General features: G+C 70.0%; 52 protein-coding genes. 14 read left to right on the top strand and 38 right to left on the bottom strand.

The genetic code is table 11. The annotated features are described in order from the left end of the window. Positions 1 to 79: 79 nt before the first annotated feature. The 7 genes from BKK81_RS24140 to BKK81_RS24110 form a co-directional block, all read right to left on the bottom strand. Positions 80 to 1,294, bottom strand: a complete 1,215-nt coding sequence (locus BKK81_RS24140) for a DUF2252 family protein (RefSeq protein WP_071018337.1) — start codon at positions 1,292 to 1,294, stop codon at positions 80 to 82. A gap of 105 nt (positions 1,295 to 1,399) precedes the next feature. After that, a complete protein-coding gene (locus BKK81_RS24135; protein ID WP_071018335.1) occupies positions 1,400 to 1,759 on the bottom strand; it encodes a cytochrome C oxidase subunit IV family protein in 360 nt (119 codons plus the stop codon). A gap of 8 nt (positions 1,760 to 1,767) precedes the next feature. After that, the gene (locus BKK81_RS24130) at positions 1,768 to 2,460 is read right to left on the bottom strand and encodes a heme-copper oxidase subunit III family protein (protein WP_071018333.1); all 693 of its coding nucleotides are present in this window, start codon (positions 2,458 to 2,460) and stop codon (positions 1,768 to 1,770) included. A 54-nt stretch (positions 2,461 to 2,514) separates the two neighbouring features. Then, entirely contained in the window at positions 2,515 to 3,147 is a 633-nt protein-coding gene (locus BKK81_RS24125) for a cytochrome c oxidase subunit 3 (protein WP_071018331.1), read from the bottom strand. Then, entirely contained in the window at positions 3,144 to 4,895 is a 1,752-nt protein-coding gene (gene ctaD, locus BKK81_RS24120) for a cytochrome c oxidase subunit I (protein ID WP_071018329.1), read from the bottom strand. Before ctaD ends, BKK81_RS24125 begins: the two co-directional genes overlap by 4 nt. A 25-nt stretch (positions 4,896 to 4,920) precedes the next feature. Then, entirely contained in the window at positions 4,921 to 6,102 is a 1,182-nt protein-coding gene (locus BKK81_RS24115; RefSeq protein WP_071018328.1) for a cytochrome c oxidase subunit II, read from the bottom strand. Positions 6,103 to 6,325: 223 nt separating this feature from the next. Further along, complete coding sequence (locus tag BKK81_RS24110) at positions 6,326 to 6,832, bottom strand: hypothetical protein (RefSeq protein ID WP_071018326.1); 507 nt, start codon at positions 6,830 to 6,832, stop codon at positions 6,326 to 6,328. 355 nt (positions 6,833 to 7,187) lie between these two features. Here BKK81_RS24110 and BKK81_RS24105 point away from each other — a divergent pair, with 355 nt between their 5' ends. Beyond that, the gene (locus BKK81_RS24105) at positions 7,188 to 7,370 is read left to right on the top strand and encodes a hypothetical protein (protein ID WP_071018324.1); all 183 of its coding nucleotides are present in this window, start codon (positions 7,188 to 7,190) and stop codon (positions 7,368 to 7,370) included. Between the two features lie 55 nt (positions 7,371 to 7,425). Then, positions 7,426 to 7,587, top strand: coding sequence for a hypothetical protein (locus tag BKK81_RS36130; RefSeq protein WP_167366699.1), 162 nt, complete (start codon positions 7,426 to 7,428; stop codon positions 7,585 to 7,587). 108 nt (positions 7,588 to 7,695) lie between these two features. Here BKK81_RS36130 and BKK81_RS24100 read toward each other — a convergent pair whose 3' ends face one another. Together BKK81_RS24100 and BKK81_RS24095 are read right to left on the bottom strand one after the other, a co-directional pair. Beyond that, entirely contained in the window at positions 7,696 to 7,926 is a 231-nt protein-coding gene (locus tag BKK81_RS24100; RefSeq protein ID WP_071018322.1) for a rubredoxin, read from the bottom strand. Positions 7,927 to 8,018: 92 nt separating this feature from the next. Continuing rightward, the gene (locus BKK81_RS24095) at positions 8,019 to 11,999 is read right to left on the bottom strand and encodes a DUF748 domain-containing protein (protein ID WP_071018319.1); all 3,981 of its coding nucleotides are present in this window, start codon (positions 11,997 to 11,999) and stop codon (positions 8,019 to 8,021) included. A gap of 303 nt (positions 12,000 to 12,302) precedes the next feature. Here BKK81_RS24095 and BKK81_RS24090 point away from each other — a divergent pair, with 303 nt between their 5' ends. After that, positions 12,303 to 13,613, top strand: a complete 1,311-nt coding sequence (locus BKK81_RS24090) for an MFS transporter (RefSeq protein ID WP_071018318.1) — start codon at positions 12,303 to 12,305, stop codon at positions 13,611 to 13,613. 25 nt (positions 13,614 to 13,638) lie between these two features. On the opposite strand, the gene BKK81_RS24085 is transcribed toward BKK81_RS24090, so the two are convergent. Beyond that, positions 13,639 to 14,730 (bottom strand): extracellular catalytic domain type 1 short-chain-length polyhydroxyalkanoate depolymerase, encoded by a 1,092-nt coding sequence (locus tag BKK81_RS24085; RefSeq protein WP_071018316.1) that lies wholly within the window; start codon positions 14,728 to 14,730, stop codon positions 13,639 to 13,641. A gap of 395 nt (positions 14,731 to 15,125) precedes the next feature. On the opposite strand from BKK81_RS24085, the gene BKK81_RS24080 reads away from it, so the two are divergent. Continuing rightward, positions 15,126 to 15,773, top strand: a complete 648-nt coding sequence (locus BKK81_RS24080; protein WP_335582890.1) for a helix-turn-helix domain-containing protein — start codon at positions 15,126 to 15,128, stop codon at positions 15,771 to 15,773. A 21-nt stretch (positions 15,774 to 15,794) separates the two neighbouring features. Here BKK81_RS24080 and BKK81_RS24075 read toward each other — a convergent pair whose 3' ends face one another. Both BKK81_RS24075 and BKK81_RS36125 read right to left on the bottom strand, forming a co-directional pair. Beyond that, the gene (locus BKK81_RS24075; RefSeq protein WP_071018314.1) at positions 15,795 to 16,181 is read right to left on the bottom strand and encodes a hypothetical protein; all 387 of its coding nucleotides are present in this window, start codon (positions 16,179 to 16,181) and stop codon (positions 15,795 to 15,797) included. 64 nt (positions 16,182 to 16,245) lie between these two features. Then, positions 16,246 to 16,533, bottom strand: coding sequence for a transposase (locus BKK81_RS36125; RefSeq protein WP_071018312.1), 288 nt, complete (start codon positions 16,531 to 16,533; stop codon positions 16,246 to 16,248). A 647-nt stretch (positions 16,534 to 17,180) separates the two neighbouring features. Here BKK81_RS36125 and BKK81_RS24065 point away from each other — a divergent pair. The 3 genes from BKK81_RS24065 to BKK81_RS24055 all read left to right on the top strand — a co-directional run bounded on the left by BKK81_RS24065 (position 17,181) and on the right by BKK81_RS24055 (position 20,398). Further along, complete coding sequence (locus BKK81_RS24065; protein WP_071018310.1) at positions 17,181 to 18,137, top strand: LysR family transcriptional regulator; 957 nt, start codon at positions 17,181 to 17,183, stop codon at positions 18,135 to 18,137. A gap of 168 nt (positions 18,138 to 18,305) precedes the next feature. After that, positions 18,306 to 19,007: a response regulator transcription factor gene (locus BKK81_RS24060; protein WP_071018308.1), complete on the top strand. Its 702-nt coding sequence runs from the start codon at positions 18,306 to 18,308 to the stop codon at positions 19,005 to 19,007. A gap of 47 nt (positions 19,008 to 19,054) precedes the next feature. After that, positions 19,055 to 20,398, top strand: coding sequence for a cobyrinate a,c-diamide synthase (locus BKK81_RS24055; protein ID WP_071018306.1), 1,344 nt, complete (start codon positions 19,055 to 19,057; stop codon positions 20,396 to 20,398). A 193-nt stretch (positions 20,399 to 20,591) separates the two neighbouring features. Here the strand turns inward: BKK81_RS24055 and BKK81_RS24050 are convergent, their stop codons facing one another. The 6 genes from BKK81_RS24050 to BKK81_RS24025 form a co-directional block, all read right to left on the bottom strand. Further along, positions 20,592 to 21,053, bottom strand: coding sequence for a MarR family winged helix-turn-helix transcriptional regulator (locus BKK81_RS24050; RefSeq protein ID WP_071018304.1), 462 nt, complete (start codon positions 21,051 to 21,053; stop codon positions 20,592 to 20,594). Between the two features lie 50 nt (positions 21,054 to 21,103). After that, on the bottom strand, positions 21,104 to 22,702 hold the full coding sequence (locus BKK81_RS24045) for an MFS transporter (RefSeq protein WP_071018302.1): 1,599 nt from the start codon (positions 22,700 to 22,702) through the stop codon (positions 21,104 to 21,106). A 269-nt stretch (positions 22,703 to 22,971) separates the two neighbouring features. Beyond that, positions 22,972 to 23,796, bottom strand: coding sequence for a hypothetical protein (locus BKK81_RS24040; RefSeq protein WP_071018300.1), 825 nt, complete (start codon positions 23,794 to 23,796; stop codon positions 22,972 to 22,974). Positions 23,797 to 23,812: 16 nt separating this feature from the next. Then, positions 23,813 to 24,424, bottom strand: coding sequence for a penicillin-binding protein activator LpoB (gene lpoB / locus BKK81_RS24035; RefSeq protein ID WP_071018299.1), 612 nt, complete (start codon positions 24,422 to 24,424; stop codon positions 23,813 to 23,815). Positions 24,425 to 24,478: 54 nt separating this feature from the next. Then, on the bottom strand, positions 24,479 to 24,895 hold the full coding sequence (locus BKK81_RS24030) for a YcfL family protein (protein ID WP_071018297.1): 417 nt from the start codon (positions 24,893 to 24,895) through the stop codon (positions 24,479 to 24,481). A 106-nt stretch (positions 24,896 to 25,001) separates the two neighbouring features. Beyond that, on the bottom strand, positions 25,002 to 26,483 hold the full coding sequence (locus BKK81_RS24025; protein ID WP_071018296.1) for a COG3014 family protein: 1,482 nt from the start codon (positions 26,481 to 26,483) through the stop codon (positions 25,002 to 25,004). A gap of 715 nt (positions 26,484 to 27,198) precedes the next feature. Here BKK81_RS24025 and BKK81_RS24020 point away from each other — a divergent pair. After that, a complete protein-coding gene (locus tag BKK81_RS24020) occupies positions 27,199 to 27,540 on the top strand; it encodes an amino acid ABC transporter permease (protein ID WP_071018294.1) in 342 nt (113 codons plus the stop codon). Positions 27,541 to 27,755: 215 nt separating this feature from the next. Here the strand turns inward: BKK81_RS24020 and BKK81_RS24015 are convergent, their stop codons facing one another. The 9 genes from BKK81_RS24015 to BKK81_RS23975 form a co-directional block, all read right to left on the bottom strand. After that, a complete protein-coding gene (locus tag BKK81_RS24015) occupies positions 27,756 to 28,694 on the bottom strand; it encodes an AraC family transcriptional regulator (RefSeq protein WP_071018292.1) in 939 nt (312 codons plus the stop codon). A gap of 82 nt (positions 28,695 to 28,776) precedes the next feature. Further along, a complete protein-coding gene (locus BKK81_RS24010) occupies positions 28,777 to 29,970 on the bottom strand; it encodes an aminotransferase-like domain-containing protein (RefSeq protein ID WP_071018291.1) in 1,194 nt (397 codons plus the stop codon). Between the two features lie 336 nt (positions 29,971 to 30,306). After that, a complete protein-coding gene (locus BKK81_RS24005; protein WP_071018290.1) occupies positions 30,307 to 31,116 on the bottom strand; it encodes a putative hydro-lyase in 810 nt (269 codons plus the stop codon). Positions 31,117 to 31,132: 16 nt separating this feature from the next. Further along, positions 31,133 to 32,491, bottom strand: a complete 1,359-nt coding sequence (locus BKK81_RS24000) for an MFS transporter (RefSeq protein ID WP_083384395.1) — start codon at positions 32,489 to 32,491, stop codon at positions 31,133 to 31,135. A gap of 662 nt (positions 32,492 to 33,153) precedes the next feature. After that, a complete protein-coding gene (locus tag BKK81_RS23995) occupies positions 33,154 to 33,405 on the bottom strand; it encodes an acetyl-CoA carboxylase biotin carboxyl carrier protein subunit (protein ID WP_083384394.1) in 252 nt (83 codons plus the stop codon). Positions 33,406 to 33,452: 47 nt separating this feature from the next. Continuing rightward, complete coding sequence (locus tag BKK81_RS23990; RefSeq protein ID WP_231908207.1) at positions 33,453 to 34,433, bottom strand: biotin-dependent carboxyltransferase family protein; 981 nt, start codon at positions 34,431 to 34,433, stop codon at positions 33,453 to 33,455. After that, positions 34,430 to 35,209: a 5-oxoprolinase subunit PxpB gene (gene pxpB / locus BKK81_RS23985; protein ID WP_071018289.1), complete on the bottom strand. Its 780-nt coding sequence runs from the start codon at positions 35,207 to 35,209 to the stop codon at positions 34,430 to 34,432. The genes BKK81_RS23990 and pxpB overlap by 4 nt, the downstream gene beginning before the upstream one ends. Further along, on the bottom strand, positions 35,206 to 36,618 hold the full coding sequence (locus BKK81_RS23980) for an acetyl-CoA carboxylase biotin carboxylase subunit (RefSeq protein WP_071018288.1): 1,413 nt from the start codon (positions 36,616 to 36,618) through the stop codon (positions 35,206 to 35,208). Before BKK81_RS23980 ends, pxpB begins: the two co-directional genes overlap by 4 nt. A 149-nt stretch (positions 36,619 to 36,767) precedes the next feature. After that, positions 36,768 to 37,202 (bottom strand): VOC family protein, encoded by a 435-nt coding sequence (locus tag BKK81_RS23975; RefSeq protein WP_071018287.1) that lies wholly within the window; start codon positions 37,200 to 37,202, stop codon positions 36,768 to 36,770. 180 nt (positions 37,203 to 37,382) lie between these two features. On the opposite strand from BKK81_RS23975, the gene BKK81_RS23970 reads away from it, so the two are divergent. After that, on the top strand, positions 37,383 to 38,312 hold the full coding sequence (locus BKK81_RS23970) for a LysR family transcriptional regulator (RefSeq protein WP_071018286.1): 930 nt from the start codon (positions 37,383 to 37,385) through the stop codon (positions 38,310 to 38,312). Positions 38,313 to 38,362: 50 nt separating this feature from the next. Here the strand turns inward: BKK81_RS23970 and BKK81_RS23965 are convergent, their stop codons facing one another. The 3 genes from BKK81_RS23965 to BKK81_RS23955 all read right to left on the bottom strand — a co-directional run bounded on the left by BKK81_RS23965 (position 38,363) and on the right by BKK81_RS23955 (position 40,747). After that, positions 38,363 to 39,097, bottom strand: a complete 735-nt coding sequence (locus BKK81_RS23965; protein ID WP_071018285.1) for a DUF2076 domain-containing protein — start codon at positions 39,095 to 39,097, stop codon at positions 38,363 to 38,365. A gap of 156 nt (positions 39,098 to 39,253) precedes the next feature. Then, the gene (locus tag BKK81_RS23960) at positions 39,254 to 40,459 is read right to left on the bottom strand and encodes an MFS transporter (RefSeq protein WP_071018283.1); all 1,206 of its coding nucleotides are present in this window, start codon (positions 40,457 to 40,459) and stop codon (positions 39,254 to 39,256) included. 45 nt (positions 40,460 to 40,504) lie between these two features. Next, on the bottom strand, positions 40,505 to 40,747 hold the full coding sequence (locus BKK81_RS23955; RefSeq protein WP_071018281.1) for a hypothetical protein: 243 nt from the start codon (positions 40,745 to 40,747) through the stop codon (positions 40,505 to 40,507). 112 nt (positions 40,748 to 40,859) lie between these two features. Here BKK81_RS23955 and BKK81_RS23950 point away from each other — a divergent pair, with 112 nt between their 5' ends. Together BKK81_RS23950 and BKK81_RS23945 are read left to right on the top strand one after the other, a co-directional pair. Continuing rightward, positions 40,860 to 41,156 carry a type II toxin-antitoxin system RelE/ParE family toxin gene (locus BKK81_RS23950; protein WP_071018279.1) on the top strand — a complete coding sequence of 99 codons (297 nt, stop codon included), beginning with the start codon at positions 40,860 to 40,862 and terminating at the stop codon, positions 41,154 to 41,156. 18 nt (positions 41,157 to 41,174) lie between these two features. Next, entirely contained in the window at positions 41,175 to 41,498 is a 324-nt protein-coding gene (locus tag BKK81_RS23945; protein WP_071018277.1) for a HigA family addiction module antitoxin, read from the top strand. A gap of 100 nt (positions 41,499 to 41,598) precedes the next feature. On the opposite strand, the gene BKK81_RS23940 is transcribed toward BKK81_RS23945, so the two are convergent. The 3 genes from BKK81_RS23940 to BKK81_RS23930 all read right to left on the bottom strand — a co-directional run bounded on the left by BKK81_RS23940 (position 41,599) and on the right by BKK81_RS23930 (position 45,527). Then, a complete protein-coding gene (locus tag BKK81_RS23940; RefSeq protein ID WP_071018275.1) occupies positions 41,599 to 41,811 on the bottom strand; it encodes a YdcH family protein in 213 nt (70 codons plus the stop codon). Between the two features lie 279 nt (positions 41,812 to 42,090). Continuing rightward, positions 42,091 to 44,445: a cytochrome P450/oxidoreductase gene (locus BKK81_RS23935; protein WP_071018273.1), complete on the bottom strand. Its 2,355-nt coding sequence runs from the start codon at positions 44,443 to 44,445 to the stop codon at positions 42,091 to 42,093. Positions 44,446 to 44,534: 89 nt separating this feature from the next. Then, positions 44,535 to 45,527, bottom strand: coding sequence for a Bug family tripartite tricarboxylate transporter substrate binding protein (locus BKK81_RS23930; protein ID WP_083384393.1), 993 nt, complete (start codon positions 45,525 to 45,527; stop codon positions 44,535 to 44,537). A gap of 190 nt (positions 45,528 to 45,717) precedes the next feature. On the opposite strand from BKK81_RS23930, the gene BKK81_RS23925 reads away from it, so the two are divergent. Continuing rightward, on the top strand, positions 45,718 to 46,578 hold the full coding sequence (locus tag BKK81_RS23925; RefSeq protein WP_071018271.1) for an IclR family transcriptional regulator: 861 nt from the start codon (positions 45,718 to 45,720) through the stop codon (positions 46,576 to 46,578). 57 nt (positions 46,579 to 46,635) lie between these two features. On the opposite strand, the gene BKK81_RS23920 is transcribed toward BKK81_RS23925, so the two are convergent. Together BKK81_RS23920 and BKK81_RS23915 are read right to left on the bottom strand one after the other, a co-directional pair. Next, positions 46,636 to 47,892, bottom strand: coding sequence for an SDR family oxidoreductase (locus BKK81_RS23920; RefSeq protein ID WP_071018269.1), 1,257 nt, complete (start codon positions 47,890 to 47,892; stop codon positions 46,636 to 46,638). 9 nt (positions 47,893 to 47,901) lie between these two features. Beyond that, positions 47,902 to 48,663: a MipA/OmpV family protein gene (locus BKK81_RS23915; RefSeq protein WP_071018267.1), complete on the bottom strand. Its 762-nt coding sequence runs from the start codon at positions 48,661 to 48,663 to the stop codon at positions 47,902 to 47,904. Between the two features lie 225 nt (positions 48,664 to 48,888). Here BKK81_RS23915 and BKK81_RS23910 point away from each other — a divergent pair, with 225 nt between their 5' ends. Beyond that, positions 48,889 to 49,617 (top strand): response regulator, encoded by a 729-nt coding sequence (locus BKK81_RS23910; RefSeq protein ID WP_071018265.1) that lies wholly within the window; start codon positions 48,889 to 48,891, stop codon positions 49,615 to 49,617. Then, positions 49,618 to 50,961 carry an ATP-binding protein gene (locus tag BKK81_RS23905; RefSeq protein WP_071018263.1) on the top strand — a complete coding sequence of 448 codons (1,344 nt, stop codon included), beginning with the start codon at positions 49,618 to 49,620 and terminating at the stop codon, positions 50,959 to 50,961. It begins immediately after the preceding gene. A 31-nt stretch (positions 50,962 to 50,992) separates the two neighbouring features. On the opposite strand, the gene BKK81_RS23900 is transcribed toward BKK81_RS23905, so the two are convergent. The 3 genes from BKK81_RS23900 to BKK81_RS23890 all read right to left on the bottom strand — a co-directional run bounded on the left by BKK81_RS23900 (position 50,993) and on the right by BKK81_RS23890 (position 54,721). After that, positions 50,993 to 52,318 (bottom strand): MFS transporter, encoded by a 1,326-nt coding sequence (locus tag BKK81_RS23900; RefSeq protein WP_071018261.1) that lies wholly within the window; start codon positions 52,316 to 52,318, stop codon positions 50,993 to 50,995. Positions 52,319 to 52,540: 222 nt separating this feature from the next. After that, on the bottom strand, positions 52,541 to 52,747 hold the full coding sequence (locus BKK81_RS23895; protein ID WP_071018259.1) for a DUF2783 domain-containing protein: 207 nt from the start codon (positions 52,745 to 52,747) through the stop codon (positions 52,541 to 52,543). A gap of 198 nt (positions 52,748 to 52,945) precedes the next feature. Continuing rightward, entirely contained in the window at positions 52,946 to 54,721 is a 1,776-nt protein-coding gene (locus tag BKK81_RS23890) for an FAD-dependent oxidoreductase (RefSeq protein WP_071018258.1), read from the bottom strand. Positions 54,722 to 54,739 lie beyond the last annotated feature (18 nt).

Genomic DNA, 54,739 nt, shown 5'->3' with positions numbered 1-54,739 from the left:
TCGCCGGATACCCGGTGCATGGCCGGATGCCGGATGCGGCCCATGGCCGCCACGGCGCCCGCCGGAGCGGGCGCGGGCCTCAGCGGCGCTTGCGCGCCGTGCCCTGGCGGGCACGCCGGTAGTCGTCGGCAAAATCGCGCCACTGCGACAGCGAGACCGAACAGCCGTGGCGCGCCAGCCGCAGCACGGCAGCACGCCAGCGCGTGCCCGCCGCGAACTCCTGCAGTTGCTCGATCGGATCGGCCGACTGGTGCCGGCAGCTGCGCAGGTGCGCCCAGGCAGCGGCATGGGCCATGGTGTCCAGCACCAGGCGCAGCTCTTCGGCGCTGGTGGGACGGCCCAGGTCGACGCGGTCGGCGGTGGGCTGCAGGCTCTTGACCACGTAGGACAAGCCGTTCATCTTCACCGCCGCCAGCAGTGCCGGCGAGGCGGCCTGCATGACCTGCTGCACCTGCACCACGCGCGCGGCCTCGCCTTCCCAGCGTGGCTGCCGGCGCAGGCGCATGCCGCTCCAGGCGGTCGGCGCCGCCAGCTTGACGTCGATCAGGCGCTGCGCCACCGGCGGCATGCCCACCTCGTGCGCCAGCACCACGTAGCGCTCCAGGCCCAGGCTGCCGGTGCCGGCGATGCGGCGCGCGGCATCATCGGCCACCAGGCGGTGCCCGTGCGGCAATTGCGAGTACATGTGCAGGATGGCGGCCGCATGCTTGCGCTGCGCCTTGTCGGCCGCCAGCGCATGGCGCCCGTCGATGCGCAGGCGGCGGCGCTCCTTGCGGAACTCGGTGCGCTGCGCCAGCAGTTCGCCGCGCCGGCGCCGCTTGACGCGGCGCAGCAGCTCGGCCACCAGTCCCTGCGCGGTGGCACGTTCCAGCCAGCGCGGCTTGCCCTGGGCCAGCACCGCCGCATAGCTCGACAGCATCCGTTCGCTGGCGTTGCGCGCATCCTCCTCCGACAGCCCGAGCTGCGAGGCGGCGATCATCAGGCTGGACAGCATGCGTACCACGTCAACCGTCAGCGGCGCCAGCAGGGCATCGTCGAAGTCGTTCAGGTCGAAGTACACCAGGCCGTTGTCGCCCTTGAAGCTGCCGAAGTTCTCCAGGTGCAGGTCACCGCAGACATAAGTGTGCGGGGCATCGAGCAGCGCCTCCTCGTGCTGCACGGAGGCGGCGTAGAGATGATTGCTGCCGCGGAAGAAGGAGAACGGCTCACGGGCCATCGCGTCGAGCTTGCGCGTCAGGCGCTCGGGATCGCGGCCGTGGTTGAAGGTCAGGATGGCCTCGGTGGCGGGATGCATGGCGGGCTGGGCTCCTCGGAGCGATGGCGCGCGGCCCGCCAGCGGGCTCGGCGCCGTACCCGGCAGTAGCGCTGCCGGCCGCGAGCGCCGGCCGTCGCCACCCGCTCAGTGGAGGAACAGCCCGCGCAAGACGAAAGTGTAATCCGCCTCGGTCGCCATCAGGCCGACCAGCAGCAACAGTGCCAGCGGCGGCAGCAGGATGGCGCAGGCCAGCGCCAGCCGCTCCCAGGCCATGTGCATGAACACCGCGACGATCAGGCCGGCCTTGAGCACCATGAACAGCACGATCAGCGTCCAGCGCAGCATGCCGGTGAAATGGAAATAGTCGACGAGATAGGACATCGTCGACAGCACGAACAACAGCCCCCACACCTTCAGGTAGAGGGCGATGGAATGCTGCTGCCCCCCGTGTTGCGACGGCTCGGAAGGCGCCGGCGGCGCAGTGGCGGTGGTCGTCTGTGTCATGGCCGGCCTCACCAGAGATAGAACAGCGCGAAGATGAACACCCACACCAGGTCGACGAAGTGCCAGTAGAGGCCGGCGATCTCGACGATCTGGTAGTTGCCGCTGCGCTCATAGCGGCCGCCCAGCACGCGGCTGGCGACGGTCAGCAGGTAGATCACGCCGCAGGTCACGTGCAGCCCGTGGAAGCCCGTGATCATGAAGAAGCTGGCACCGAACTGCGCGGCTCCCATGCCGTTGCCCCAGGGACGCACGCCCTCGGTGAAGATCAGGTGGCTCCACTCGAAGGCCTGCATGCCGAGGAAGGCCAGACCGAACAGCGCGGTGGCCACCATCAGCGCCGCGCAGCGGCGGCGCTCGCGCCGGTAGGCGAAGTTCACCGCCATCGCCATGGTGCCGCTGCTGCTGATCAGGGTGAACGTCATGATGGCGATCAGCAGCAGCGGAACCTCGGCGCCGCCGATATGCAGCGCGAACACGTGGCTGGGATTGGGCCAGGCCACGGTCGACGCCATGCGCACGGTCATGTAGCCGGTCAGGAAGCAGCCGAAGATGAAGGTATCCGAGACGAGGAAGATCCACATCATGGCCTTGCCCCAGGACACCTGGAAGGCGTGCTGGTCCGAGCGCCAGTCGGCGACCAGGCCGCGCCAGCCGCTCGGTACGTAGGGCGCCCGCTCGGGCGCGGCTGCTTGCGTGACCATCTCTCGCCTCCCGCTGCCGTTTTGCTGCCGTTCCGCTTCGGCTCCGCCGCGGCCTCACGCGCCGCCGCAGAGGAAGCGCACCACCTCGGGCGTGAGCCAGCGCAGCACGACCAGCAGCACCAGCCAGAGCGCCAGCAGGAAGTGCCAATAGCGCGCGCACAGCGCCATGCGCAGCGCGGCGCCGGCATCGCCTCGCCCGCTCCCCCTGCGCAGCGTCACCAGCAGCCACGCGGCCACGCCGCCCAGCACGTGCAGGCCGTGCATGGCGGTCAGCAGGTAGAAGAAGCTGCCGGCGGGATTGCCCGCCACGCTCACCTGCCTGCCTTGCAGGGCATGCCATCCCCATAGCTGCGAAGCGATGAAGAGCACCGCCGCCAGGCCGCCCAGGCACCAGGCGAGGCGCGCCGGGCGCGCGCGCCCGGCGCGCGCCGCCCGCGCCGCGTCTGCCATGGCCAGGCTGCCCGCCGCCAGCAGCGCGGTCGACAGCCAGACCTGCCACGGCAGGCGGATCGCACGCCAGTCCGGCGCGCTCATGCGCATGGTGTAGGCCGCGAGGAAGAGCAGGAACAGCACACTTGCCACCCCGATGAACACGCCGGTGCCGAGCGCCGCTGGCGCGCCATGGCGTCCGGCCGGGCCGTCGCCCGGATCGTCCCGGCCAAGGCGCAGGAAACCGGTCTGGTTCATGCCAGCGCTCCGCGCCCGGCCTCGGCCTGCGGCTCCAGCCCGCCCGCCTCGGGTGGCGCGTTCTGGGCGATGAAATCCTCGCGCGCGCCGGGCACGCTGTAGGCATAAGCCCAGCGATAGACCACCGGCGTCTGCTCGCCCCAGTTGCCGTGCACCGGCGGCGTCTGCGGCGTCTGCCACTCGAGCGAGGCGGCGCGCCACGGGTTGGGGCCGGCCGCCTTGCCATGGCGCAGGCTCCAGGCCAGGTTGAAGAGGAACAGCAGCTGCGCCAGCGCCACGGCGAAGGCCGCCACCGAGATCGCGGTGTTCAGCGAATGGGCAGACTGGGGGATGAAAGCATAGTTGTCGTAAGCGTAGTAGCGGCGCGGCATGCCCAGGATGCCGAGGTAGTGCATCGGGAAGAAGATGGCATAGGTGCCCAGGAAGGTGATCCAGAAGTGCGCGCGCCCGAGCACGTCGTTCAGCAGGCGTCCGGTGACCTTGGGATACCAGTGGTAGAGGCCGCCGAACACCACCAGGATCGGCGATACGCCCATCACCATGTGGAAGTGGGCCACCACGAAGTAGGTGTTCGACAGCGGGATGTCCACGCTCACGTTGCCGAGGAAGAGGCCGGTCAGGCCGCCGATGACGAAGGTGCTGAGGAAGCCGATGGCGAACAGCATCGGCACGCTCAGGTGGATGTCGCCCCGCCACAGCGTCATCACCCAGTTGTAGACCTTGATCGCGGTGGGCACCGCGATGATCAGCGTGGTGGTGGCGAAGAAGAAGCCGAAATAGGGATTCATGCCGCTGACGAACATATGGTGCGCCCACACCGTCACCGACAGCACGCCGATCACCAGGATGGCCCACACCATGGTGCGGTAGCCGAAGATGCTCTTGCGCGCGTGCACGCTGATCAGGTCGGAGACGATGCCGAAGGCCGGCAGCGCCACGATGTAGACCTCGGGGTGGCCGAAGAACCAGAACAGGTGCTGGAACAGCAGCGGGCTGCCGTCCTTGTAGGGCAGCTGCTGGCCGAGCGAGACGATTGCCGGCATGAAGAAGCTGGTGCCGAGCACGCGGTCGAGCAGCATCATCACGCCCGAGACGAACAGCGCCGGGAAGGCGATCAGCGCGAGGATGGTGGCCGTGAAGATGCCCCACACCGACAGCGGCATGCGCATCATCGTCATGCCTTCGGTGCGCGCCTGCAGCACTGTGGTCACATAGTTGAGGCCGCCCATGGTGGCCGCGGCGATGAAGATCACCAGCGACACCAGCATCAGGATGATGCCCCAGTCATGGCCCGGCGTGCCGGGCAGGATGGCCTGCGGCGGATACAGTGTCCAGCCGGCCCCGGTCGGCCCGCCCGGCGCGAAGAAGCTCGCCAGCAGCACCAGCACCGACACCAGGTAGACCCAGTAACTCAACATGTTGAGGAAGGGGAAGACCATGTCGCGCGCGCCGACCATCAGCGGGATCAGGTAATTGCCGAAGCCGCCGAGGAACAGTGCCGTGAGCAGGTAGATCACCATGATCATCCCGTGCATCGTGACGAACTGGTAGTAGCGGTTGGCGTCGATGAACTGGAAGTGGCCGGGAAAGCCGAGCTGCAACCGCATCAGGTTGGACAGCACCACGCCGACCACGCCCACCACGATGGCGGTGAGCGTGTACTGCACGGCGATCACCTTGTGGTCCTGGCTCCAGACATAACGGGTCCAGAAGCTGCCGTGCCCCCCTGCATCGTGCGCGTAGGCCATGTCTTCCTCCTGCCGGTGCGCCGCGTCAGCGCGCCGGCGTTGCCGGGCTGCCCGCCTGCGGCGCGGCCGCGGCGGCGGTGGTCCCATTGGCGCGGATGTAGGCCATCAGCGCCTTGAGTTCGTCCTCGCTCAGCGGGATGGTGGGCATCACCGGGCCGAAGCCCTTCACCAGCCGCGCCTGCGGGGTCAGGATCTCTTCGCGCAGGAAGGCATCGTCGACCCGCGCGCTGCTGCCGTCCGAGAAGGTCTGCACACTGCCGTACAAGCCCTTCCAGCTCGGCCCCACGCCGACGCTGCCATCGACGCTGTGGCAGCCCACGCACCCCTTGCTGAGCGCCAGTGCCTTGCCTTGCGCCGCCAGCATGTCGGTGGCACTGGCACTGGCACCTGCGCCGGCGGCCGGCGCGGCCGGCGCCGGGTGCTGCGTGGCAGCGAAGGTGGGCTGGCGCGCCAGCCAGGCTTCGAAGGCCGCCGGCTCCTCGACCACGACCTGGCCGCGCATGTTGTAGTGGCCGATGCCGCATAGCTGGGCGCACAGGATGTCGAAGCGCCCGACGCGCGTGGGCGTGAACCAGAAGGACGTGACCATCCCGGGCACCAGGTTCATGCGGGCGCGGAAGGGCGGCACGTAGAAATCGTGCAGGACGTCCTTGGAACGCAGCAGCACCTTGACCGGCCGGTTCAGCGGCAGGTGCAGCTCGGGACCGTTGACGATGCGGTTGTCCTGCCCGCGCGGATCGCCGGGATCGATGCCCAGCGGATTGGCCGGCGTGACGAAGCTCGCGTCGGCACGGCCGAGCGCGCCACCCTGGCCCGGGAAGCGATAGCTCCACTGCCATTGCTGGCCGACCACTTCGACTTGCATGGCGTCGCGCGGCGCGCTCACGTACTTCGCGTAGACCACCAGGCCCGGCGCCAGCAGGGCGATGATGCCCACCGAGGTGCCGGCGATCAGCCAGCGCTCGAGGCGGGGGTTCTCGGGTTCGTAAGCCGCACGCTGCCCGCTGCGGTGGCGATAGCGCCAGACCAGGTAGCCGACCAGGAGATTGATGACGATGAAGAAGGCGCCGGTGATGATCAAGGTGATCGTCAGCGTGTCGTCCATCTGCTGCCAGTTGGACGCCAGCGGCGTTGCCCACCAAGGGCTGAAGACATGAAAGAGCACTGTGGCCGCGACCACCGCCACCAGCGCTATCGCAAGCGCCATGTCCGACTCCTGCTCACCATCCGCCCGGACCGGTTGTGCCGAGCCGTATGCAATACAGACTAGTGCATGCGCGCGAGGCACGCCATGCCACACCGTACGGTGCAGGCGCGGCGCGGCCGCGGCTTGGTGCGCTGCGCCACAAGGCAGACGGCGGATACCGCAGGTGCGGCATCCGCCGTCCAGGACCGCCCGGCCACGGCCGGGCGTCTGCGTTGCGCGGGTCTCAGCGCATCGCGCCTTCGCGCCGTTCGAACCACCAGTAGCACAGCGCCGCCGCCATGCCGAACAGCAGATGGCCAACGAAGGTATGCCAGCCGCGCGCGTCGATGAACCAGGTAAAGGCGCGCGTCATCACGTGGAAGTTGAACAGGTACACCAGGGCGCCGAACACAGCGCCGGCCAGCATCGCCATGCCGCTGCTCGAGTCGAGCTGGAAGGGCGCGATGATGGCCGCCAGCACCATGCCGAGTATCGCCCCGAGCACGAAGTGGATGACCAGCGCCGCCGCCACCGTGCCTACGCTGAACAGCGAGGTCTGCAGGACGTCCGGCCCCATCAGGATGGCGGCGATCATGCGCGTGGTGCCCCACGGATTGACGCCGGCCACCATCGAGGACCAGAACAGTTCCACCACGACCAGCAAGGCGCCGGCCACCAGCCCGGCTACCGCCGCCGCAGACCAGTCCGGCATCCTGCGCACATAGTGGTGCGAATGCATGTGAAGTTCCATAGCCACCTCCGCTGCTGCTGTCATGCCATCACGCCCCCAAGGGCGTTGGCGCGGCCGGGTCATGCGCCCGCACCGCTGCTCTCAGCATAGGACATGCCCCGGGGATGCCTGGAGCGTGCCTCGGCACGCTTGCGGGCCATGCATCCGTTCGCGGCGCAGGCGTGATGCAGCGCGCGCAAAGCGGCGCCCGCGCGCCCGGTCGCGGCATGTGCGCGCGATGGAAGCGGTACTTGAGCGGTACTGATGCGGCGGCGGCGGCACCACGACTGCGGGACAACCCCGATGGGGATGACTGGGCGAAGCCGGCACACTGCCTATACTGGATGAAGGAAAGAACGAGAGAGAGGAGACCGCCATGACGCCGCTGCGTTTGTACGATCTTGTCTTCCTGATCCCGATGGCGCTGGTAGGCATCATCGCGATGGGCGCGGTCCCGGTGACCGCGCGCTTCCTGCGCATCAGCTGCCGCGCCGCGGGCGCGCTGCTGGGTGCCGCGGTCGCGATCCTGCTGCTGGAGGCCTTGCCGCTGCTGATCTGAGCGGGCGGCCCGCCGAGGGCCGCCTTGGGAAGTCCTCGTTGGGAAGGAGGCCGGCATGTCCATTGGCCTGATCGCCGCCTGCATGGCGGCCCTGCTCGTGCTGACGGTGTCGGCCGCGCTGTGGCGCTGCAGCCATCCATACCGGATGCGCTATCGCCGCTGCGCGAGGCGGCGCGCTGCCTCCGGCCTGTGCCGGCAGGCGCCGCTGCGCCACTAGCCGACATCCCCGCCACCGCTCAGCGGGCGCCCGGATGGCGCTCCCGTCCCTTGGTGCGGGCGCACCTGCCGCGGGCGCAAGCCGCGCGGATCCTGCCCAGAGATCCGTTCAGATCTCGATCATGGCGAAGTCGGCCTTGCCGACGTCGCATTCGGGACAGCGCCAGTCGTCAGGAATGTCCTCCCAGCGTGTGCCCGGCGCGATATCGTCTTCCGGCCAGCCCTGTGCTTCGTCATACACCCAGCCGCAGATCAGGCAAACCCAGGTCTTGTAGATAACCGCGTCGTCTTGCTGCAATGTTGGCTCCTGTCCATGTTTTACCGATGCGGGCGGAATCATACGCGGTTTTTCCAGGCTGGCGTCCCGCCTGCCGTCCTTGGCGGCAGGCGGGACGCCAGGTACCGGCGCGCGCAGGCGGGCGCCTGCCGCACCTACTGGCGGATGGCGAAGTCCACCCGGGTGGGCGCGCCCTTGTCCTTGATGCCTTCGGCGTCGAGCTTGGGTGAGGTCAGGAACAGCCTGGACTCGGGCACCTTCTCATCGCGATCCAGCACCTGCTTGACCACCAGCGCGCGCTGCTCGGCGAGCTGGCGCAGGCCGGCCTCGGTCACCGGCGCATTGTCCAGCAGCAGCTTCTCCATCTCGGCCGTGGGCAGCGACTTGGCCAGGCCGATCAGATTGCGCGGCTTCTTGAACGAGGCGCGCTTGTAGACAGCTTCGAGGTACTTCGGGTACTCCTGCGGCGTCACCGTGACCTTGGCGCCCTGCTCGCCCTCCTCGCTTTCCTCCAGCGGCGCGCCCGCCTGCGCGCTCTTGCGCTGCTCGCGCACCTTCTCCTCGGCCACGCGTTCATCGAGCCAGGCGCGGCGCGCACCGGCGGCGTCGGTGGCAGGGTCGATGCGGCCGCTGATCTCCAGCTTCAGGCCAGGCCGGTCGTTGAGCGCCTTGCCGAGCGTGTCGAGCTTCTTCTTCGCCTCCGGCGTCAGCGTGGCGGTGCCGGCCGGGAACTCCACGTAGCCGAGTTCGTCGCCGCCGCCGAAGGCATGGGCGATCAGCGAGAACGGCGAGGTGACGGCCTTGGCCAGCAGGTTGACGATGACACGCACGATCACGCCGCCGATGCTGAACTCGGGGTCGGACAGCGAGCCCGACACCGGCAGGTTGACGTCGATCACACCGTTGCGGTCCTTCAGCAGCGACACCGCCAGCAGCACCGGCAGCTTGGTGGCGTCGGGACTGTCGACCCTGTCGCCGAAGGTGAGCTGGTCGAGGTAGAGGTGGTTCTGCGCCTCGAGCTTGCCGCTGTCGATCTTGTACGAGACGTCCACGCTCAGCTTGCCCTTGGTGATGGGATAGCCGGCGTACTTGGCCGCATAGGGCGTCAGCCGCGTCAGTTCGATGCCGGTGGCCTTGGCGGCGAGGTCGAGATAGAGCTGCTGGCTGAAGGGATTGACCTTGCCGCTGACGTTGACGGGCGCGTCGCCGTCGACGCGGCCGTTCAGCACCACGTCGGCGGGAGTCGGATCCGCCGTGGAGACCTTGGACACCGAGCCCGTCATGTCGGTCAGGTTGGCGGTGTAATTGGGCTTGACGAAGAAGTCGGAGAAATTGATGTTGCCCTTGTCGACCGACACGCCGCCGATGCGGATCTGCGGCTTGGGCCCGCTCTCGGCCGGCGCCGCCTTGGCCTGTGCCGCGGACGCGGGTGCCGCAGGCGCCGCCGGGACGGAGGCCGCCGCCCGCGCGGCCGGCGGCGCCGATGCCGGGTTGGCCTGCGTCAGGCTGGTGCGGGGCTCGGCTTCGCCCTTGGCGGCGCCGCCGGCCATCACGTCCTGCAGGTTCAGGCGGCCGTTGGCGTTCAGGATCACGCGGGCATAGAAGTCGGACAGCGCGATCTTGCCGAGGCCGACCTGCATCGGCCCTTTGGCCGGGTCCATGGCGAAATCGATGCCCGACACCGTCAGCGTACGCCAGCGCAGGAAGTCGTCGCCGGTCAGGCGGTCCACCGAACGCACGTTGCCCACCAGCGCGTTGCCGGTGAAGCGCGCGGCGAGCGGCTTGCCGGCCGGCGCCGACACGTTGGCGCGGCCCTTGACCGTCAGGCTGCCGGCACGCAGCGCGGCATTGAACTGGTTGCCCAGGTACGGCTGCAGCGGCGCCATGTCGAATTCGCGCAGGTCGATGTCGACCTGTGCCGTCGGCGCGGTCGGCTGCGCACTGCCCGACAGCGAAAGGCTGCCGCGGCGGCCCGCGTCGGCGCGCAGCTTGAACGGCACCGCGCCCGGCGCCAGCGGCCAGCCGACGGCGCCGGTGCTGAGCGCGATGTTGCGGTACTGGTGGACGACCGGCCGCCCCTGGTTGGCCTCGGCCGGCTGGAAATCGGTCAGCTGCGCCGCGCCGCGGTCGAGCGAGATCTTGCCGAGCCGCGCCTTCCAGCCGGCGGGCTGCCCTGTCGTGGCGGCCGGTGCAGACCGCCCGCGCGTGGCCGGTGCGGGCGGCGCAGCCTTGCCGGTGGCCTGCGCCACCCAGATGCGCGCCACCTCGACCAGTTCGCCGTGCGGGTCGCGCGTGGCGGCGACCTCGGGCTTGGCCACCACCAGTTCGTCGGCCGCGAAGGACTGCTTGGCGAGATCGAACGCGATGCCCTCGAGCGCGACCTTGTCGGCGCGCAGCAGCGGCAAGGCTGCTGTACCGGAGCCAGCGGCGGCCGCGCTGCGCCCGCGGCGCGCGGCGCGCGGGGCCTTGGCGGACGCGGGCGGCGTGTAGGCGGCACCGGTGGCGGCCACGTACAACGGCGCCACTTCGACCCGCGACTTGTCCAGCGTGAACTGCGGGGCGCCGCTGCCCCAGGCCGCGCTGTAGTGCAGCTCGGCATTGACGGCGGTATCGCCGAGCTGGCTCTTCAGCGCGGACGGCCACCAGGCGGCGAAACCTTGCGGCTTGACGCCGCTGGCCTGCAGCGTGCCGCTCAGCTTGCCGTCCGGCAGCGACAGCTCGCCGCTGTGCTGCAGCGTCTGGCCCTCGGCAAGGGTCAGCTTGGCCTCGACCGTGGCCGGCTTGCCGCCGCTGCTGGAGAGACCGTCCACCTGCACCTCGAGCGGGCCGAGCGCGAGCGTGCCCGGGCCCGAGGGCGCGGCCTCGTCGCGCAGGCCCAGCCTGGCGTCCTTGAGCGTGATGTGGTCCACCGCGTAGGCCCAGCCGGGTGCGGCCTTGGCGGCGCCAGCCTGGGCCGCGGGCGCGGAGGCAGCCGCCGCGGAAGCCGGTGCTTTGGCGCCCGCCTTGCCGGCGCTGCCTGCGCCGGCCGCTGCGGCCTGACCGGCCGCCGGCTTGGCGGGCGCGGTGGTCGTAGCGGGCGCGGCCGCGCGCGGCAGCAAGGCGCTGGCCAGGTCGACCGTGCCGTCGGGGCGGCGCAGCGCCTGCACGCCCAGGCCTTCCAGGCTGACGCTGCGCAGGTGCGCATGCCGTGCCAGCGGCTCGATGCGGTCGATGTCCAGCGCGAGCCGGTCGGCCTTCAGCAGCGGCGAGCCGTCGTGCTTGACGATGTCGGCGTTACGCAGCGTGACCGTGCCGCCGAGGAAGATGTCCTGCGTGTCCTTCTGCTGGCGGAATCCCAGCGTCAGGCGCGAGTCCAGCAGCGCGCTCTTGACCTCGGCATCCCGCAGCGCCGGCGCGAACGGCATGAAGCGCACCAGGTCGAGGCCGTTCAGGTTCAGGTTGAGGTGCGTCTCGCGCGAGTCGGCGAAGGGCAGCATGGTGCCGTCCAGCGCCAGTGGCGTGCCGTTGACCAGCGCGCTCAGCGTCGGCCGGGTGACGATCTCGACGTCATGCGGCAGGTTCGACAGGAAGGGCAGGGTCAGGGTGAACCTGTCGACCCGCTGCACCTGCTTGAGCTGCTGGTCGTCGAAGACGAAGCTCGAATCGGTCACCGCGATGTTGTTGACCGAGAAGCGCGCCGGCTTCGCATTCGGCGCCTTGGGCTGGGCCGCGAAACGCCGCACGATGTCGTCGAAGCTCATGCCGCCGTCGGGCGCGCGCGTCACATGCACGGCGAGGGCGTCGACGTGCAGGGCATCCACCACCGGCGCCAGATGCCACAAGGAGGCCAGCGAGGCTTTGGCCTCCGCCGAACCCAGCGTCAGCATGGGCCGCTTGCCATCCGCCTCAAAGATGGCGAGATCCTGCAGCGTGACGCCCAATGAGAAGGGGCGCACCTGCGCCCCGCCCAGCGTCACCTTGCGCCCGAGCGCGGCGCTTGCCTGCTTTTCGATCTGCCACTTCAGCAGGGGAGGGCCACCGAAATATCCCGCCAGCCCGAATACGGCCAGCGCTGCCACGATGCCGCCGCCCGCGCGCACGGCCAGCCGCCGCCGCGGGGTGGCCATGGCGGCCTGCATGGAGAACTTGGAGTTCATGTCACCTCAGAAGATTTGACCCCACCCAGCTGCAGTGACCGCAGCTTTGTGCCCGAAATTTCACTTTTTTCCCACATTATGGCAAGGCGTTACAGCATTGCAAGGGCATTTGCAGTCTTTTATATAAGACAAGGCTCCGGGCGATCTGGTAATCTTCCCGACTTTGCGAAGCGCCCGTCGCAAGCCTGCGGCTTACCCGCCACTCAGAGCCTGCGTCCCTGCGCTGTACCCTCCGGCCGCCCCCAACTCCACGTCATCCGTGTTGCCCGCTTCGCATGCGATCTCTTCCATGCGAGTCTCCACATGTCTACCAGCAGCACCGTCGGCACGGCCGGCGCGCGCGGCAGCGCGCACGCCCGTCCGCTGACCGGCCAGGATTACAAGACGCTCGCGCTCGCCGCCCTCGGCGGCGCGCTCGAGTTCTACGATTTCATCATCTTCGTCTTCTTCGCCACCGTGATCGGGCAGTTGTTCTTCCCGCCCTCGGTTCCGGAGTGGCTGCGCCAGCTGCAGACCTTCGGCATCTTCGCCGCCGGCTACCTGGCGCGCCCGCTGGGCGGCATCGTCATGGCCCACTTCGGCGACCTGCTGGGCCGCAAGAAGATGTTCACGCTGTCCATCCTGCTGATGTCGGTACCGACGCTGCTGATGGGCCTGCTGCCGACCTATCACGTGATCGGCCTGTTCGCCCCGCTGCTGCTGCTGTTGCTGCGCGTGATGCAGGGCGCGGCCGTGGGTGGCGAGGTGCCCGGCGCCTGGGTCTTCGTCTCCGAGCACGTGCCGGCGCGCCACGTCGGCTATGCCTGCGGCACGCTGACGGCCGGCCTGACCGCCGGCATCCTGCTGGGCTCCCTGGTGGCCACCGGCATCAACACCATCTTCAATCCTGCCGAGCTGGCCGATTGGGGCTGGCGCGTGCCCTTCCTGCTGGGCGGTGTGTTCGGCATCGGCTCGATGTACCTGCGCCGCTGGCTGCACGAGACACCGGTGTTCGCCGAACTGCAGCAGCGCAAGGCGCTGGCCGCCGAGATGCCGCTCAAGGCGGTGGTACGCGACCACCGCGGCGCGGTGGCGGTGTCGATGCTGCTGACCTGGATGCTGTCGGCCGGCATCGTGGTGGTGATCCTGATGACCCCCACCTTCCTGCAGAAGCTCTACGGCTTCGACGCGCGCACCGCGCTGGTGGCCAACAGCGTGGCGACGCTGTGCCTGACGGTAGGCTGCGTGGTGGCCGGCCTGGCCGCCGACCGCATCGGCGCGCGGCTCACGCTGTTCGTCGGCGGCGCGCTGCTGGCAGCCAGCGCCTACGCCTTCTACACGGTCATCCATGACCGCCCCGACCTGCTGCTGCCGCTCTACGCGCTGGCCGGCTTCTTCGTCGGCACCATCGGCGCAGTGCCCTACGTGCTGGTCAAGGCCTTCCCGGCCCAGGTGCGCTTCTCCGGCCTGTCGTTCTCTTACAACCTGTCGTACGCGATCTTCGGCGGGCTGACGCCGATGATCGTCACGCTGATGCTGAAGAGCAACCCGCTGGCACCGGCTCACTATGTGGTGGCGCTGTGCGTGCTGGGCATGCTGACGGCCCTCTTCGTCAAGCAGCGCGCGCCCGACTGAGCGCGCGCCACGCGGCATCGGCCGGCTAGCGCCAGCGCCGGTGCGCGCGGAAGAAGTCCCACATCATCGCGCTGGCGTCCGGGCCGAGGTCCGCGTGATAGCCGTAGCGCGCGTCGCCACCGCTCCACGCATGGCCCAGGCCGGCGACCTCGTGCAGCACGACGAGGTCGCGCTGCCAGCGGCCGAACCGTACCTCGGTACACTCCCCCGGCGCCAATGCCTGCGCAGCCGTCCCCGCCAGCGCAGGCAAAGCCCCGCCCAGGCGGTTGTAGGCGAGGAACTGGCGGGCCAGCAGGCGCCCGTTGAGCGGCGCGACCGCGTCGTCGGCCAGCCCGTGCATCACGATGGCAGGCATCGCCGGCCCGCCTGGCACGATGCCGGCGGCATCCAGCAGCACGGCCGGATCGGTGACGGAGCCCGCACGCATGGCGGTCAGCCCGGCACGCGCCGTGTCGGCCGCCCCCACCACCACGCCCGAGTGCAGGCCCACGGCGGCGATCTTGTCCGGATGGCGCAAGGCGACCACCGCTGCCATTGCGGCGCCGGCCGACATGCCCGCCAGGTAGACCTGGTCGGAACATACGCCCGGCTCCAGCGCCAGCGCGTCGATCAGCGCGGCGATAGCCTGCACCTCACGCCCGCCCTGCTCCGATGCCAGGTCGAACCATTGCCAGCAGCGCTGCAACTGGCGGCGCAGCGGCTGTTGCGGATAGGCCACAAGGAACCCTTCCCGCTCGGCCAGGGCATTCATGCGCGTGCCGGCGGCCAGCTCCTCGGGCGTCTGCCGGCAGCCGTGCAGCATCACCACCAGCGGCAGCGGCTCGCGCGGATGCGCCCAGGACGGCACGTACAGGCGGAAGCCGAGCTGCGGCAGCAGTTCGCCCGGCTTGGGCGGCAGCCGCAACTGCTGGCTGTACCACTTGCCCGGCGGGGGCTCGGAAGGATGTTCCCGCTGCGGTGCAGGCGGGAGGGTGCGGCGCGCCTGCCGCGGGGGACTTGCCGGATTCAGCGCATCGAGGCGATCCAGCCAGGCTCGCAACTGCCGCGCGGTCTGGTCCTGCACCCGGCTGAACCGTCGCAGTTGCGCGCGCCAGTCGCCTGACAGGCTATTGGCCATGTGGACTCCTGCTCGTCGAGCGCGGGTTTCGCGTCTCGCTCTTTGGTACTGCATGACTTTGTTGCTGCGTTGCAGCATAGCACAGAGCCACCACCGATGAAGGTGACAAATTCGGCACATAGAAGCCGGAGAATGTCCAGATCCCAGCCTGGTATGCGCGAAAATCTTCAATTCGCCGACTAAAAGAATGCATCACGCCGGCAAGCTGCACGGCAGCAAGGCGCCCTTATACTGGCGCCAGCATCGGCAACCGGAATGATCGAGATATGGCCAGGCCGCACGACGACGCCCCCGCGTGCCCTCTCTGCCCCTTCCGCCAGGTCTGCAGAAGTGCGGAGCGCATCGCACCCTCCCAGGATCCCCCGCCGCGCGACCTGTGTCCCTCGCGCATCCAGTTGCGCGCGGGACAACTGCTGTACCAGCAGGGCCGTCCGGCGCTGGCGGTCTATCCGCTGCGCAAGGGCAGCATCAAGAATATGTTCGAGTCGTCGCTGGGATGGCGCCAGATCACCAGCTTCACACTGGCCGGCGACGTACTCGGCCTGGAAGCGCACGACAGCACCGCACACACCACGAGCGCCATCGCCCTGCAGGATGCGAGCTGCTGCGTGGTGCCGGTCGAGAGCCTGCGCATGCAGATGCGCCTGCCCGAGTTCCGCGCCATGGTGCTGGACACCTTGCGCCGGAACACCGAACGCGAGCGCACCTTGCTGGTGGCGATCGGTTCGATGAAGGCCGCGCAACGCCTCGCCATGCTGCTGCTGGACCTGGCCGGCGAACACGGCCGGCGCGGCGGCGGCGACTCGCTGACCCTGGCCATGTCGCGCAACGACATCGCCAGCTACCTGGGACTGACACTCGAAACCGTCTCGCGGCTGCTGTCGCGCTTCGCCTCGGCGGGCCTGATCACCGTGCGCCACAAGCTGCTGCGCATCGTCGACCAGGGCGGGCTTGCCGCCGTCTACGCGGATGCCAGCCATCTCCCCGACCCCCACGGCACGGCCGCGCGCGGCACCGTGCACGCCAGCCGCCAGGCCGCCTAGGCGCGCCACCGCGCCGGTGGATCAGCGCCGCCGCTGCGCGCACTCCTGCCGATAGGCCTCCTGCAAGCGCTTGCGGTCCGCCTGCCGCTCGAGCGACGGATACGTGCGGCCGTCCGCGGTGGTCACCGAGGATCGCCCCACCGACCATTGCGGTCCCGCGGGCAGCGCATTGATCTGGTTCAGCAGATCCTCGCAGCGCTGCCGCTGGGCCGGCGACAGCGTGCCGTCGTCATTGCCCGACGCCGGCAAGGCCGGCATCGTATCGGCGCCGCTCGCGCCGTCGATCAGGCGCGGCGGTGGCGGCGCCACCATCCGCTGGGGCAAGGAATCACTCGCCTGCACGGTAGCCGGCGCGGACCACAGCCACAGCAGCAGGGGGAGGACGAAGGAAACGCGGATCGTGTTCATGTTTACCTGAGTGTTGCAGCAGGGCGGGAAACTGCGCGGTCCGAACCGCCAGCCATCACAGGATTCAGCGCTCCTTGGCAGCGGCTTCGCGGCCACCGCGGCGGCGCAGCATCTCCAGCTTGAGCAGGGCATCGGCCAGCATCCCTTTCAGACGCGCGTTTTCTTCCTGCAGTTCGCGCAGCTTGCGGACTTCCGCGCTGCTGCCCGGCGGCCTCTGTCCATAACGGATGCGCCAGCCGTAGAACGATGCATCGCTGAATCCATAGCGTGCGCACAACTCGCGCACCGGCACGCCGCTGGCGGCTTCCGCCAGGTAGGAACGGATCTGCTCCTCGGAAAAGCGTCTATTCACGGGGTTCCCTCCGCACTCGGTGACATCGCCCGCGGCGCACCGCCGATCATGCGGTGGCCGGTCCTTGTCCGCGACGTTAGCCGAGTCCTGCCGGGGAAGGCAATTCAGTGTCTTCGCGGCCCGTATTAAGCCGATTGCACTCACCCGCGCGCGGCGCCACGGACGCGCGCCCAGGCATTCCGGTCACCGCGCGGGCGCTCATGTCACCATGTACGAACAAAAATGCTATCCGATTCGGACCCGTTCGAATTGCCATGGAAAACCGCCTGAACGCCTAGTATCGATCTAGTTACTGTATTAAGCTTGCCAAATTGAAACAAAATTTCGATCCCCCGCGTCATCCGTCGCACGTCAGATCAGAGGGGGACGCGGCGCTGCCGCACCGGCCACTGCCAGGCCGGTCATGCCGGTCTGCGATAGGGAGCGCCGACGCAGCCACCGGTCTGCAAGGAATTGGGGAGACACTGCCGACATGCCGGTTTCATCCGGATGGCAGCGCTTGCCTGTCGCCTCGCCGCAATCCATCCGCACACCGCGCTAGCCCAGGTGTGCGCGCGGCGGGCAGCAAGCGGCGTTGCACAGCCGGATGCCGGCTCCTAGCGAAGTGTCGCCGCAGCGCGGCGGCAAACAGAACGGGAGTAGTCAGCATGCGACACGTCAGCACCAAGCTGCTGCAGATCTTTGTCTTGCTCATGGAGTACCGCGACCTCGGCGCGGTGGCTGCCTATACCCGCGGCCGCGTGCCGACCGTCGCCTACAGCCTGGCACGCCTGCGCGAAATCACCGGCGACCCGCTCTTCATCAAGCGCAAGGGCGTGCTCGAGCCGACCCCGCATGCCCTGCGGCTGGAACAGACCGCTCGCCTGATGCTCGCCAAGTGGGCGCAGATCGTGCGCGGCGACGAGCCGCCGCCCGAAGCGGCGGCACATGGCGCGCGCGTCAGCATCGGTTTCTCCGCCTCGATCGGCGACCCGGTCATCACGGAAATCCTCACCGCCCTGTGCGAGCAATTCCCGCACAACCATTTCGTTACGCGCCCGGTGCGCGCCGATGCGGCGCTGTCGCGGCACCTGGAACAGGGCGAGATCGACTGTGCCTTCGTAATCGACAGCCAGTACGCGGCGGCAGGCATCGCCCAGCACAGCATCCTGGCCACCCCGCGCCGCCTGGTCAGTGCTGCCCGGCCGGGCAGCGAGGCGGAGCCGCACGCCGATGGCGACTGGATCCTGCTGCAGGAGGACAGCGAGCCGGGCAGCCCGCTGCGCACCTACCTTGCCCGCCATGCGGGGGATCCCGGCCACCGCGAGACCGTGGCGCCCTCCTGGCATACGCAGATCTCGCTGTTGCGCGCCACCGGTGGCATCTGTCCGCTGCTGGACTTCAACGTACCGCTGGTAGCGCGCGACCAACCTACCCGGCTGCTGCCCACGCCCAATAGCTTCCCGGACTGGGCCGCCCTGCATTTCTGGATGCCTGCGCGCACGCGCGCCACCGCGCTGCACGAGATGATGGAGATCGGCAGCGCCATCCTGCGCGACCCGGCCAAGGCCCTGGAGCAGCGCCGCGCGGCAAGCGAGCGGCAGGCCGCCTGCGCCTCGGCGTGAGGTCGGGAAGCCGGCGCCGCGCTGGCACCTGGGCGGGGCCGCTGCCTCCGCCACGGCAGGTAATTTGCGAAAAGTCTTCCTCCCGTGCGCGGTAGCGGCCGCTATCCTCGCCTAGCCGCGGCCCCTCGCCTGGCATGCCGCGCTCAACGATGGAGGGAGACGTCCGACATGGCATTGAGAATCCTGATTGCGGATGACCACCCGATCGTCCCCGCCGGCCTGCGCGGCCTGCTGCACGGGCGACCGGGCTGGGAGGTCTGTGGCGAGGCTGCGAGCGCGGCCGAACTGCTGAGCGCCACCGAGGCCTTGCGCCCCGACATCGTGCTGACCGACTACCACATGCCCGCGCCCAACGCCAAGGACGGCATCCGCCTGCTGCGCGCGCTGCGGCGCTGCCTGCCTCAAGGCCAGGTCATCGTCCTCACCATGATCACCAACCCGGCGGTGCTGCGCGCCATCCTGCGCACCGGCGTGCACGGACTGGTGCTCAAGGACGCACCGCCGGCGGAGATGGCGCTTGCCATCGCGCAGGTGCAGCGCGGCCTCTTCTACGTGGGACGCTCCGCCTTGCGCATCCTCGCCGCCGCGCTCGGCTACGGCGAACCGGGCGAGCCGGGCCTGCCCGGCCTGCAAGGGCTCAGCCCGCGCGAGATCGAAGTGCTGCGCCTGTACCTCAACGGCAGCTCGCTCACGGACATCGCGCGCGCCAGCCACCGCAGCATCAAGACCGTCAGCAGCCAGAAACTGTCGGCCATGCGCAAGCTGGGCGCATGCAACGACCAGGAGCTGTTCGCCTACGCCGCGCACAGCGGCCTGGTACTGCCGGGCACCGCCGCTACGGTCGCGCTGGCGCGGAGCGGCCCGATATAATCCGGCGCCGACAAACCGCCCGCCGCCCTGCCGCGGCCGCTTCCGCCATGCCCCGCCCCGCTTCCGCTCCGCCCGCCACACTGCGCGTCCCCGCGCTGCTGGTCGCCGCTCCGGCCTCCGGCCAGGGCAAGACCACGGTGACTGCCGCGCTGGCGCGCCTGCACCGCCGCCAGGGCCTCCGCGTGCGCGTCTTCAAGGCCGGCCCCGACTTCCTCGATCCGTCGCTGCTGGCCTATGCCAGCGGCGCTCCGGTGCACTCGCTCGACCTCTGGATGACCGGCGCCGACGATGCCGCCGCGCGCCTGGCCGAGGCCGCGCGTGACGCCGACCTGCTGCTGGTGGAAGGCGTGATGGGCCTGCACGACGGCGAGCCCAGCAGCGCCGACCTGGCGCGCCGCTTCGGACTGCCGGTGCTGGGTGTGATCCAGGCCGGCGCGATGGCGCAGACCTTCGGCGCGATCGCCCTCGGGCTGGCGAACTACGGCGGTGCGCTGCCCGGCATGCAGGTACTGGCCAACGGTGTCGCCTCGGCACGCCACGCGCAGATGCTGCAGGCCAGCGTGCCGGCCGGCATCGGCTGGGCAGGCACGCTGCCACGCGAGGCGCGCGCCTCGCTGCCTGAACGCCATCTCGGCCTGCTGGCAGCCGATGAACTGCCCGACCTGGGCGAGCGCCTCGACACCCTCGCCGACCTGCTCGCGACGCAGCCGGTCGCGCAACTGCCGGCGCCGGTAGCCTTCGCCGACGTGGCGGCCATCCCGCCGCCGCCGCTGCTGGCCGGCAAGACCGTCGCGGTGGCGCGCGATGCCGCCTTCCGCTTTCTCTATCCGGCCAACCTCGAGCTGCTGGCGGCGATGGGTGCGCGCCTGGCCTTCTTCTCGCCGCTGGCCGACGCCAGGCTGCCCGCCTGCGATGCGCTGTGGCTGCCCGGCGGCTACCCGGAACTGCACGCCGCGCAGCTGGCCGCCAACCGCGGCATGCTGGATGCGCTGCGCGACGCCCACGGTGCCGGCCTGCCCATGCTTGCCGAGTGCGGCGGCATGATGGCGCTGTTCGATACGCTGGTCGACAAGGAAGGGCTCAGCCACGCCATGGCAGGCCTGCTGCCGGGCACGGTGCGCATGCAGCGCCGGCTCAGCGCACTCGGGCCGCAAGCGGTGGCGTTGCCCGAGGGCACGCTGCGCGGCCACACCTTCCACTATTCGCAGGCCGACAGCCCGCTGGTCGCGGCCACGCACGCCACCTCGCCGCGCGACGGCGCGCGCGGCGAGGCGATCTACCGCTGCGGCAGCCTGACGGCCTCTTACGTGCATTTCTACTTCCCGTCCGATCCGCACGCCGTGGCGGCCTTGCTCGGCGCTGGCGCGCCGGCACCGGGCAGCGGGTACTGACGGAGAGCGGGGCCGCCGGCGGCCAAACCCGGCCATCGGACCACGGCGGACACGGCGGACACGGCGCAAGGGAAAGCGGAAGGCCGCGCACGCGATCCGGCGCGCGACACGCAGGCGGGAATCAGGAAGGGCCGAGGAGGTAGTCCGGCGCCGCAGGGACGAGCCGGCGTGGCCGGCTGCGGCTGCCCGGCGCTCAGGCCACGTCTTCGGCGTCGCGCACGCGCGCCAGTGCTTCGGCGATGCCGGCTTCGAGCTGTTGCAGCCCTTCCGACAGATGCTCCAGCTTGTCGGCGGTCACCTTGTCGAGCACGTCCTGCAGGAAGGCCGAGCGGCGCGGCAGGTTCCGCGCCACCACCTCGCGGCCGGCCGCGGACAGCGTGACGTGCGTCACGCGATTGTCGCGCTCGCTCGTATTGCGCTCGACCCAGCCCAGTTCCTGCAATGCCTTCAACTGGCGCGTCAGCGCGCCCGGGTCCATGGCCACACGATCGGCCAGCGGCTTCTGCGCGATCGGCTCGGCATCGTTGTAGAGCGCGTAGAGAATGCGCCAACGCGGCATCGGCAAGCCGACGCACTGCTCGAACGCCGAGGCGTAGGCCCGATAGGTCCGCCCGAACTGCTGCAGCACCGCCAGGCTTTGTCGCTCCAATTCCACTCCAGTTCCTCCAGGCTTCCGCCTTGATGCTTCGATGCTTCGGTGCCGTGCTATTCGGCAGCCATCGTCGCCTGCTTGACGGCGCGCTCCAGCTTGATCGGCGGCACGCGGCGCGCCAACCAGATGCCGAGGGCGGCTACCACGGCGCCGAGCACCAGCCCGAGATGGATCGCCCCGACCAGCGACAGGCGCGCCTGCTCCAGCAGCAGCGCCCCGTTGTGGCCGGCCTGGTGCAGCTGCGCCAGCAGGCCGGACTGCGCGGCCTTGTCGATCAGCACCTGCGGATCGCCCAGGCGCGGCATCCAGTCGTTCGCTCCAGCGCCGGCAAGCGCCGCGCGCACGCCATCGGCATAGCGGCGGTCGACCAGCGTGCCGATCAGCGCGGTGCCGGCCATGCCGCCCACCATGCGCAGCGACTGCAGCATCGCCGTAGCGATGCCCAGTTGCGTGCGGCCCGCGGTCTGCTGCGCGAACACGGTCAGGTTGGGCATGATGAAGCCCAGGCCGAAGCCGCCCACCAGCATCAGCGCCAGCAGCAGGTGCCGCGACATGTCGCGAGTCGCCTGCGACAGGCCCAGGCAAGCCAGCGCCAGCATGATAAAGCCCGCATACAGCATGGCGTTCGGGTTGCGCACGCGCGTGATGATACGGCCGTTCAGGATACTGCCCACGGTGATGCAGACCACCAGCGGCGTGACCAGCAGGCCGGCCTCCTTCGGCGAGTAGCCGAAGCCGCCCTGGAACAGCAGCGGCGCGTACAGCAGCAGCGAGAACATCGTGAAGCCGACCAGCACCGCCAGCAGGAACAGCGGCGCCAGGCCGGGATTGCGGAACATATCGAGCGGCAGGATCGGATTGGGCGAGCGCCGCTCCCAGTGCCACAACCCCACCAGCGCCGCCACCGCGAGCAGCAGCAGACCGACGGTACCGGCGCCGAAACCGTGGCGCGGCAGCAGTTCCACGCTCAACTGCAGGCTGCCCAGCCCCAGGCCGATCAGCGCCGCGCCCAGCCAGTCCACCCGGATCGGACCCGCATGCGACTGGTGGCGCAGGTGCGGCAGGTAGCGCCAGGCAAAGACCAGGCCCAGCAGGCCGACCGGCAGGTTGACGTAGAACACCGCGCGCCAGCCGTACCACTCGGTCAGCACGCCACCCAGCGACGGCCCGATCGCATTGGCGATGCCGAAGGCCGCGCTCATCATCACCTGCCAGCGCAGGCGCACATGGGAATCCGGAAACAGGTCGGGAATGCAGGCGAAGGCGGTACCCACCAGCATACCGCCGCCGATGCCCTGCAGGGCGCGCGCCAGCACCAGGAAGGGCATGCTGGTGGCCATCCCGCACAGGGCGGACGCGCCGGTGAAGACAATGATGGAGGCCATCACGAAAGGCTTGCGCCCGTAGTAGTCGCCCAGACGGCCGAAGATCGGCACCGTGATCACGGACGCCAGCAGGTAGGCGGTGGCCACCCAGGCGTAGTACTCGAAGCCTTGCAGCTCGGCCACCACGGTCGGCAGCGCCGTGCCGACCACGGTCTGGTCCAGGGCCACCAGCATCACCACGAAGGCGATGCCGAACATCGCCATCAGCGACTCCCAGAAAGGCAGCACCTGGCCGGCCGGGGGTGCCTCGCGTGACGTGATTGTCATTTATTGCGCCATCAATCATTGCGTAGTCAATGATTATAGGACAAGGCGGCAATGTTGCCAGTGCCTTGGATGCGATGGCCCCGCTCCGCCCCGGCAACGGACCGGAGCGGGGCGACGCGCCGGCAGGATGGCGGACGGCCAGGCAGGCTGCGATGCCGCCCTGCCGTCCGGCCGTCGCTCAAGGAACAGGGAAGGCGGTGCGGATCACCGCACCTCGCCGCGGCCCGCCGGCTCTGCGCGGCGGACCGCCCCGCCCGCTGCGGCGCGGCTCAGTCGAACACCTTGACCGCAGGAGCCACGGCTTGGCGCCGGTCGGCACCACGCGCGGCGGCGGACGCCACGCCCGGGTCGCCATCCCCCGCCGTGGCGCGGCCGCCCGCCGCGCCGAACTGCTCATCCAGCTGGCGCACGGCGTCCTCCGCGAGGGAACGCGACACGGCCTGCATGACACGGGCCTTGTTGGGCGTCAGTACGGCGCCGGCGGACCAGATCTTGTTGTCGTTGCCCTCGCCCACCGCGGAGAACGCGGCGCGCACCTCCATCGTGCGGGTATTGATCAGGCTGAACTCGGTGCCCAGTTCCAGGCTGTAGAGCAGCATGGAGTTGCGCGTGCCCTGCACCGGCTGGACATCGTTGCGCCACTCGACGCTGTTGACCACGCCGAACAACACGTAGTCGGCCCCCGCGAAGTCTCCCTTGCGGATGCGCTCGCGCACATTGAACAGCGCCTCCGAAGGCGGGCCGGAGTACGGCTTGCCCTGCACCACGCGCACGGCACGGCCCTTGATCAGCTCGCCCTTGATATCCGCGGTGAAACGGCGCAGCTCGCCATACTCGATCCGCGTCATCTCGCCGCTCGCCTTGACGTAGCCTGACTCCTGCGACGAGGCAAAGGCGGCCCGGCCGCTGCCCGACCAGGCGCTGTCCTGATAGCTGGCGGAGCCGCTGTCACGCGACTTCTGATAGCCGGCCTCGTAGTAGAAGGACTCGCGCACGGTATCCTTGTAGGCAAGGTCCGCCACCGCGATCTTGACTTGCGCGACGGCGCCGGAACAGGCCACGGCGGCCACCACCGCCAGCATGAAACGTAGCATCGGTCTGCTCCCTGCCTCAGCGCGCCGAGGTCTTGCGGATTTCCTTCTCGTCGGCCCACTCCAGCATCCCCGACTCGTTGTCGACCAGGGTCAGGTTGAAGATGTAGTAGACGTCCTTGACGCTCGCGGTGCGCTTGGTGATCGAGGTGATGTTGCCCTCCAGGCGGTACTTGGCCGCCTGCATCTGGCCCATCCTGGCCTTGCCACTGTTCTTGTAGAGGCCGGTCTGGTTCTGGCGCTGCAACTCGTCGAGCTGGCCCTGCATGTCGGTCCCGGCCGTGGTGAAGCGTACGGCGCCGCTCTTGAGCAATTGATTGCGGATCTTCTCGGTAATCGCGCGGGTGTCGATGTATTCACCAGTCTTGTTCCTGACTTCGGCCAGCGTCAGCACAGGGGCTTCGCGCGGTGCCGTGATGGGGCGCGACTGCAGCAGGGAGCGCGTCATCGCCTCGGCGATGGTCTGCAGGTCGGTCGAGCCGAATTCGTTGGTCAGGGTCTCGACTGCCTTGGCATCGCCATACGTGACATTGCCTTCCACGCGCGGGCCGGCGACATTGGCACAGCCGGCCAGCAAGGTGCCGGCGGCGAGCACGGCGGCAAGAGAGGAGGATCGCAGGAGCGGAGTCATGATGCAGGGTTCCTTTTATCGGGTCAGGCTATACAAAGCAAAGGGAAAGCCGGGCTAACGGGCACCCATCGCCGGGGCGGAGTTGTCAACGGCATGCACTTCGATGCGGAAATCGGTAGCGGTGCGGGTCGGCGCCAGCGCCTGGACGCTGACCGATTGCAGGCCGTTCAGCATCAGCGGCTTCCAGGCTTCGTCCTCCCAGACGCTGAACTGGTCCTGGTCCAGCCACTTGACCCGGTAGGCAAGGGACTGGTAGCCGGTCGAGGCGTTGGTGAACTGCACCTGCAGCAGCAGGTGGCCATTGCGCTCGGTGGCGCGCAGCGCGCTCACGCTGACCTGGTTCATCTGGCCCAGCTGCACGACCTTGGAGGCGATGGTCTCGGCATGCGCGGCCGCCAGGGGCACGGCCGGCAGCGTACAGACGGCCACCAGGGCAGCCAGGGGAAAGGCACGGAATATCGGCTTCGTCATAGAGTCGGATACGAATCGAAACGGGAAAAGGAAACGGGAAAAGGGAAAAGGGCCGGCGTGCGCCGGCCCGGATACGGCTGACTGCGCAGCCGTGCGAAGAAACGGCTCACTGCGCCTTGGACACGCTTTTCGCCGTCACCTTGGCCGGACGGTGCGCGACGCGCCGGGACGGCTCGGGCGCGGACGGCGCCGCGGCCACCAGGCCGGAGCCCGGCTGCGACACCAGCGCCGTCAACTGGCTGCCCAGCGGACGCAGCACCACCACCGCGTAGGTGCCGTCCACCTTGACCTCCTGGCGGAGGCTGCCCGGCCCTGCGCCGAACGAGACCGGCACGGTGCCGCTCGGCACCACGGCGCGCGCCAGCGAGATGTTCGCCGGCAGCGTGCGCCACTGCCGCGTATCCGCGTTCTCGTTGATGGCGCCGCCCACGCCGACCGCCAGGCTCATCAGCGATCCGAACGCGCCGCCATTGCGTTGCAGCGCCTCCTGCGCGGCGCCGGAGACGGCCATGCGCACCATGCTGCGTGCCACCATGGCCGGCATCTGGTCCTTCAGCGCGCGCCGCGCCATGGCATCCAGGCTGGTCACCTGGGCAGCCGGCACGGTGCTGTCGCCCACCGTCAGCGAGGCAGGCACGAAGTTGTCGCGCGCGGGACGGATCACCGGATAGGAGGTCGTCAGCAGTTTCACCCCGGCGCCGATCGGCAGCGGCAGCGTGATCTTGACCGAGTCGCGCGCCGGCATGCTGCCGGTCTCGATGATGAACAGCACGTCCGTCTTGCCGGCCGGTACCCGCTTGCCCGCGGCCACGCCTTCCAGCCCCTTCTGCAGCATCGGGATATCCGGGCGCAGCTCGATCGCCTGCCGGTAGCCCGCGGTGGCCAGGCTGGGTTCGCCCAAGGCTTCGAAGACGAAGCCGGCCAGGTAATGCGAGGCCGCGCTCTGGTAGGCATTGCGCAAGCCCGTCACGGCGGGATCGTCGAAGATCTCCACCGGATAACCCTTGATTTCCTTGAGCTGGACTTCGGCGCTCTTGCCGCCCTTCTTCTCCGCCTCGTCCTTGAGGGCCTGTACCTCCTTGTCGCGCAAGGAGGCGATCAGGGCTTCGCGCTCATACATGCGCCGGATTTCCACCCGCGCATCGTCCCAGCGGCCGGCCATCAGCTGGTTCTGCGCCAGGCGCGTGCTGAGCAGGACCTTCTCGTAGTCCTGCCCGTCATAGCGGCTCAGCGATTCGCTCAGCAACAGCGCCCCCAGGTCACCGGCACTCTTGGCCAGCTTGTCGCGGCTTTCGTCCTCCCAGCCCTTGACCTTGTCCGTCGCGGCGAGCCAGGCATCGGTGCTGGCCTGCAGGCTGCCTGGACGCATGCGCATCAATTCGCCGCGTTCCAGGAAATACAGCAGGTCGCGGTCTTCGGGCGCGACGCCCTCATAAGCCTTGTCCTGTGCGGCGATCGCCGCGTCGACGTTGCCCGCGCGGAAGCTGTCGGACGTCGCCGCCACGCGATTGCCGTAGTGCTGCGCGCAGGCGCCGAGCAGCGCTGCGCTGCACACGAGGGCTGTCGTGCGCAAAGTGGCTCCCCACATAGATGTTTCTCCCCAATCCCCGTTTTATGTGTAATGGGACAGGCCATGCGTCGGCCGCCCCTTGCGTTTATCGGCAAGGGGCGGCCTCTCCTTGACCTCCGAGGCCCGCTAAGCCACGGGCAAGCACTGAGGTGGCGACCCGCGAAACCGGTGGCGGCGGAGACCGGGTGGAGCGGGGGATGCGACGGGTGGACGGGGGGGACGGGCGCCGCTGGAATGTCGTTCAAGATGCCGCATACGGCACGGAAACGAGCTTGTCCATGATCGATGGCCCGGGGCCGGGGGAATCTCTGCGGATCCGGGGCGGCACGGCACGCGGTTCCGCCATGCAGGCCGGGGCGTCGGCCGAGGATCGCACCATGCGTGGCGCACGAGGTGCCGTAAAAGGCGCCCCGCCGCATCCGCGCCCGGTATTCTCAGGCCACGCCCGCGCGGCGGCGCCGTTGCCCCTGTGCCGGGCACGGCCAGCGCCACAGTGCGCCGGCAGCCCCGGCAGCCATTTCCGATTGCCGTTCCGATTGCCGCAGCACCACCGCGACCGCGTATTGTCCATGGCAGCAAACAGTGTGTTCAGCCATCTGGTCAGCGGACAGCATTCCTGCGTCAACTCGCCGCTTCCGGCGCACGTTAGCGGAAATGACCGATGTCCGGTCAGCACGTAGTCCCAACGCATTGCGCTGCCAGCAAGGCGGCACCCGACGGAGCCCTCACGATTATGAAGAAGATCGCCATCACCGCTTTTGCCCTTTGCCTGGGCGCTGCCTCGATCGCCGCGCAAGCCCAGACCACCGGCAAGGCCGATCCCTATACCCAGGGCGCCAAGGCCGGCAAGGCCGACCCCTATACCGACGGCGCCAAGATGGGCAAGGCCGACCCGTACACCGATGGTGCCAAGGCCGGCGAGAAGTTCGACCCGTACACCCAGGGCGCCAACAAGAGCACGCGCGCCGACCTGACCAGCAGCAAGGGCAAGGCCTCGCACACGAAGAAGCACAGCAAGAAGGCCGCCCCGGCAGCACCGGCCGCTCCGGCCGCACCCGCTTCCAGCGGCAACTGATCGACGCGGCAGCGGCGGCCACCGCCGCCCTGCCGGCAGACGAAGCCCGGGCACCGCGCCGGCCGCAAGGCCAGGGCGTGGTGCCCGGGCTTTTTTTCATTCTGCGACGAGCCGCCGGCCAGTGTCGTCCTGAGGCCGGCTGGTATCGGCCTGAGGCCTGAGGCCTGGGTCCTGGGTCTTAAGTTCGTGGAAGAATGAACTTGTGATTCAGCGGACTAAGGCCTGGCGACGCGCGGCAGGGCACGCTGCCATGCCACCTGCTCGCGCCAGCCGGCGCGATACGCCGATGGCGCGATGCCGCGGATCTTCTTGAACTGCCTGGAGAACTGCGCGCCGTCGCAGAAGCCGCATGCCGTCGCGATGGCGTCCATCGCGAGTTCGCCCCGCCGCAGCAAGGCGCAGGCAAACTCGATGCGCTTGTGCAGCACGTACTGGTAGGGAGACAGCCCGGTCGCGGCCTTGAACACGCGCGAAAAATGGAAGGGACTGAGGGCCGCCAGCCGCGCCAGCTCTTCCAGTGCGATCGGGCAGGCGATTCGCGCCTCGATGTACTCGTCCAGCCGTTGGATGCGGGCCGCGGTCAATGCGGCCGGGCGCCCGTGGCGGCGGGCGCCGGCGCCACCGTGGCACGTCAGGACATGGGCCGCCACCAGGCGCGCATAGGTCTGGCCGATCAAGGCGCCGTGCGGGTTGCCATCCTGCAGTTCCCGGTCCAGGGTCTCGAACGCGTTCAGCACGAAATGGTCCGGCGCCTCGGCGAACGCCGGCGCCATGGCGATGCGCGCCACGCCGAGTTCGTCGGCCACCTCGCGCAGGGTGTCCTCGGGCAAGGTCATCAGGCACAGGCTGCCGAGCGGACGCACATAACGCACACTGTGCCCGCAACCGCTGGGCACATAGGCGGTCGAGCCACGGCGCTGCACTTCGGTATGGCGCTTGCCGTCGATGCGGCGCTCCGCGATGGAAAGCGGATTGAGCTTGACCATCAGGTAGTGTCCGTCGATGGCATGTTCGGCGGTGTGGAACAGGCTGTCATCGCGGCGCTCGAAGTAGAGATGCGTCCATCCATGCGCCGCACTGCTGCGCACCGGGGCGCTGGCGAACAGCGCGGCGTGGTCTTCCGGCTTGCGGAAATCGAGCTTGCGTACGGTCATCGCCCTGCCCCCCGGTCATTGGCTCCCCATTCTACCGGCGCGGCGGGACCGCTCTCCTCCTGGCCCTCCCCTTCGGCCCGGGTCAGTCGGCGGCGGCATGCAGCATGCCCCCGCCGGCATGGCGCAGCGCCTTGGCCAGGCGTATCGCACCGACTTCGGCCCGCGCTTCGTCGATCGTCGAATAGGACAGGCGCAGCGTGTTGTGCTCGGGGGCAGCGGCAAAGAAAGCGGCGCCGGGCACGAAGATCACGCCGGCGTCGCGCGCTGCCTTCAGGACGCGCGCCGCATCCACCTCCGGGGCGAAGCGCGCCCACAGGAACATGCCGCCCTCCGGCTCGTGGAAGGCGATCGCGGTACCCAGGTGCCGGCGCAGCGCCGACACCAGCGCATCGCGGCGCTGCCGGTACGCGTCGCGCAGCACCGCGAGGCGCGGCGCCAGCCGACCCGCGGCGAGATAGGCGCCGATCAGCCGCTGGGACAGGCTGCAGCTGTGGAGGTCGATGGCCTGCTTGGCCAGCGCGGCCTGCTCGAACAGCGCGGGCGGCAGCACCATCCAGCCGACCCGCAGCCCGGGCGACAGGATCTTGGAGAACGAGGACAGATACAGCGTGCGCGCTTGCGCCGGCGTGCCGGCGGCGAGCGCCTGGATGCTGGCCACCGGGCTTCCCGACAGCCGCAGTTCGCCGTAGGGATCGTCTTCGATCAGGTAGGTGCCGGTGCGCGCCGCCAGCCGGACCAGCTGTTGCCGGCGCGCCAGGCTGAGGGTGCGTCCGCCCGGGTTGCCGAAGTTCGGCACCACATAGACCGCCTTGACCGGATGGCGCGATACGTAGGCCTCGATCCAATCGACGTCGATGCCCTGCTCGTCCGACGGCACGGAAACGATGTCGGCCTCGGCCAGCGCGAAGGCCTGCAGCGCCGCCAGGTAGGAAGGGCGCTCCACCAGCACGGTGTCGCCCGGATTCAGCAGCACGCGCGCCGCCAGGTCGAGTCCCTGCTGCGAGCCGGAGGTGACCAGGATGCCGTCCGCCGCGGCCTCGATGCCGCGCTGTTGCAGCAGTTGCGCGATCTGCTCGCGCAAGGCGGCCTCACCCTCGGTCAGGCCGTACTGGAAGGCACCCGCGGCATCCGGCGCCAGGGCCGCGGCCAGCGCCTCGTGCAGCCCCTCGGTATCGAACAGGTCCGGCGCCGGGATGCCCCCGGCCAGCGAGATCATGCCGGGCATCTTGCTGTACTTCAGCAGGTCGCGCACCGCGGAACTCTGTACGCGGGCCATGCGCGTGGCGAAGTGGAACGGCGATGCCGGTGACGGAGACGCCAGCGCTGCGCCGTTCGCAAGCGTTGTCGGCAGGGGCAGGGGCAGGGGCAGGGAAGCGATGCCGGTTTCGAGAGTTCGCGCAGTATCCATGGAGTCGGCCGCCGGCTGATCGCCGCGATGATGAGCGCGCCCGCGGAGCGGAAGAGACCGCTGCGCGGGCGCTGGTGCGACGAGTGTAGAGCGCGCCAGACCGGGTACGTGAGAGCGCAACCTGCGGGATTTGTGCTTTCCTGCGCTTTTTTTCGCGCCGGCAAGGCACGGCCCGGAGCGCCACCCGGCGCCCCGGGCCGCCCCTCACAACACCCGCACCGCCTCGATCGGCGTATCCCCCACCAGCATATGGCCCGGAGCATGCGTGATGCACAGCGGCAGGCGCGCCTCGATGGCGGCGGCCTGCGGCGTCACGCCGCAGCCCCAGAACACCGGCACTTCGCCCGGCAGGATCGCGGTGGGCTCGCCTTCGTCCGGCACGCCCACGTCGGCGATGCCGAGCGCGGCGGCATCGCCGACCTGCACGGGCGCGCCGTGCGCCCCCGGCAGCCCGGCGCAGATGCGCGCGGCGAGGGCGGCCTGCGCCGGCGTGTACGGGCGCATCGACACCACCATGGGGCCGCGGAACGGGCCCACGGGCACGGTCTGCAGGCGGGTGCGGTACATCGGCACCACCTTGCCCTCGTCGACATGGCGCACGGCCAGGCCGGCGGCCTGCAGTGCATGCTCGAAGGACAGCGAGCAACCCAGCACGAAACCGACGAAGTCGTCGCGCCACAACGCCGTGATGTCTTCGCATTCCCCGGCGAGCACGCCGTCGCGCCAGACGCGGTAGCGCGGCACGTCGGTGCGCAGGTCGACGTCCTCGCCCAGCACCGGCACCAGGGGCGAGCCGGGCTCGGTCATGCCGATCAGCGGGCACGGCACCGGGTTGGCACGGCAGTAGCCGAGGAAATCGTCGGCCCAGCGGCGCGGCAGGATCATCAGGTTGCCTTGCACGCGCCCCGGCGCCATGCCGGCGGTGTGGCCGCGCCAGGCGCCGCGCCGGATGGCGGCGCGCACGGCGGCGGGATCGTCGGCCCAGGCGGGCAGCGCGGCGGGAACATTGCGCATGGTCGTGGGCCCCTTCTCAGTCGAGCGCCTTGCGCGCGGTTTCCTTGACGCCCAGCAGCGCCAGCAGGCTGATGGCCGCCCCGCCCATCAGCAGGTAGGCCGGGCTCAGCAGGTTGCCGGTGGCGCCAATCAGCGCAGTGGCCACGTAGGGCGTCACGCCGCCGCCCAGGATGGCGCCGAGGTTGAAGCTGAAGGCCATGCCGGAATAGCGCACGCGGGTGGGAAACTGCTCGGCATAGGTGGGATAGCCGACCGACTGCACGATGGGCATCGGCAGCGCCACCACCAGCATGGCGAGGAAGGCGAGGCCGATATTGTGCTGGTCCATCAGCATCATCATCGGCACCACCAGCACGGTATAGGCGAGGAAGCCGATGGCCAGCACCTTGCGGCGGCCGAGCCGGTCGGACAGTCCGCCCCAGAACGGCATCAGCATCGCCATCGCCAGGCTGACGAAGGCCATGATCCAGTACACGGTGGCCTTGTCGTACTTCAGGTAGGTGGTCAGGTAGATGTTCATGAAGACCAGGCCGACCCAGTAGCCGACGTTCTGGCCGAAGGACAGCAGCAGCACCTTGACCACGGCCGGCATGTGCTGGCCGAACACTTCCTTGAGCGGCGCCTTGGGCGGCTCGCTGTGCTGCTGGAACTGCTGGAACGCCACCGATTCCTCCACGCGCTTGCGCACCAGCGACGACACCAGCACCATCGGGATCGCGGTCAGGAAGGGAATGCGCCAGCCCCACTCGCTCATGGCCTCGCTGCCCAGCATGGAGGTGGTCAGCCCGCACACGGTGGCGGCCAGCGCGCCGCCCACCGCCACGCCCACCGGCGTGAAGGCACCGAAGAAGCCGCGCCGGCCCGCCGGCGCCGACTCGGCCACGTAAGCGGCCGCGCCCGTCACCTCGCCGCCGGCGAAGAAGCCCTGCACCAGGCGGATCAGCAGCAGCAGCAGCGGCGCCGCCAGGCCGGCACTGGCGGCCACCGGCAGCAGGCCGATGGCGCCGGTGGCCACGCCCATGCCGATCACGGTGACCAGCAGCACGGTGCGGCGGCCGACGCGGTCGCCCAGCCGGCCCAGCACGATGCCGCCGATGGGCCGCATCAGGAAGGCGCTGCCGAACACCGCCAGGATCGCCAGCAAGGACGCGGTAGCATTGTCGCCGGGGAAGAACAGCGGTCCGATGGTGGAGGCGAGATAGCCGTAGACGCCGAACTCGTAGTATTCGATGGCGGTACCGGCGGCGGCGGCCAGGGCCGCCTTGCGCGCGACGGCGATGTCGCCTGCGGGCCTGGCCGCGGCGGCGGCGGTGGCCGCGGCGGCCGCTTCGGCCGCGTCAGGGAGCGGCAGCGTGGAGGTGGGGGCGTTGGACATGATGACGTTTCCTGAAGCAGGGTGAAAGAGGCCACGCCGGCTGCCGGCGGCAGCCTGCGGGAACCAGGGTCAGCACATGAATACCTGGCGCGCTGGCCGAGGAAATCCCGCGGGTGCGCACCTGTTGTTGGAGAGGGAGGCCCTATTTTCTCCAGGCTTCCCGCACTGCATTCACTACCGTTATGCACGCGTCGTGCTTTTGTTTTTTATTCAGCAACAAGCGTGCCAGTCGATTTGCCCGATAAAAACGCCGGAAAAATCGCGCAGCAGGGCCTGGCCATCGATGGCCATCCATTGCAGAGTCTCCCATTGCCCTGCTGCACCAGATTGAATCCTTCACTACGCGCCGCCGTCCGCCGGCGGGCATGGCCTGCACCATCCTTGCGTGCCGCCAGCCCAGCCTCATCACCGCCGCGCTGCGCTAAACCATTGTTCCTGCTGAACTTCCGGGAACACGGCAGGCATCGGAGCAGTGGTGCCGGCGATAGTCCGGCGATAGTCCAGCGATAGGCGGACGGCCGGCATGCCACGGCCACTGCGCCAACGCCGCGGCACGCCCGAAGGCATGCCGCGGCGCGCGGCGGCCGGGCCCCGCAGGGCCGGCCGACTGTTTTCCAAGCAGATACGGAAAATGGCGGGATATTATTCATCCCACGCCGAAGTTAATCGGCAGGAATATAGAAAGCCAATACCTGCCCTTCCTCGACCAGTTCCCCCTCGGTCACTCGATATTCGACGACATAACCGTCGGCCGGCGCTTCGACCGGAATTTCCATCTTCATCGATTCGATAATCACCAGGGTCGCGTCGCGCGCCTGCGCGGCGCCGGGTGCGGCGATGATCTTCCACAAGGTGCCGGCGGTCTCGGCCACGATGGGCACCGCGTCGGCTTGGCGTTGGTCCGGGTCTGGCATGGGGGCGTCTTCTTTTGTGCGGTTGAGGAAGGGGTGGAAGGCCGGGCTCAGTCCCGGGCGGCTTCCAGCGCGGCGAAGGCGGCATCCTGCAGCAGCGCCAGGCGCTGCGCGTACGCCAGTTCCACCAGCGCGAAGCGCACTGTCTCACCGGGCATGCGCTGCGCCAGGCGCGGCAGGTCGACCGCGATCACATGGCCGATCTTGGGATAGCCACCGGTGGTCTGGCGGTCGGCCATCAGGACGATGGGCTGGCCGTCGGGCGGGACCTGGATGGTGCCGAAGCCCACCGCCTCCGACTGCAGTTCCAGCGGCGCGCCCAGCGGCAGCGCCGGTCCTTCCAGGCGGTAGCCCATGCGGTCCGACCGGGCGCCGATGCGGAAGGCTCCGCCGGTGAAGGCGGCGTGCGCATCGGCGTGGAAATGCCGCCACTCGCGGCCGGCCACCACGCGGATCGGGGCATCCGGCGCGCTCTCCGGCTCGGACGAAAACAGGCTGCCGCCGGACGGCAGCACCGGCAGCCGGGTGTGCGGCGCGCGCAGGGCGATCACGTCGCCCTTGCGCAAGGGCTTGCCCTGCACGCCGCCGTAGCCACCGCGCACGAAGGTGCTGTGGCTGCCCATCACGGCCTCCAGCGCGAAGCCGCCGCCGACCGCCAGGTAGGCGCGCAGGCCGCGCCGGCGCTTGCCGAAGGCCAGCGTGGCGCCGGCCGGCACCACGCGCGCCTGCGCGCTCGGCAGTGGCTCGCCGTCGATGGTGGCCTCGAGATCGGCACCGCACACCGCGACCGTGGCCGCGGTGTGGAAACGCAGGGCCGGCCCCATCAAGGTGACCTCCAGCGTGGCGCAGGACGCGGCATTGCCCACGAGCGCATTGGCCAGCCGGTGCGCGCGCTCGTCCATGGCGCCGTTGGCCGGCACGCCGAGCTGCTGGAAGCCGTGGCGGCCGAGGTCCTGGAACGTGCTCAGCGCACCGGGCTTGAGCACCTCGATGGCGGCCGCGCCGGCGCGGGCTTGCATGGCGTCGCTCATCGGCCGCCTCCTTGGCTGGCGGCATGCGCCGCGGCCATGTCATCGAACTGCGCGGCCGAGACCGGCACGAAGCGCACGCGGTCGCCCGCGTCGAGCAGGCAGGGCCGGGTCCGGTGCGGATCGAACAGCGGCAGCGGCGTGCGGCCGATCAGGTTCCAGCCGCCCGGCAGCACCATCGGGTAGATCACCGACTGGCGGTTGGCCAACCCGATCGAGCCGGCCGGCACGGCGGTGCGCGGCGTGGCGCGCCGCGGCGGCGCCAGGCGCGCATCGAAGCGGCCCACATAGGGGTGGCCCGGGGCGAAGCCCAGCATCAGCACGTCGACCGGCTCGGCACTGTGCAGCGCCACCACCTCGTCGGGCGCCAGCCCGCACAGGGTGGCCACCTCTTCGAGGTCGGGACCGTGCTCGCCGCCGTAGCAGACCGGCAGCTCGACCACGCGCGCGGCGGCGGCCGACAGGTCCAGCGGCGCCGCCAGCAGCGCCGCCAGCGCCTCGCCCAGCGCCTGGTAGGGCGGCAATGCCGTGCTGGCGCCGGCCACCTCGGCCGGGTGATAGTGGATGCCGACGGTGCTCAGCGCGGGCACCACGTCGCGCACGCCGGGCAGCGCCGCCGCGCCGATGCGGGCGGCGGCCGCGCAGGCGCTGCGGTTGGCGGCAGCCAGCGCCTCGGCGCCCTGCCCCGCGTCGAACACCAGCATCAGCAGGCGATCCCCCGAGGGCTCGATGCACCAGGGCACCGGCGCGTCGGACGCGCTCGTGGCTGCCGCACTCACGGCTGCACCCCGGCAAGCACGGCTGCGGCCGGCACCGCGGCCGGGGCGGCGCTGTCGCCCACCAGCGCGGCCATCTCGCGCGCCACGAAACCGGTGTCGGCACGGCCCGCGCGGAAGTCCGCATGCGCCAGCACGCGGCCGAGGAAGTCAGCGTTGTGGCGGATGCCGGCGATGCGCGCGTGCGCCAGCGCGTCCAGCATGGCCAGGCGGGCGGCCTCGCGGTCATCGCCACGCGTGATCAGCTTGGCGATCATCGGGTCGTAGTAAGGCGTGATGATGTCGCCCTCGCGCACGCCGGTGTCGACACGCAGGCCGGGCATGGCCGGCAGCGCGAAGCATTCCAGCCGGCCCGGCGACGGCATGAAATGGCGCGCGGGGTTCTCGGCATAGAGGCGGCACTCGATGGCGGCGCCATGGCGGCGGATGTCCGCCTGCGCCACCCGCGCCAGCGTGCCGGCGGCAAGGCGGATCTGCGCCTGCACCAGGTCCCAGCCGGTGACCGCCTCGGTCACGCCATGCTCGACCTGGATGCGTGTGTTCATTTCGAGGAAGAAGAACTCGCCGCTATCGGCGTCGAGAATGAACTCGACGGTGCCGGCGCCGCTGTAGCGCTGCGACGCCGCCAGCGCCACCGCGGCGGCGCTCATGCGGGCCAGCACCTCGGCCGGCAGGCCCGGCGCCGGGCTTTCCTCGATGATCTTCTGGAAGCGGCGCTGTACCGAGCACTCGCGCTCGAACAGGTGCACCGCCGTGCCGTCGCCATAGCCGAACACCTGCACTTCGATATGGCGCGCGCGCGCCACGTAGCGCTCCAGGTAGACGCTGCCGTCGCCGAAGGCCTTGAGCGCCAGCGCCTGGGTGGAGGCCACGGTGGCCGCCAGCGTGGCCGGCCCGTCGACGCGCTTCATGCCGATGCCGCCACCACCGCCGGCGGCCTTGACCAGCAGCGGATAGCCCACCTGCGCGGCGGACGCCTCCAGTCCGTCGAGCTGCTCCGGCAGGAAGCGGGGGCTGCCCGGCAGCACCGGCACCCCGCAGGACTGCGCGATCTCGCGGGCGCGCTTCTTGTCGCCCATGTTCTCGATCGACTCGACCGAGGGACCGATCCAGCGCATGCCAGCCGCCTGGGCCGCCTGGGCAAAGGCCGTGTTCTCAGAGAGGAAGCCATAACCCGGATGCACGCCGTCGGCGCCGTGCGCCGCGCCGGCCGCCAGCACCGCCTCGGCGCGCAGATAGCTTCGGGCCGCCGGCGACGGCCCGATCGGCACGGCCACATCGGCCATCTGGCAGTGCAGCGCACCGGCATCGGCCTCGGAATACACGGCCACCGTCTCGATGCCGAGCGCCTGCGCGGCGCGGATGATGCGACAGGCAATCTCGCCGCGGTTGGCTACCAGGATTCTTCGCATAACAAACTCTGACTGCGTGGGGGCGAACGCGCGGCGCTGCAAGCGCTCGCCGCGCGGGTTGCCGGCCTGGGGCCGGTCGTCTGGATATGCAGCGTCCGCCCGCGCGGCGGCGGGCGGATGGGCGCGGGCGGGCCGCGCCGGGTGCCGGCTTACTTGGCGAACAGCGAGGCGATGTTGGCGAAGGCCTTCAGTTCCAGCGCATTGCCCGACGGGTCCAGGAAGAACATGGTGGCCTGCTCGCCGACTTCGCCCTTGAAGCGGATGTGCGGCTCGATGATGAACTGCAGGCCGGCGGCCTTGAGCTTGTCGGCGGCTGCTTCCCATTGCGCCATCGACAGCACCACGCCGAAGTGGCGCACCGGCACGGCATCGCCGTCGACCGCGCTGGTCTTGCGGTGGCCGCACTCTTCCGGCGCCAGGTGGGCGACGATCTGGTGGCCATAGAAATTGAAGTCGACCCAGTCCTCGGCGCTGCGGCCTTCCGAGCAGCCCAGCAGGTCGCCGTAGAACTCACGGGCGCTGGCGATGCTGTGGACCGGGAAGGCCAGGTGGAACGGGGGCAGGACGGCAGTGGATTCGCTCATGGTGGACAGGCTCTCGCAATCGGTGCGGTTCGGTTGTGGGGTCGGGCGGCCCGCCTCGCCTTGGCTGTCTCGGCAGTCGGTGCGAGGTGGGCCGCCACTGAGATGCAGTCTATGCATGACGAATCATGATGAAAAGCGATATATTTTTGACCTTAGCACCACCAAAATTGATGAATCACCATGCTGCGAGAACTGCGCACCTTGATCGCCGTGGCCCGCCACGGCACCTTCGCCGGCGCGGGGGCCCGCATCGGCCTGACCCAGTCGGCGGTCAGCGCCCAGATCCACCGGCTCGAAGAGGAACTGGGCTTCCCGCTGTTCGACCGGACCGGACGCTCGGCCCGGCTCAATGCCTCCGGCCGCGAAACGCTGGCCCTGGCCGAGGAACTGATCACGCTGTATGACCGCCTGGGCCACCAGGGCCTGGCCGCCCAGGGCAACGCCATGGTGCGCATCGGCGCCATCGCCTCGGCGCAGGCCACCTTCCTGGCCGATGCCATCGCCCGCTTCCGCGCCGAGCTGCCCGCATGCCGCATCCGCGTGGTGCCCGGCGTCTCGCTCAACCTGCTCGGCCAGGTCGATGCCGGCGAAGTCGACATCGCGGTGATGATCCGCCCGCCCTATGCGCTGCCGGCCGAGCTGGAATGGCGCTCCCTGCTGCGCGAGCCCTTTGTGCTGCTGGCGCCGGCCGCGCTGGCCGGGCGCGGCTGGCGCGAGGTGGTCGAGAGCGAGCCCTTCATCCGCTACGACCGCGGCTCGTTCGGCGGACGCCTGGTCGACCAGTTCCTGCGCCAGCAGCGGCTGGCCGTGCAGGAGGCCATCGAACTGGACGAACTGGAAGGCATTGCGCAACTGGTGGCGCGCGGACTTGGCGTCGCGCTGCTGCCGCGCACACTGGCGGGCGGCCATTGGCCGGCGCAAGTGGTGGCGCTGCCGCTGGGGGATGAGACCTTCTACCGGGAGGTCGGACTGGTCGAGCGCGCGCGCCACAGCCGGCAGCCGGTGGCAAGCCGGCTCGCCGAACATATCGGGGCGGCGGCGCAGATGCTGGTGGAGGGGCAGGAGAAGGCGGCGCGCGTGCGCGGCCGCCGGCGCGCGGACGGACCATGACGGTCCGTGACGGCCGCGCGCAGGGCGCCGCCGGAACCGCCGCCGCGGACTCAGACGATGGACGAGTCGTCGTTCAGGAAATCGTCGTTATCGAGGCCGGCATCGAGGCCGGAATCGAGGCCGGAATCGAGGAAGCTGCCGTCCGATGCCCGCTCGCGCGCGTCGAAGGCGCTGCCGCCATCACCGTTGTCGTAGTAGTTGTTGACGACCGTGGTTTCGGCCGGCATCGAACCCAGCGCCGGCTGGCCGAAGAAACCGCCGCCGCCGCTGTTGCGGTGAAACAGGTTCTCGAGGCCCTGGAACAGGAAGGCACCTCCGGCCACGCCCGCGGCAGTGCTGGCGATGCTGCCGAGTGCGCCGCCCAGGCCGCCGCCGAGGAAGCCGGGCCGGGCCGGCTGCGGCACGGATTGCGGCATCGGTTGCTGCATGGACGGCGGCATCGGCTGCGGCGCGGGCTGCATCGAGGCCGGCATGGCGGCGGGCGGCACCGCGCGACCGGCGCTGTTGCCCCAGGCGCTGTCCCCATCGAGGAAGTGGCTGCCACCGTTGACCTGCGCTGCCTGCGCTGCCTGCAACTGGCTCTGCAGCGTGGCGATCTGCGCCTTGGCCGAGGCCAGCGCATGGTCCAGCAGCATGGCGCGCTGGACCAGCAGGTAGGCCGCGTCCGGCTGCCGCGCGGCCGCGTCGGCGATGCGCGCTTCGGCCTGCGCGTCCTTGGTGCCGGTGTTGGCCTGCACCAGCTGGGTCAGGAAGGTGTCCAGGGCCTGCATTTCTTGGGGGGTCATGCTCTCTCCCGTCGGAGTGGTTCAGTACGCCCACAGTCTATGGACCGAGTCTTAAGCGGAAATTAAGAAGGTGCCGGGCGCAACCACGCCAGCCGGCTGGCGCCGGCGCCTGGCTCGCCGCAAACCCGTGGCGGCCGGGGCCGGCAGCCGCCGGCTTCAGTGCGTGGCGACAACCTCGCCCGTGCCATCATGGACCGGCAGGCCGGCGCGCCGGTCGAGGCGCCCGCTCAGCGTGGTCAGGGCCAGCGCGCCCAGCGTGACGAGCCCCGCCAGCCACGGCGTGGTGCCGAGGCCCAGGTGGTCGACGATCAGCCCGCCGGCCCAGGCGCCACCCGCCACGCCGAGGTTGAAGGCGGCGATATTGAAGCCCGCGGCCACGTCGGCAGCCTGCGGCGCGACCGCCCTCGCCTGGCGCACCACATAGAGCTGCAGCCCGGGCACATTGCCGAAGGCCACCGCGCCCCAGGCCAGCACCGTCAGCGCCGCCGCCCAGCGGTAGTGCGCGGTGACACCCAGCACCAGCAGCACCACGGCGAGCAGCAGGAAGATGCGCTGCAGCGCCGGTACCGGGCCCAGCCGGTCGGCCAGGCGGCCGCCCCAGACGTTGCCCAGCGCCACCGAGACGCCGTAGGCGACCAGCACCAGGCTGACCTGGCCCGGGGTGAAACCGGCCAGCTCCTGCAGGATTGGGGCGAGGAAGGTGAAGGCGATCAGCGAGCCGCCGTAGCCGGTCGCCGTCATGGCATAGACCAGCAGCAGGCGCGGCCGCGCCAGCACCTCGAGCTGCTGGCGCAGCGGCGCGGGAGCGGCCTGGGCGATGTTGCCCGGCACGAACAGCAGGCTGCCCAGCAGCGCCACCACGCCGAAGCCGGCCACCACCAGGAAGGTCGCGCGCCAGCCGAAATGCTGGCCGATGAAGGTGCCCAGCGGAATGCCGGCGACGAAGGCCACCGTCATGCCGCTGAACATGGTGGCGATGGCGCGGGCGGCCCGCTCGCGCGGCACCAGGGTGGTGGCGATCACCGAGCCGATCGAGAAGAACACGCCGTGCGCCAGGCCGGTCAGCACGCGCGCGGCGACCAGCACGCCGTAGCCGGGCGCCAGCCAGGCCAGCAGATTGCCCAGCGTGAACAAGACCATCAAGCCGGCCAGCAAGGTCTTGCGCGGCACGCGGGCGGTCAGCGCGGTCAGCACCGGCGCGCCCACGGCGACGCTCAGCGCGTACAGGCTGACCAGCAGTCCGGCCGATGGCAGGCGGATACCGAGGTCGGTGGCGATGGTGGGAATCAGGCCGACGATGACGAATTCCGTCGTGCCGATAGCAAAAGCGCTGAGGGTCAGCGCAAGCAGGGCGAGAGGCATGGTGGACTGGGTCCGGTGGTCACGATGGACCGCAGTCTGCCGCGCTTACCTTTGCAGAAAAAGCAGGGGGAAGCGGAAATACTCTTGAACTGGAATCAACAATGAAGCGCTCGCGGCGCGCGGCAGAGCGGCATCGCGCTGACCCGCGGTCGTGCCATCGCGCCGTGGCTGCCTGTCCACCCCGACATCACGGATCGCGTCTTGTTCGGACAGGATGGGCGACACATGGAGCCAGGCAACGCGCTGCTCCCGGCAATACAAAGGCAATACAAAGGTTGCGATCGGCATGATTCCTGGCCCGGCCGGGTGCTAGCGTGCACCTGCCTTGTTATGCACATCTCATCGATCTTGTATAGCGTATAGATACGCTATACACTACAAGCACCTTGTCAGCCATCCGATGATCAAGCACTTCGCCCATGCCGGACTCAGGAAGTTCTTCGAAACCGGATCGAAAGCCGGGATCCAGCCTCACCACGCGGACCGGCTGCGCAAGCAGCTCGGCGCCTTGAACCACGCGACGCGTCCTGAAGACATGGGAGTCCCCGCCTGGGGCCTGCATGCACTGAGCGGCGGCATGGCGGGCTGCTGGTCGGTCTCGGTCAATGCGAACTGGCGGCTGACCTTCCGCTTCGAGGACGGCCACGCTTATGTCGTCGACTACCAGGACTATCACCAGCAACGCCAGCAACACTAGCAAGACCAGGAAACCATCATGACTCCCATGCACAACCCGCCGCACCCCGGCGCGGTGCTGAGCGACTGGCTCGAGGGCCTGGACGGCATCACCATCACCGCCTTCGCGGCACACCTTGGCGTCACGCGCGCAACGCTGTCGCGCATCCTGAACGGCCATGCGTCGATCACGCCGGACATCGCCATCCGCCTGGAGGAAGCCCTGGGTGCCAGCCGCGAGATGTGGTGCGGCATGCAGATGGCCTACGATCTGTGGATCGCGGCGCAGAAGCCGCGCAAGCGTATCGAGCCGCTGGCGCGGCCGGCGATCGCGGTAAAAAAGGAAGACACCACCGGCGCCTGAAAGCAGGGGACCGGGAGATGGCGCGCGGGCCGGCGCCGGGCACTGCAAGCACCGGCGACATGCCCCGTGCCGGGCTACCGTGCCGGCGCGGGCCCGGTGGTCAAGGCTTGCGCGTCAACACCGCATACAGCTTGTCCTTGAGCATCAGCTTTTCCTTCTTCAAGGTCTCGATAGAGACACCATCGATCGGGATCTTGCCCTCCTCCATCTGCTGGATCTGCTGGTCCAGCTCGCTGTGACGATCGACCATCTTGGCGAAATGCCCATCCTTGGCACAAAGACGGTCGATCTGCTCACGGTACTCAGGGAACATGGCTGACTCCTCGCTCTAGGGATGAAGGAAGATGGCCGGCGCACCGCCCCGCAGGGCAGTCGCTGCTTGCATGCGCGCCGGCGGCCTGCCAGGCGGGAACCACGCGGATCAGCGCTGCACGGCTTGCCCGCCTGCGCGTCATGCTATCACCGCTGTCGCGCAGGGCAAGCCCGCCGCTGCGGCGGCCGGCAGCAAGTGCGCAGCACGGCATCCCTCCAGGCACCGGCCCGTGCTCCGCTGCCGCGCGTGCTGCGGCGCAGCGATACGGGGCCGCCGCCTTTACAGTTCCAGCACAATGCGCTGGCCGGTGCGGGCACGCGAGCAGCAGGCCATCATGCGGCCATTGGCCTCGCGCTCGGCTCGCGTCAACACCACGTCGCGGTGCTCGACCTGGCCCGACAGCACGCGCACCTCGCAGGAGCCGCACAGCCCTTCTTCGCAGTCGCTGGCGACGTCGATGTTGGCACGCCGCAGCGTGGCCAGCAGCGTCTGGCCGGCGGGCACCTCCAGCACGAGGCCCGAGTCCTTCAGTTCGACCGTGAAGGGCGCATCGGCGGCCGGATCCGTGCCGCCGGTGCCGTGGAAATGCTCGATGCGCAGCGCGTCGCCGGGCAGCGCGGCGCAACAGTCCTGCAGCGCCTCCAGCATGCGCGCCGGTCCGCAGGCATAGACCTGGGTATCGGCACTGGCGCCGGCCAGCAGCGCGGCGAAGTCGGCGCGCTGCCCTTCGTCGCCGGCGTAGACGTGCAGCCGTTCGCCGTGCAGCGCGGCCAGCTCGTCGAGCAGCGCCATCGAGGCGCGCGCACGGCCGCTGTAGTGCAAGGTGTAGTCGATGCCCAGCTCGCGCGCGCGGCGCGCCATCGCGCTGATCGGCGTGATGCCGATGCCGCCGGCGACCAGCACCGCGCGCCGGCAGCCCTCGTCGAAGCGGAAATGATTGCGCGGGCCGCGGATGGTCAGGCGCGCGCCGGCCCGGACGTTTTCATGGAGCCAGCGCGAGCCGCCGCGCCCGGCCTCCTCCTTCAGCACGGCGATCTCCAGCACGCCCGGCTCGGACGGATCGCCGCACAGCGAGTACTGGCGCGACAGGCCGGTGCCGCCGCAATCCACGTCGATATGCGCGCCGGGCGACCAGCGCGGCAGCGCGCGCCCATCGGCCGGGCGCAGGCGCAGCCGCAGCACGCCCTGCGCCGCGGCTGCCACGCTCTCCACCACCATCGCGCGGCCGGCCGCATGGCGCACCGGCTCGCCGACGCGCACCGGCGCCTGCGCGTCGCGCAAGGCGGGGCGGGCGCGCTCGGGATTGGCGGCCGGGTCCCATTCCACCCACAGGTGCTCCGGACCGCGGAAAGAGGTGTTCGGCACATAGGTGAAGCGCTGTGCCGGCAGGCGCAGGTGCGGCAGGCGCCGGGTCAGTTCCTGCAGGATGACCTGGAGCTCCATGCGCGCCAGGTTCTTGCCCATGCACTGGTGCGAGCCGTAGCCGAAGGTCAGGTGATCGACGGCATTGTCGCGGCGGATGTCGAACAGGTCGGCATCCTCGAAATGCGCCGGATCGTGGTTGGCCGACGAGGTGACGATCAGCAGCTTGGCGCCGGCCGCGAGCGGCACGCCGCCGACCACGGTGTCGCGCGTGACCACGCGGCGCCAGGCCGCCACCGAGCCGTTGTGGCGCAGGCATTCTTCGACCGCGTTGGGGATCAGGCCCGGATCGGCGCACAGCTCGCGCCAGGCGTCGGGATGCTGCAGCAGCAGCTTGATGGCATTGGCGGCGGCATTGGCGGTGGTCTCGTGGGCAGCGACGATGCCCGCCATCATCATCGAATGCAGGTAGGAATCGGTCACGACGTCCGGCAGTTCCCGCTGCTTGCGGATGCCGTATTGCATCCAGCCGGGCGCGTCGGGATCCTGCCGCATCTTGTCGAGGATGCGGCCGGCGAGCTGCCAGAAGTTGCCCACCGCATGCGCCACCGCCACCTGCTCCTCGGAGCGCGGGCGGCCCCAGGTATTGACGGTATGCGCGATCGAGTAGCGCCGCAGCGTGTCCATGTCCTCCTCGGGCACGCCGAGGAAATGCAGGGCGACCGTCAGCGGTACCTCCCACAGCAACTGGTCGACCAGGTCGGCGCGGCCGTCGTCGATGAAGCGGTCGACGTAGTCGCGCACCAGCTGGCGCACCATCGGCTCGTGATGCTGCAGCGCCTCCGGCGTGAAGGGCTCCATCAGCGCGCGCCGGCGCGGCATGTGGGCGGGCTCGTCCTCGTTGACCAGCGTGCGGTTCATCGCATAGCCATAGGACGCCAGCACCGCATTGGCCTCGGGCCCGGTCGGCGTGATCTTCTCCAGCGCGATCGCGGGGCTGAAGGTCAGGTTGTCGCGGAAGACCGCCTTGATGTCGTCGTAGCGGGCCACCACCCAGTAGCCCAGGCGCGGACTGTAGAACACCGGCTCCTGCTCGCGCGCCCAGCGTACATACTCGGGCGGGTCCTGCTGGTAGGCGTCGGAGAAGGGATCGAAGGCGGCCGCCTGCGCGCTGACCGCTTCGGGCGCACCGGCCGGGCAAGCGCCCGCGGCAGGCGGTGCGGCGTGGAAGGGGCAACCCCCGCTCGGTGGCGTGGCGGTGGCGTCGGACATGGCTTGGCTCCTGCGGGAAGGGACGCGGGCCGCGCACACGCGGCCCGTTCGATGCGGTCGATGCGGTCGATGCGGTCGATGCGGTGGCTTCAGTCGAGCGTGATCTTGAGATCGCGGATCAGCTTGTGCCAGCGCGCGGTTTCGGCGCGCAGCATGTCGGCATACTCGGCCGGGCTGTTACCCACCGGCTCGACGCCGAAGTCGACCAGCTTCTGGTGCACGCCGGGCTCCCTGATGGCGGCCACCACCTGGCGGTTGAGCACCGCCACCACCTCGGGAGGCGTGGCCGCAGGCACCACCATGCCGACCAGCGCCGCCGCCTCCACCTTGCGATAGCCTGCCTCGGCAAAGGTCGGCACCTCGGGCAGCTGCGGCAGCCGCACGGCGTTGGCCACCGCCAGCGGCCTCACCTTGCCGGCCTTGATGAAGGCCGCGCCGGCCGCGTAATCGACCATCATGGCCGGGATCTGGCCCGCGGCCACGTCGGACAGCGCCGGCGCAGCGCCGCGGTAAGGCGCGTGGGTCATGTTCAGGCCGGCCTCCACCTTCAGCAGTTCCATGGCGAGGTGATGCGGGCTGCCGGCCCCGGCCGAGCCGTAGTTCACGCCGGCGGGACTCGCCTTGGCCTGGGCGATGAAATCCTGCACGGTCCTGGCGGGCGAGGCCGGCCCCACCACCAGGATCATCGGGAAGCGGCCCATCAGCGTGACCGGCGCGAAATCCTTGCCCGGGTTGTAGCTGAGCGTCTTGTACAGCGCCGGGTTGAACACCAGGGTGCCGTTGTCGGCCGACAGCACGGTGTAGCCGTCGGCCGGCGCGTGCGCCGTCTCGGCCGCGCCGATGGCGGTATTGCCGCCCGGCTTGTTGTCCACCAGCACCGGCTTGCCGACGCGCGTCGCCAGGCCCTGGCCGATGGTGCGCGCCAGGAAATCCGACCCGCCGCCGGCGGCATAGGGCACCACCCAGCGGATGGGCTTGGCGGGATAAGCATCGGCGCGGTTGCCGTCGGCCTGGGCCGGCGGCAGCACGCCGAACAGGGAAAGGGTCAGCAGGCCGGCAAGGCGGCCGCGGGTCTTGTTCATGGTGTCTCCTGTCTTTCCTTTGGTGGCCGGCGGTCGACTTGCCGCCCGGCTCGTTGCTTTGTCTGTCTACTGGCTCGTTTGCGTAAATCATATACGCATTGCGTAATTTGATGCCACAGGTTAACTTCGGGGTTTACCTGGGCCCCGCACCGGAGCCCGCCTGCCCTTGCCCCACCCGCCCGAGGAATCCATGCCCCGCGCTCCGCATCGCGCCCCGCCGTCCGGCAGCCTCCCTGCCCCGTCCGAGCCCGAGCCGCCGGCGCGGCCGCGCGAGCGCCGCCAGCGCGTGCAATCGGCCGCCACCGGCATGGCCGTGCTGAAGGCGCTGGCGCGCCTGGGCGGGCAGGCCAGCCTGACCGCGCTGGCGGCGCAGGTCGACGAGAGTCCGGCCAAGGTGCATCGCTACCTGGTCAGCCTGGTCGAAGAAGGCCTGGTGGTGCAGCAGGCCGGCAGCCAGCTCTACCGGCTGGGGCTGGAAGCGCTGCAGATCGGGCTGGCGGCGATGCGCCAGGCCGATCCGATCCGCGCGGCCGAAGCCTCGCTGGTACGCCTGCGCGAGCGCCTGGAAGTGACCTGCTTCGTGGCTGTGATGGGCAACAAGGGCCCGACCATCGTGCGCTTCGAGGAGCCAGGCTTGCCGGTCACGGTGAACGTGCGGGTCGGCTCGGTGCTGCCGCTGCTGTGGTCGGCTACCGGCAGGGTCTTCCTGGGCCTGCTCGACGCCGCGCGCGTGCAAGGGCTGGCAGCGGAGGAACTGGCGCAGGCCACGCCGGAGCAACGGGCCCAGCTCGACCCGCGCGACCCCATCGGGCGGCTGCGCGAGACCGTGCGTGCCGGCGGCTGTGCCGCGGTGCGCGACACCAACCTGAAGGGCATCAGCGCCGTGGCGGCACCGGTGTTCGACTGCCACGGCCGCCTGTGCGCGGTCATGGCCGCGCTGGGCGCGACCGGCGGCTTCGACCCGGCACTGGACGGGCCGGTCGCGCTGGCACTGCGCGAGGAAGCCTTGGCGGTCAGCCGGGAGCTGGGGTATGGGGGCGCGGCCGACTGAGCGGCAGCGCGCCATCCTCAGGTCCGCGCCGGCGTGCCGGCCGTCCGGCGAGCCGCCTCAGGCCTTGAAATCCCAGCTCATCTGTTCGAGCAGCCCGACCCCGTGCGAGGTACGCATGCACTCGCTCACATAGTCGGTGATGGGCAAGGGCTCGAAGCCGATCTCGTCGCGCAGCCGCTGGTTGTCGAAGACATAGCCCAGTTCGGCGAAGCCTGCGTAGAGGCGCAGCGCCCGCTCGATCAGGCGGCGGTTGCCGAGGCCTTCGGCGCGTGCCACGTCGCGCGCCAGCGCCGGCAGTTCGTCCGGCGCGCAGGCACGGTAAGGCAGGGCCTCGTCGGTGCGTGCGCAATCGTCCATGGCCGCCAGGACCTGGGCGATGGTCGGCGCCGCCGCGCCGGCCGACAGGTGATAGGCGCGGAAGCGCAGTTCGGGCTTGAGGGCGAGGCGCAGCAGCGCCTGCGCGCAGTCGTCCCCGGCGATCACGTCCAGCCGCGTCTGCGGCCGCACGGTATAGCGGCGGGTCCGGTGGATGATGCGGAACAGCCAGAAGATGCTGGCCGAAGGCTGCGTGCCCAGCACGGTGTGGCCCACCACGATGGACGGGCGGGCCACCACCAGCGGCAGCGACGGGTAGCGCTGCCGCAGCAGCTGCTCCACCTCCTGCTTGCTGCGCGTGTAGGGCACCAGGTGGCCGCCGGCGTCGTGCGGCGCGCCGGGTGCGGCTTCCATGCCGGTCCCGTCCTGCGCGCCGTGCGCGCTTTCGCCGTACCCTGCGCGGCCTTCTTCGATCACCGTCTCGGCCACGCGCGCGCCGCGCCGCGTGCCGCAGGCCATGGCCGTGCCCACATGGATGAAGCGGCGCAGCGCGGCGCTGCCGGCGAAGTGCGAGGCGAAGCGCAGCGTATCTTCCACGTTGACCCGCGTCACGCGTTCATCGGCCGAGAACGAGGCCATCGCCGCGCAGTTGATCAGGTGCGTGACACGCGCCAGCCGGGCCTGCTGCGCCGGCGTAAACGGCGTGCCCAGTTCGCCCAGCAGGATGTTCTCTTCGCCGAGCCAGGCGGTGCGGCTGGGCGGCAGCCCGCACTGCCGGGCGTTGGCGCGCAGCCGCCCGAGCGCCTCGGCGGCGCTGCCCGCGCGCACCAGGCACAGCAGGCGGCTGCTCAATCCGGCATTGACCGCGGCCACCAGCACGTTGCCACCGATGAAGCCGGTGGCGCCGGTCAGCAGCAGGCATCCGACCTCGCCCTGCGTGCGGGAGCCCGCGGCACCGCCTCCGATCTGCTGCCCGCTGGCGTGCCAGTTCCACATCATGATGCCCTCCTAGAAGGTGTAGTTGAGCGACGTCATGCCGAACACCTGCTGCCTGCTCTGCACGATGGGACTGTCGCCCGCGTCGCCCAGCAGCCGGCTCACCGTCACCAGCGTGCGCACCGACCAGGCGCGCGACAGTTCGACGTTCCACGCCAGCGACAGGCTGGCGCTGTCGATGCCCGCCTTGGTCGAGTAGGGGCGGAAACCACTGGCGGCCGACTGGACATCGGTGACGCCGAAGAAGGTCTGGGTGTAGCGGCGCGAGCCGAAGTGGATGCCCGGCGTCAGGGTCAGCGTATGCATGCCGCGCTGGTACAGCGGCACGGCCAGGTCGAGATGGCCGCTGAGGCCGCGCTCGCGGTGCGTCAGCGGCACGTCCAGCGTCAGGCTGGCGACGGCGCCGCCATAGACCGGCACGCCGACCTGGAAGGAGCTCATCAGCGAGCCCTGGACCTTGCCCATGCCCTTGAGGTGGTCCGAGCCGGCCAGGTCGGTGCGGTTGCGGTCGCTGCGCCCCGTGGCATAGCCGAAGGCACCGGTGACGAACATGCCGTTGGCGAACTTGTAGGTGTAGCCCGCGCCTTGCAGCAGGTCGATGAAGGCGCCGTTGCCGAAGTCGGCACGGAACAGCGGCGCGCCCAGCGCGCGGTATTGGTTGCTGCCGATGTAGCGCGGGCCGGCGCCGGCGGCGGCGCCCACGGTATAGGTGATCTCGGCCTGCGCGGGCCCGGCCAGCCCGGCCACGACAAAGGCCGCCAGCGCTGGCGGCATGCGGCGCGCCCTGCGGCGCGCACTTTGGCTTTTGCTCTCGACGTCCACACATCCTCCGATTGGTGATCGAAGTCGGCAGATTAGAGAGGCCGGGGCGCGAAGTCTGTCCTGATTCCTCGCGAAATCTTGTCCAATTGTGCCAATTTGTCCGCAAGCGTCGCCGCCAGCCGGCCGCACCGCCAGGACAGCTAGAATCGGCACTTTCCGTACCCCCGAGGATCCGCCATGAACGAGGCGATGGCCAAGCATCAGGTTCTGTTGATCGAGGACGACGACCGCCTCGCCCAACTGGTCAGCGAGTACCTGGGCAACTACGAGTTCTCCGTCCAGGTGGTACGCCGCGGCGACATCGCGGTGGACGCGGTGCGCCGGCTCCAGCCCGATCTCGTCATCCTCGACCTGATGCTGCCGCACCTGGACGGCATGGAAGTGTGCCGCGGCATCCGCGCCTTCTCGCGGGTGCCGGTGCTGATCCTGACCGCGCGCGTGGACACCTACGACCAGGTCGCGGGGCTGGAGCTCGGCGCCGACGACTACGTGGTCAAGCCGATCGAGCCGCGCCTGCTGGTGGCGCGCGCCCGCGCCCTGCTGCGTCGCGCCGCCGCCCAGGGCGGCGCGGCAGCGCACGCCTCGGCCGACGACGACCTGGTGTTCGGCTCCTTGGTGATCTCGCCACCCAACCGGCGCGTGGTCTGGCGCGGCCAGCCAGTCGACCTGAAGACGGCGGAGTTCAACCTGCTGCTGATCCTGGCGCGTGCCGCCGGCAAGGTGCTCAGCCGCGACGACATCCTCAAGCAGCTGCGCGGCATCGAGTTCGACGGCATCGACCGCACCGTGGATTCCGGCATCTCGCGGCTGCGCCGCCGCTTCGAAGACGCGGCGCCAGAGCCGCAGAAGCTCAAGACCATCTGGGGGCGCGGCTACCTGTTCAGCCCCTCGGCCTGGGAGGAATGAATGGTCCGCTCCCTGCTCAAGCTCTACCTGCTGGTGATGCTCGCCGCGGCCGCCGCGGTGATCGGCATCAACAAGACCTTCATCCCCCTGTTCCACGACATCATCACCGCCGCCGAGCGGGAGAACCGCAAGGGCTACGTCTTCGCGCTGCAGCACTACCTGGACCAGTTCCCCGGCGCCCGCCGGGACGAGGGGCTGCGCTATCTGCAGGCACACGCACTGGAGCGCTTCGACATGGCCAGAGCGACCGACATCGCCCGCCTCGACGCCAGCCAGCAGCGTGACCTGCACGACGGCAAGCTGGTGCTGAGCCGCGACGGCCAGCACTACTACGTGCCCCTGCACGACGGCTCGATCCTGCATGCGGCGACGGTCGATTCCAACAACGACCTCAGGATCTCGGTGGTCGGCTATTCGTTGATCGCGCTGGCCACGCTGCTGTCGATCGTGACCTGGGTCTGGTACCACTGGCGCGACCTGGCGCGCCTGCAGCAGGCTGCGCGCGACTTCGGCGCCGGCCAGCTGTCCACGCGCGCGAAACTGTCCCGGCGCTCCAACATCACCGAGCTGGCCCAGCAGTTCAACGAGATGGCCGAGCGCATCGAGGCCTCGATCGTGCACCAGCGCGAGATGATGCACGGCATCTCGCACGAGCTGAAGACACCGATCGCCCGGCTGGAGTTCGGCATCGCGCTGCTGCAGTCCGGCGGCGGCGGCGCCCAGGCGGAGGCGCGCCAGGCGCTGCGCCTGGACGACCTGCGCAAGGACGTGCGCGAACTCGACGAACTGGTGACGGAACTGCTGACGCTGGGGCAGCTCGAGCAGGGGGCGACGCCGATGCTGCTGATGCGCGTGTCGGTCAGCGAGCTGATCGACAGCGTGGTGGCCAGCGTCGCCAATGACGTGGCCGACCAGCAGCTCACGCTCAACGCGGGTACCGGCGGCCCCGTCGGCCACCATGTGTGCGACCCGCGCCTGGTGGCGCGCGCCCTGCTCAATCTTTGCCGCAACGCCACCCGCTATGCGCGCAGCGCCATCCGCCTGCATGCCGAGACCGACGCCGGCGGCTCGCTGCGCCTGTGCGTCGAGGATGACGGGCCCGGGGTGCCGCCCGAGGAACGCGAGCGCATCTTCGAACCCTTCCACCGTCCCGATGCCAGCCGCAACCGCCACACCGGCGGCTTCGGCCTGGGGCTGGCCATCGTGCGCCGCATCGTCCTGCTGCATGGCGGCCAGGTGACGCTGGACAGCAGCGACAGCGGCGGCGCGCGCTTCGTCATCACCCTGCCGCCGATGGCCGAGCCGGGCATGCTGGCTGCCGGCGCGGCGCCGCGCGTAGCCTGAGCACGCCGCCTCGCTCCGCGCGGCTTGCCGCTCAGCGGCGTGCTGCGTCGCGCGGCACGCCCAGCCACATCGCCAGGCCGCTGGCCAGCAGCAGCGCGGACAGCAGGTAGAGCGCGTTGTCCATGCTGCCGGTGTGCGTCTTGATCTGGCCGATCACCCACGGGCTGACGATGCCGCTGGTGATGCCGATGCTGCTGATGAAGGCGATGCCGGCGGCCGCCGTGCCGGCCGGCAGGTGGCTCGGCGGCAGCGACCAGAAGATCGGCAGCGCGGCGAAAATCAGCACGCAGGCCAGCGACAGCAGCGCCAGCATGGCGCCGAAGCTGGGCAGGTGCAGCGTCAGCGCGGCCAGGGCCAGCGCCCCGCCGGCGGTGCAGGCCAGGAAATGGCGGTGGCGTTCGGCGCGCCGGTCGGAATGGCGCGCGATCACGAACAGCCCGACGGCGCCGACCGCGTTCGGCACCACCGAATAGAGGCTCACCGAGACCACGTCCTGGATGCCGAAGTCGCGGATCATCAGCGGCATCCAGAAGCTCAGCGTCAGCGAACCGCAGGTCAGCGCGAAGTAGATGAAGGCAAACAGGTAGACGCGCGGATTGGCCAGCGCGTGGCGCAGCGCGCGCAGCGAGTGGGCGTGGGCGGCGTGGGCGCCATCCTCGCGCTGCGCCACCAGGAAGCGCTTCTCCGTCTCCGACAGCCAGCCGGCCTGCGCGGGCCCGTCGACCAGGTAGTACGCCGCGGCCAGGCCGAGCAGCACCGCCGGCGCGCCTTCGAGCGCGAACATCCACTGCCAGCCGTAGAGGCCGAGCACGCCGGCGAAGTCGCGCATGATCCAGCCGGACAGCAGCCCGCCCAGCACGCCCGCCACCGCCACCCCGGCGAAGAAGATGGCCATCACCGCGGCGCGGCGGCGCGCCGGGAACCAGTAGGTCAGGTAGAGCACGATGCCGGGGAAGAAGCCGGCCTCGAACACGCCCAGCAGGAAGCGCAGCGCGTAGAAATGCGCCGGCGTCGAGACCAGCATCATACCGACCGAGGCCAGCCCCCACAGCAGCATGATGCGGGTGAAGGTGCGGCGCGCGCCGAAGCGTGCCAGCAGCAGGTTGCTGGGCACCTCGCACAGCACGTAGCCGACATAGAAGACCGCGGCGCCGAGGCCGTACATCGCATCGCTGAAGCCGAGGTCGTGCTTCATCTGCAACTGGGCGAAGCCGATGTTGATGCGGTCCAGGAAGGACACCACGTAGCAGACGAAGAGGAAGGGGATGATGCGCAGCCACACCTTGCGGTAGAGCGCGTCTTCATCGGGCAAGGCGGGGGCCTGGGGCGCGAGCGCCCCGGCATGGGATTGCGTCATGGTAAGTCTCCGGTTGGGGGCTGCCCCCCGCTGCGGGGGGGCGCTTCCGCCTACGTCTGTTGCGTCTGGGCGGGACGGCCGGCCGCGGCGCGCTGCCGTGGCCGGCTGGCATGCCGCTGGCGCGGCCGCCGGGTCGTGGCCTGGCCGGCGCTGGCGCCGGCGCGCGGCGGCTTCACGTGGCCTCGGGCGGTTTCAGGCCGCTTCAGGCCGCTTCAGGCCGCTTCAGGTGCGCTGCGACAGCACACCCTCGCGCGCCAGCCGCATCGCATCCAGCAGCACGGCATGGTCGCCGATATGGTTGGCCAGCAGCAGGATCAGCTGCGCATTGGCCGCCTGGCTCTGCGCCTCGTCGAGATCGCGGTGCATCTCGATCAGCGCTTCGTAGAAGTCGTCGGGGCGGCTCAGGTTGGGGTGGGTATGGACTGCCATCTGGATGTCTCGCTCGGTGGTACTTGGTGGTACTCGGTGGTGCTCAGTGGTGCTCGGGATGCTCGGGATGCTCGGGATGTTCGGTAGTGCCCTGTCGTACTGGCGTCCTCTCGCCAGCGGCCCGGCGCGGGACGCGCGCCGCCACGGCCGCCGCGCAGGCGGCGGGCCGGATCGGCTGCGCGGGCCGGAACGGGACGCTCAGGCCGCGGCGAGCGCGGCCGCCGCACCTGACCCGGCGGGGCCGGCGGCACCCTGCCCTGCCTGGCCCGCCTGGCCCGCCTGCCCGGTCGCCCGGCGCAGCGCGGCCGCGACCGCCGCCGCGTCGGCATGGCGCCAGCGCGCGCACACATGCTGGTCCGGGCGGATCAGGTAGACCGTGCCCGGCTGGGCGTCGTAGCGTTGCGCCGCCAGGCCCTGGAGGTCCGCCAGCACGGTCGCGTCCGGCCAGGCCGGCGTGCCGGCCTGCGCGTCGGCGCCCGCGCCGGTGACGAAGACCGGCTTCAGCGGCAGGGACCGCAGCGCGCGCAGCGTGCCGGCGTCGAAACGCTCCGGCGCGCCGAACGCCAGCAGCGTGAAGGCATCGCCCAGGCTGCCCAGCAGCCATGACTCGCCGCGCGCGCCGGCCACCGGCGCGTCGACGCAGGCCGCGCCCGGCACCATGGCGCCGGCGAAGGCGTCGCCATCGGGCGTGTTCAGCGGCGAGCCGTGCAGCACGGCCGGCACCGACAGGCGGCCGCTGTTGACCAGTTGCCGCGCGAAGGCATGCCGCTTGGCCAGCGTCAGCACCGCGTCGCGGAACAGCCGGCTGACGGGGCTCTTGGGCGTGATGAAATCGGTGGAACGGGTGGAATTGCGGATGTTCTCGTCAGCGGCGTACTCGCGCTCGCTGGCATAGCTGTCCAGCAGGCTGTCCGGGGCGCGCCCGTCCAGCACGTAGGCCAGCTTCCAGGCCAGGTTCTCGGCATCCTGCACGCCGCTGTTGGCGCCGCGCGCGCCGAACGGCGAGACCCCGTGCGCCGAATCGCCGGCGAACAGCACGTGGCCGTGGCGGAAGCTGTCCATGCGCAGGCAGGAGAAGGTGTAGACGCTGACCCACTCCAGCTCGAACTTCGCGTCCGGGCCGAGCAACGCTCGCACGCGCGGGATCACGCGCTCCGGCGCCTTCTCCAGCACCGGATCGGCATCCCAGCCGAGCTGGAAGTCGATGCGCCAGACATTGTCCGGCTGGCGGTGCAGCAGCACCGACTGGTTGGGATGGAAAGGCGGGTCGAACCAGAACCAGCGCTCACTGGGAAAGCCGGCCTCCATCTTGACGTCGGCGATCAGGAAGCGGTCCTTGAAGGTGCGGCCCTTGCTGTCCAGCCCCATCAGCTTGCGCACCGGGCTGCGCGAGCCATCGGCCGCCACCACGTAGCGCGCGGCCAGCGGATAGCTGCCGTCGGGCGTCTCCACCGTCAGCACCACGTGCGCGTCGGGCGTGCCCTGCGCGTGCTGCTCGATACCGGCCACCTTGTGCTTCCAGCGGATCTCCAGGTTGGGCAGTTGCTGCGCACACTCCACCAGGTAGCCTTCCAGGTAGTACTGCTGCAGGTTGATGAAGGCGGGCCGGCGATGGCCCTCCTCCGGCAGCAGGTCGAAGGCATAGACCTGCTCGTCGCGCAGGAACACCTTGCCCAGGTTCCAGCGCACGCCCTTGTCGGTGATGCGCTCGCCGCAGCCGAGCCGGTCGAAGATGTCCAGCGTGCGCTTGGCGAAGCAGATCGCGCGCGAGCCGCTCGACAGCGTGCAATCGTCGTCGACCAGCACGACCGGCACGCCCTGGCGCGCCAGGTCGATGGCGGTGGCCAGCCCGACCGGGCCGGCGCCCACCACGGCGACCGGATGGATGGTGCCTGCCGCGCCGGTCTCCCGCGGCGCGCGCTGCTCGGCGCACGGCTGGTAGTCGAACGTCAGGTGCTGGTAATCGATGCTCATGCTGCTGTCTCCGTCCAC

The organism is Cupriavidus sp. USMAHM13 (assembly GCF_001854285.1).
GTDB lineage: Bacteria > Pseudomonadota > Gammaproteobacteria > Burkholderiales > Burkholderiaceae > Cupriavidus > Cupriavidus malaysiensis.
Note: the sequence above shows the minus strand (reverse complement) of the source record. Positions and strands in the feature narration are given on the sequence as shown.

Excerpts from the sequence above, each read along its gene's own strand:
- BKK81_RS24015 (WP_071018292.1), bottom strand. The coding sequence starts at position 28,694 with ATGACCGTACGCAAGCTCGATTTCCGCAAGCCGGAAGACCACGCCGCG.
- BKK81_RS24125 (WP_071018331.1), bottom strand. The coding sequence starts at position 3,147 with ATGAACCAGACCGGTTTCCTGCGCCTTGGCCGGGACGATCCGGGCGAC.
- BKK81_RS24020 (WP_071018294.1), top strand. The coding sequence starts at position 27,199 with ATGAAGAAGATCGCCATCACCGCTTTTGCCCTTTGCCTGGGCGCTGCC.
- BKK81_RS23965 (WP_071018285.1), bottom strand. The coding sequence starts at position 39,097 with ATGACCCCCCAAGAAATGCAGGCCCTGGACACCTTCCTGACCCAGCTG.
- BKK81_RS24100 (WP_071018322.1), bottom strand. The coding sequence starts at position 7,926 with ATGATTCCGCCCGCATCGGTAAAACATGGACAGGAGCCAACATTGCAG.
- BKK81_RS24060 (WP_071018308.1), top strand. The coding sequence starts at position 18,306 with ATGGCATTGAGAATCCTGATTGCGGATGACCACCCGATCGTCCCCGCC.
- BKK81_RS23935 (WP_071018273.1), bottom strand. The coding sequence starts at position 44,445 with ATGTCCGACGCCACCGCCACGCCACCGAGCGGGGGTTGCCCCTTCCAC.
- BKK81_RS23975 (WP_071018287.1), bottom strand. The coding sequence starts at position 37,202 with ATGAGCGAATCCACTGCCGTCCTGCCCCCGTTCCACCTGGCCTTCCCG.
- BKK81_RS23930 (WP_083384393.1), bottom strand. The coding sequence starts at position 45,527 with ATGAACAAGACCCGCGGCCGCCTTGCCGGCCTGCTGACCCTTTCCCTG.
- BKK81_RS24110 (WP_071018326.1), bottom strand. The coding sequence starts at position 6,832 with ATGGAACTTCACATGCATTCGCACCACTATGTGCGCAGGATGCCGGAC.
- BKK81_RS24040 (WP_071018300.1), bottom strand. The coding sequence starts at position 23,796 with ATGCTACGTTTCATGCTGGCGGTGGTGGCCGCCGTGGCCTGTTCCGGC.
- BKK81_RS24065 (WP_071018310.1), top strand. The coding sequence starts at position 17,181 with ATGCGACACGTCAGCACCAAGCTGCTGCAGATCTTTGTCTTGCTCATG.
- BKK81_RS23890 (WP_071018258.1), bottom strand. The coding sequence starts at position 54,721 with ATGAGCATCGATTACCAGCACCTGACGTTCGACTACCAGCCGTGCGCC.
- BKK81_RS23945 (WP_071018277.1), top strand. The coding sequence starts at position 41,175 with ATGACTCCCATGCACAACCCGCCGCACCCCGGCGCGGTGCTGAGCGAC.
- BKK81_RS24115 (WP_071018328.1), bottom strand. The coding sequence starts at position 6,102 with ATGGCGCTTGCGATAGCGCTGGTGGCGGTGGTCGCGGCCACAGTGCTC.
- BKK81_RS24075 (WP_071018314.1), bottom strand. The coding sequence starts at position 16,181 with ATGAACACGATCCGCGTTTCCTTCGTCCTCCCCCTGCTGCTGTGGCTG.
- BKK81_RS24025 (WP_071018296.1), bottom strand. The coding sequence starts at position 26,483 with ATGTGGGGAGCCACTTTGCGCACGACAGCCCTCGTGTGCAGCGCAGCG.
- BKK81_RS24030 (WP_071018297.1), bottom strand. The coding sequence starts at position 24,895 with ATGACGAAGCCGATATTCCGTGCCTTTCCCCTGGCTGCCCTGGTGGCC.
- BKK81_RS24055 (WP_071018306.1), top strand. The coding sequence starts at position 19,055 with ATGCCCCGCCCCGCTTCCGCTCCGCCCGCCACACTGCGCGTCCCCGCG.
- BKK81_RS24140 (WP_071018337.1), bottom strand. The coding sequence starts at position 1,294 with ATGCATCCCGCCACCGAGGCCATCCTGACCTTCAACCACGGCCGCGAT.
- BKK81_RS23955 (WP_071018281.1), bottom strand. The coding sequence starts at position 40,747 with ATGCCGATCGCAACCTTTGTATTGCCTTTGTATTGCCGGGAGCAGCGC.
- BKK81_RS23920 (WP_071018269.1), bottom strand. The coding sequence starts at position 47,892 with ATGATGTGGAACTGGCACGCCAGCGGGCAGCAGATCGGAGGCGGTGCC.
- ctaD (WP_071018329.1), bottom strand. The coding sequence starts at position 4,895 with ATGGCCTACGCGCACGATGCAGGGGGGCACGGCAGCTTCTGGACCCGT.
- BKK81_RS23910 (WP_071018265.1), top strand. The coding sequence starts at position 48,889 with ATGAACGAGGCGATGGCCAAGCATCAGGTTCTGTTGATCGAGGACGAC.
- BKK81_RS24085 (WP_071018316.1), bottom strand. The coding sequence starts at position 14,730 with ATGGCCAATAGCCTGTCAGGCGACTGGCGCGCGCAACTGCGACGGTTC.
- BKK81_RS24135 (WP_071018335.1), bottom strand. The coding sequence starts at position 1,759 with ATGACACAGACGACCACCGCCACTGCGCCGCCGGCGCCTTCCGAGCCG.
- BKK81_RS23940 (WP_071018275.1), bottom strand. The coding sequence starts at position 41,811 with ATGTTCCCTGAGTACCGTGAGCAGATCGACCGTCTTTGTGCCAAGGAT.
- BKK81_RS23995 (WP_083384394.1), bottom strand. The coding sequence starts at position 33,405 with ATGCCAGACCCGGACCAACGCCAAGCCGACGCGGTGCCCATCGTGGCC.
- BKK81_RS24000 (WP_083384395.1), bottom strand. The coding sequence starts at position 32,491 with ATGTCCAACGCCCCCACCTCCACGCTGCCGCTCCCTGACGCGGCCGAA.
- BKK81_RS23960 (WP_071018283.1), bottom strand. The coding sequence starts at position 40,459 with ATGCCTCTCGCCCTGCTTGCGCTGACCCTCAGCGCTTTTGCTATCGGC.
- BKK81_RS23900 (WP_071018261.1), bottom strand. The coding sequence starts at position 52,318 with ATGACGCAATCCCATGCCGGGGCGCTCGCGCCCCAGGCCCCCGCCTTG.
- lpoB (WP_071018299.1), bottom strand. The coding sequence starts at position 24,424 with ATGACTCCGCTCCTGCGATCCTCCTCTCTTGCCGCCGTGCTCGCCGCC.
- BKK81_RS23915 (WP_071018267.1), bottom strand. The coding sequence starts at position 48,663 with ATGCCGCCAGCGCTGGCGGCCTTTGTCGTGGCCGGGCTGGCCGGGCCC.
- BKK81_RS24130 (WP_071018333.1), bottom strand. The coding sequence starts at position 2,460 with ATGGTCACGCAAGCAGCCGCGCCCGAGCGGGCGCCCTACGTACCGAGC.
- BKK81_RS24005 (WP_071018290.1), bottom strand. The coding sequence starts at position 31,116 with ATGCGCAATGTTCCCGCCGCGCTGCCCGCCTGGGCCGACGATCCCGCC.
- BKK81_RS23950 (WP_071018279.1), top strand. The coding sequence starts at position 40,860 with ATGATCAAGCACTTCGCCCATGCCGGACTCAGGAAGTTCTTCGAAACC.
- BKK81_RS23990 (WP_231908207.1), bottom strand. The coding sequence starts at position 34,433 with ATGAGCGACGCCATGCAAGCCCGCGCCGGCGCGGCCGCCATCGAGGTG.
- BKK81_RS24095 (WP_071018319.1), bottom strand. The coding sequence starts at position 11,999 with ATGAACTCCAAGTTCTCCATGCAGGCCGCCATGGCCACCCCGCGGCGG.
- BKK81_RS23895 (WP_071018259.1), bottom strand. The coding sequence starts at position 52,747 with ATGGCAGTCCATACCCACCCCAACCTGAGCCGCCCCGACGACTTCTAC.
- BKK81_RS23970 (WP_071018286.1), top strand. The coding sequence starts at position 37,383 with ATGCTGCGAGAACTGCGCACCTTGATCGCCGTGGCCCGCCACGGCACC.
- BKK81_RS23980 (WP_071018288.1), bottom strand. The coding sequence starts at position 36,618 with ATGCGAAGAATCCTGGTAGCCAACCGCGGCGAGATTGCCTGTCGCATC.
- BKK81_RS23925 (WP_071018271.1), top strand. The coding sequence starts at position 45,718 with ATGCCCCGCGCTCCGCATCGCGCCCCGCCGTCCGGCAGCCTCCCTGCC.
- BKK81_RS24105 (WP_071018324.1), top strand. The coding sequence starts at position 7,188 with ATGACGCCGCTGCGTTTGTACGATCTTGTCTTCCTGATCCCGATGGCG.
- BKK81_RS24045 (WP_071018302.1), bottom strand. The coding sequence starts at position 22,702 with ATGACAATCACGTCACGCGAGGCACCCCCGGCCGGCCAGGTGCTGCCT.
- BKK81_RS36130 (WP_167366699.1), top strand. The coding sequence starts at position 7,426 with ATGTCCATTGGCCTGATCGCCGCCTGCATGGCGGCCCTGCTCGTGCTG.
- BKK81_RS24010 (WP_071018291.1), bottom strand. The coding sequence starts at position 29,970 with ATGGCCCGCGTACAGAGTTCCGCGGTGCGCGACCTGCTGAAGTACAGC.
- BKK81_RS24090 (WP_071018318.1), top strand. The coding sequence starts at position 12,303 with ATGTCTACCAGCAGCACCGTCGGCACGGCCGGCGCGCGCGGCAGCGCG.
- BKK81_RS23905 (WP_071018263.1), top strand. The coding sequence starts at position 49,618 with ATGGTCCGCTCCCTGCTCAAGCTCTACCTGCTGGTGATGCTCGCCGCG.